Annotated in this window: 22 protein-coding genes, 1 pseudogene and 1 riboswitch (2 of these 24 only partly in view); of the genes and pseudogenes, 16 read left to right on the top strand and 7 right to left on the bottom strand. The window is 72.0% G+C overall.

Features of this window, described 5'->3' with window-relative positions; translation table 11 throughout:
- The 3 genes in view from DMP23_RS19845 to DMP23_RS19835 are tightly spaced (at most 30 nt apart) and all read right to left on the bottom strand, a layout consistent with a single transcriptional unit that may run on beyond the window.
- On the bottom strand, positions 1-894 hold the 5' portion of the coding sequence (locus DMP23_RS19845) for a bifunctional 2-methylcitrate synthase/citrate synthase (RefSeq protein ID WP_337822043.1). The gene continues 225 nt to the left of window position 1, outside the view; the window shows 894 of its 1,119 coding nt (coding positions 1-894); it begins with the start codon at positions 892-894; its stop codon lies beyond the left edge, outside the window.
- A 30-nt stretch (positions 895-924) separates the two neighbouring features.
- Positions 925-1,818: a methylisocitrate lyase gene (prpB, locus tag DMP23_RS19840; protein WP_337822042.1), complete on the bottom strand. Its 894-nt coding sequence runs from the start codon at positions 1,816-1,818 to the stop codon at positions 925-927.
- On the bottom strand, positions 1,818-3,299 hold the full coding sequence (locus DMP23_RS19835; RefSeq protein WP_337822041.1) for an MmgE/PrpD family protein: 1,482 nt from the start codon (positions 3,297-3,299) through the stop codon (positions 1,818-1,820). The genes prpB and DMP23_RS19835 overlap by 1 nt, the downstream gene beginning before the upstream one ends.
- Positions 3,300-3,430: 131 nt before the next feature.
- Here DMP23_RS19835 and DMP23_RS19830 point away from each other — a divergent pair, with 131 nt between their 5' ends.
- The 3 genes from DMP23_RS19830 (at position 3,431) to DMP23_RS19820 (ending at position 7,276) form a co-directional block, all read left to right on the top strand.
- Positions 3,431-4,831 carry a helix-turn-helix domain-containing protein gene (locus tag DMP23_RS19830; RefSeq protein ID WP_337822040.1) on the top strand — a complete coding sequence of 467 codons (1,401 nt, stop codon included), beginning with the start codon at positions 3,431-3,433 and terminating at the stop codon, positions 4,829-4,831.
- Between the two features lie 191 nt (positions 4,832-5,022).
- Positions 5,023-6,195 carry an integrase core domain-containing protein gene (locus tag DMP23_RS19825; protein WP_337822039.1) on the top strand — a complete coding sequence of 391 codons (1,173 nt, stop codon included), beginning with the start codon at positions 5,023-5,025 and terminating at the stop codon, positions 6,193-6,195.
- Positions 6,196-6,386: 191 nt separating this feature from the next.
- A riboswitch (cobalamin riboswitch) is annotated at positions 6,387-6,565 on the top strand.
- Positions 6,566-7,051: 486 nt separating this feature from the next.
- Positions 7,052-7,276, top strand: a complete 225-nt coding sequence (locus tag DMP23_RS19820; RefSeq protein WP_337822038.1) for a hypothetical protein — start codon at positions 7,052-7,054, stop codon at positions 7,274-7,276.
- Between the two features lie 253 nt (positions 7,277-7,529).
- Here the strand turns inward: DMP23_RS19820 and DMP23_RS19815 are convergent, their stop codons facing one another.
- Positions 7,530-7,934 carry a hypothetical protein gene (locus tag DMP23_RS19815; RefSeq protein ID WP_337822037.1) on the bottom strand — a complete coding sequence of 135 codons (405 nt, stop codon included), beginning with the start codon at positions 7,932-7,934 and terminating at the stop codon, positions 7,530-7,532.
- A 66-nt stretch (positions 7,935-8,000) separates the two neighbouring features.
- Positions 8,001-8,228 carry a hypothetical protein gene (locus tag DMP23_RS19810; protein WP_337822036.1) on the bottom strand — a complete coding sequence of 76 codons (228 nt, stop codon included), beginning with the start codon at positions 8,226-8,228 and terminating at the stop codon, positions 8,001-8,003.
- Between the two features lie 448 nt (positions 8,229-8,676).
- Here DMP23_RS19810 and DMP23_RS19805 point away from each other — a divergent pair.
- Positions 8,677-8,913 (top strand): annotated as a pseudogene (locus tag DMP23_RS19805) (ISL3 family transposase); the annotation flags it as partial.
- Between the two features lie 42 nt (positions 8,914-8,955).
- A complete protein-coding gene (locus tag DMP23_RS19795) occupies positions 8,956-9,432 on the top strand; it encodes a transposase (protein WP_443111350.1) in 477 nt (158 codons plus the stop codon).
- Positions 9,433-10,207: 775 nt separating this feature from the next.
- On the opposite strand, the gene DMP23_RS19790 is transcribed toward DMP23_RS19795, so the two are convergent.
- Both DMP23_RS19790 and DMP23_RS19785 read right to left on the bottom strand, forming a co-directional pair.
- Positions 10,208-10,927, bottom strand: coding sequence for a DJ-1/PfpI family protein (locus tag DMP23_RS19790; protein WP_337822034.1), 720 nt, complete (start codon positions 10,925-10,927; stop codon positions 10,208-10,210).
- Between the two features lie 137 nt (positions 10,928-11,064).
- A complete protein-coding gene (locus DMP23_RS19785; RefSeq protein ID WP_443111276.1) occupies positions 11,065-11,703 on the bottom strand; it encodes a transposase in 639 nt (212 codons plus the stop codon).
- A gap of 215 nt (positions 11,704-11,918) precedes the next feature.
- On the opposite strand from DMP23_RS19785, the gene DMP23_RS19780 reads away from it, so the two are divergent.
- The 11 genes from DMP23_RS19780 to DMP23_RS19730 all read left to right on the top strand — a co-directional run.
- Positions 11,919-13,004, top strand: coding sequence for an IS110 family transposase (locus tag DMP23_RS19780; protein ID WP_337822032.1), 1,086 nt, complete (start codon positions 11,919-11,921; stop codon positions 13,002-13,004).
- 512 nt (positions 13,005-13,516) lie between these two features.
- Positions 13,517-14,371: a siderophore-interacting protein gene (locus DMP23_RS19775; protein WP_337822031.1), complete on the top strand. Its 855-nt coding sequence runs from the start codon at positions 13,517-13,519 to the stop codon at positions 14,369-14,371.
- A gap of 23 nt (positions 14,372-14,394) precedes the next feature.
- Positions 14,395-16,074, top strand: coding sequence for an ABC transporter ATP-binding protein (locus DMP23_RS19770; protein WP_337822030.1), 1,680 nt, complete (start codon positions 14,395-14,397; stop codon positions 16,072-16,074).
- A 44-nt stretch (positions 16,075-16,118) separates the two neighbouring features.
- The gene (locus tag DMP23_RS19765; RefSeq protein ID WP_337822029.1) at positions 16,119-17,801 is read left to right on the top strand and encodes an ABC transporter ATP-binding protein; all 1,683 of its coding nucleotides are present in this window, start codon (positions 16,119-16,121) and stop codon (positions 17,799-17,801) included.
- Positions 17,798-18,838 (top strand): FecCD family ABC transporter permease, encoded by a 1,041-nt coding sequence (locus tag DMP23_RS19760; RefSeq protein WP_337822028.1) that lies wholly within the window; start codon positions 17,798-17,800, stop codon positions 18,836-18,838. Before DMP23_RS19765 ends, DMP23_RS19760 begins: the two co-directional genes overlap by 4 nt.
- Positions 18,835-19,884, top strand: a complete 1,050-nt coding sequence (locus DMP23_RS19755) for a FecCD family ABC transporter permease (RefSeq protein WP_337822027.1) — start codon at positions 18,835-18,837, stop codon at positions 19,882-19,884. The genes DMP23_RS19760 and DMP23_RS19755 overlap by 4 nt, the downstream gene beginning before the upstream one ends.
- A gap of 91 nt (positions 19,885-19,975) precedes the next feature.
- On the top strand, positions 19,976-20,203 hold the full coding sequence (locus DMP23_RS19750) for an MbtH family protein (RefSeq protein WP_337822026.1): 228 nt from the start codon (positions 19,976-19,978) through the stop codon (positions 20,201-20,203).
- Positions 20,200-22,203: a multicopper oxidase family protein gene (locus DMP23_RS19745; RefSeq protein WP_337822025.1), complete on the top strand. Its 2,004-nt coding sequence runs from the start codon at positions 20,200-20,202 to the stop codon at positions 22,201-22,203. Before DMP23_RS19750 ends, DMP23_RS19745 begins: the two co-directional genes overlap by 4 nt.
- Before the next feature lie 26 nt (positions 22,204-22,229).
- Complete coding sequence (locus DMP23_RS19740; protein ID WP_337822024.1) at positions 22,230-37,784, top strand: amino acid adenylation domain-containing protein; 15,555 nt, start codon at positions 22,230-22,232, stop codon at positions 37,782-37,784.
- Entirely contained in the window at positions 37,781-51,004 is a 13,224-nt protein-coding gene (locus DMP23_RS19735; RefSeq protein WP_337822023.1) for a non-ribosomal peptide synthetase, read from the top strand. Before DMP23_RS19740 ends, DMP23_RS19735 begins: the two co-directional genes overlap by 4 nt.
- Positions 51,001-57,671, top strand: partial view of an amino acid adenylation domain-containing protein gene (locus tag DMP23_RS19730; RefSeq protein WP_337822022.1) — the 5' portion only. 1,981 nt of this gene lie beyond the right edge of the window; only the first 6,671 of its 8,652 coding nucleotides appear in the window; its start codon is at positions 51,001-51,003; its stop codon lies beyond the right edge, outside the window. Before DMP23_RS19735 ends, DMP23_RS19730 begins: the two co-directional genes overlap by 4 nt.

Below are 57,671 nucleotides of genomic sequence, written 5' to 3'. Positions count from 1 at the left end.
CGCGAGAGATTCGTACCGGTCCAGCAGCCGGTGCCCGTCGCGGAGTTCGGCGACGACCTGCAGGGCCTGGCGCATTGTCGGGACGCGGGAGTCGCCCTTCTTGTAGACACGGTGCCCGAAGCCCATGATCTTGCGCTTTTCCGCCAGCGCCGTCTTGAGCCATTTCTCGGCGTTGTCCGCGGAGCCGATTTCCTCGAACGTCTCCATCACGGCTTCGTTGGCGCCGCCGTGCAGCGGTCCCTTGAGCGCGCCGATCGCCGCTGTCACCGCACTGTACAAATCGGACAGTGTCGACGTCACGACGCGCGAGGTGAAGGTGGACGCGTTGAAGCTGTGCTCGGCGTAGAGCACCAGAGACGTCTCGAACGCGCGGACGATCGCCGGTTCCGGCACCGAACCCAGCGCCAGGTAAAGGAAGTTCTCGGCGTAACCCAGATCGTCGCGCGGCTTGAGCGGGAGCAGGCCCCGGCGGCGGCGCTGGGTGAGCGCGACGACCGTCGGCAGCGCGGCGAACAGCCGGAGCGCCTTGGCCTGGTTGGCCGCGGGGCTGTTGTCGTCCTCGTCCGGGTCGTTCGCGCCGAGGATGCTCACCGCGGTGCGGAGCGTGTCCATCGGATGCGCGGACTCGGGCAGCGCGAGCAGGGTGAGGACGAGATCGTGCGACAGGGCGCGGTGGGCGCGTTCGGCCGCGTTCTGCTCGGCCAGCTGGTCCGGCGTCGGGAGTTCGCCGTGCCACAGCAGGTAAGCGACCTCCTCGAAGCTGCAGTGCGCGGCGAGGTCCTGGACCGGGTAACCACGGTAGGTCAGCGAGTTGGTGTCCGGGTTGACCATGGAGACCGCGGTGGTGTCGACGACGACTCCGGCGAGTCCTTTGCGGATAGCGGGTGCAGACATAGGTGTCCCCTTGAAGGAATGCGCGCCGGGTCAGACGCGGAAAGTGAAAACGTTCTCGTCAAACGCGTTGTATTCGGAATAGTCGAGCAGGTCGTAAAGGTCGCGGCGATGCTGCATCTGTTCGAGCAGCGACACTTGACTGCCCTCTTCGCTGATGGTGCGCAGGCCGGTTTCCGCGGCGTGCATGGCCAGCCGCAGCAGGGTCACCGGGTAGATGACCACGTTGACGCCCGCTGATTCGAGCGTTTTCGCGTCGAGGAGTTCGCTTTTCCCGAATTCGGTCATGTTCGCGAGAATCGGGATGTCGACCGCTTTCCGGAGCTTCTCGAAATCGGCGGCGTCGGCCATCGCCTCCGGGAACAGCAGGTCCGCGCCCGCGTCGGCGAATTCCTTCGCGCGGACGATCGCCTCGTCCATGCCGTGCACGGCCTTGGCGTCGGTGCGCGCGGCGATGACGAAGTTGGGATCGCGGCGCGCGTCGACCGCGGCTTTGATCCGCTTCACCGCGGTTTCGCGGTCCACGACGTCCTTGCCGTCGAGATGGCCGCACCGCTTCGGGTTCACCTGGTCCTCCAGGTGCATCCCGGCGACCCCGGCGTCCTCCAGCAGCTGGACGGTCCGCGCGGCGTTCATCGGCTCGCCGAACCCGGTGTCCGCGTCGACCAGCGTCGGCAGCGCGGTGACCCGCGAGATCTGCTGCGAGCGCCCGGCCACCTCGGTGACGGTGGTGAGCCCGATGTCCGGCAGGCCGAGATCGGCCGACAGCACCGCGCCGGAGATGTAGACGCCGTCGAAGCCACGGCGTTCGATCAGCTTCGCGCTGAGCGGGTTGAACGCGCCGGGCAGGCGCAGCAGCCGGCCGGAGTTGAGCGCCTCGCGGAATCCGGCCCGTTTCCCGGCGGCTGGGGGAGTGGCGTGGAGCATCAGAAAATCCCCTTCGTCCGCGGGCCCGCGTCGATCGCCGAGGGCAGAGCGAGTTCCCGGACCTCGTCGGCGTCCAGTTCGGACAGCCGGCTCACGGCGTCGAGGAACCGGTCCTGGTCCGCCGGTGCGATCACCCCCTCGGCGAGCGTGCGGAATTTCGCCACGTAGTGCTCGCGGGCGAACGGCCGGGCCCCGGCGGGATGGGCGTCGGCGACGGCGATCTCGTCGGTGATCGCGGTCCCGTCGGCCAGCGTGACCTCGACCCGGCCGCCGAACGCCGGCTCCGGCTCGTGGTAGCGCCGGGTCCACTCGGGATCTTCCACAGTGGACACCTTCTGCCACAGCTCCACAGTGTCCGGACGGGTCGCGCGTTCCCGGGCGTAGGAGGCTTCGTGGTGCCAGCTGCCGTCCTGCAGCGCGACCGCGAAGATGTACGGAATCGAGTGGTCGAGCGTTTCGCGGCTGGCATTCGGGTCGTACTTCTGCGGATCGTTCGCGCCGGAGCCGATCACGTAGTGCGTGTGGTGGCTCGTGTGGATCACGATCCGCTCCACCTTCCCCAGTTCGCCGAGCCGCGGCCCGAGCCTGCGGGCGAGGTCGATCAGCGCCTGGCTCTGGTACTCCGCCGAGTGCTCCTTGGGATAGGTGTCCAAAATGGACCGTTTGGCCTCGCCGGGCGCGGGCAGCGGCACGGTGTAGCGCGCTTCCGGGCCGCTGAGCAGCCACGCGAGGAAACCGTCCTCGCCCTCGTAGATCGGGCTCGGCGCGCCCTCGCCGCGCAGCGCCCGGTCGACCGCCTCGATCGCGGTCTTCCCGGCGAACGCGGGGGCGTACGCCTTCCAGGACGAGATCTCGCCCTTGCGGGACTGGCGGGTGGTCGTCGTGGTGTGCAGCGCCTGCCCGATCGCCTGGTACACGGTCTCGGTGTCCAGCCGCAGCAGCGCGCCGAGTCCGCCCGCGACCGACGGGCCGAGGTGCGCGATGTGGTCGATCTTGTGCTCGTGCAGGCAGATCCCGCGGACGAGGCTCACCTGCAGCTCGTACCCGGCGGCGATCCCGCGGACCAGATCGGCCCCGGTTCGGCCGGCGTGCTGCGCGACAGCGAGAATCGGCGGGATGTTGTCGCCCGGGTGCGAGTAGTCGGCGGCGAGGAAGGTGTCGTGGTAGTCCAGTTCGCGCACCGCGACGCCGTTGGCCCACGCGGCCCACTCCGGGGAGTACCGGCCGGAGACGCCGAACACGGCCGCGCCGGGGCTGGCCGGATGCGCGAGCGCCTGGTCGCGGGCGGCGGACACCGGCCGCCGGGACAGCGAGGCGGCGGCGACCGCGGCGTTGTCGATCACCCGGTTGACCACCATGTCGGCGACCTCGGGCAGCACCGGCACCGGATCGGTGGCGACGGACGCCAGCTTCCAGGCCAGCTGCTCCTCGCGCGGCAGCGGCTCGGCGGACCGGTAGGTGCGGACGGTGTGGTCGGTCATCGCGTTCCTTTGTGAATGTTGTGAGGCTTGACCGCCAGCGTCGCACTCGCCCGGGTGCGCGGCCAGTCCTGCGGCCGGTGAAGTGTTGTGAAGGTTTCCCTGGGAGTTGTCATAGTTGTTACAGTCAGCGTGTGGAGAAGATGTACGCCGGGGCGCGGCTGCGGCAGCTGCGCGAGGACCGGTCGCTGTCGCAATCGGACCTGGCGCGGCTGCTGGAGATCTCGCCCAGCTACGTGAACCAGCTGGAACACAACGGCCGTCCGCTGACCCTGCCGGTGTTGCTGAAGCTCACCGAGCACTTCGGCGTGGACGCCGAGTTCTTCGCGCCGCAGGACACCGCCCGCTTGGTCGCGGACGTGCGCGAGGTGTTCGCCGACGACACAGTGGACGGTGCGATCTCACCATCCGAAGTGGACGAACTGACCGCGAAACTGCCCAGTGTCGCCCACGCGATGGTCGCGCTGCACCGCCGTTACCGCGAAGCGGTCGAGAACATCGCCGCGCTCACCGCGGAGCAGGGGATGGACCAGACGTCGGTCCAGCAGCCGCACGAAAAGGTCCGTGACTGGTTCTACGCCCGTAACAACCACGTCGGCATACTGGACCAAGCTGCCGAAGGCCTCGCGACCGAGTTGCGACTTCATCCCGGTGAAGTGCGCGCGGGCCTGGTCACCGCTTTGAAGCAACGACACGGCGTGCGGGTGGCCACCGAACAGCTCGGCACTGGGCAGCACTTCTTCGACCGCCGACACAAGGTGCTGCAGCTGTCGCTGATGCTCCGGCCAGGACAGGTCGCGTTCCGGCTGGGATCCGAGCTGGCGATGCTGGAATCCGGTGCCGAGATCGACCGGCTCGCCGACAGCAGCGGATTCTCCGACGAGACCGCGCGACGGCTGCTGCGGATCGGCCTCGCCAACTACTACGCGGGCGCGCTGGTGCTCCCGTATCGGGCGTTTCTCGGCGCGGCGGAACGACTTCGCTACGACGTGACGTTGCTGTCCGGAGAGTTCGGCGTCGGCTTCGAGACCGTGTGCCATCGACTGTCCACTTTGCAGCGTCGCGGTGCGCGCGGGGTGCCGTTCTCGTTTGTCCGGGTCGATCGCGCGGGCAACGTGTCGAAACGCCAGTCGGCCACCGGATTCTACTTCTCCCGCGCGGGCGGCTCGTGTCCACTATGGATCGTTTACGAGGCGTTTTCCTCGCCGGGCCGCATTGTCACGCAGATCGCCGAACTGCCGGACGGCAAGAAGTACTTCTGGCTCGCCCGCACGGTCACGCGTGCCGCGGGCGGGCACGGCGAACCGGGCAAGACATTCGCGATCGGCCTCGGCTGCGAACTGCGGCACGCGAACCGGCTCGTGTACTCCGACGGGCTGGCGCTCGGCAAGGACGCGGCGGTGACCCCGATCGGCATGGGGTGCAAAGTGTGCGAACGCCCGGCGTGCCCGCAGCGCGCGTTCCCGGCGATCGGCCGTCCGCTGCGGGTGGCCGACCACTCAAGCAGCGTGCTGCCGTACCCGCCGCTGAGATGAGCGCGCGGGCAGCGGAAGGTCCGTGAGGGGAACCCTGAGGGAATCAGATTCCCTGTTGAGTCCCAGCTGATGTGACACAGTTTGTGTCTCTCGGCATGTGACGCACCCGGGTCGGGTGATATTCGGGGTCTGTCGCTTGATCAGCGTTGTGGTTGCCGGCCATGACGCGGTAACGGGCGAAGATGCTGCTGATGGACGCGACGTTGGTGGTTCAGGCGAAGCTGGGGAACGTGTCGGAGTGGTGCCGGGTCAACGGTGTCGACAGGCGCACGTTCTATCGGCACCGTGCCCGGATCCTTGACGAGGGGCAGTGGACCGAGCGGTCGCGGCGGCCGAAGACCTCTCCGCATGCGACGCCGGAGCCTGTGGCAGCCGAGATCGTGCGGCTGCGCACCGAACTGGTCCCGGACAACGGCGCCGACCCGATCCGGGACGCGCTGCAGGTGCTGGCCCTCGAACAAGGCTGGGACGCGCGGGGCTGGCGGGTGCCGGCGCGGGCCACGATCAACCGGATCCTGGCCCGCGCCGGTCTGCTGGAGGGCAACCCGCGCAAACGCCTGAAGGCCTCGCTGCGCCGGTTCGCCTACGCCCGCCCGCGCGACTGCTACCAGATCGACGCCACCGAGGTCGTCCTCGCCGACGGGACGAAAGCGGTGGTGTTCGACGTGCTCGACGACTGCACCCGGCTGCTGGTGGCCTGCCACGCCGCTCTGTCCGAGACCTCGGCTGCGGCTGTCGCCGCGGTCACCGCTGCCGCCGACGCCTACGGCGCACCGGGGATCGTGCTGTCCGACAACGGATCCGCGTTCACCTCCCGGCACCGCGCCAACACCAAACCCTCGGCGTTCACCAGCACCGTCACCGGCTGGGGCACCCGCCTGATCCACTCCAGCCCGTATCACCCGCAGACCTGCGGCAAAGTCGAACGCCACCACCAGACCCTCAAACGCTGGCTCGCCTGCCAGCCCGCCCAGCCCGCCACCCTGGCCGAGCTGCAGACCCTGCTCGACGCCTACCGCGAGTACTACAACACCCGCCGCCGGCACAGCGCCCTGGGCCGCCGCACCCCGCACGACACCTGGACCAGCGCCGACCACCTCGGCGGTCCCCAGCACCTGCCCGTCCAGGCCGACGCCACCGTCCACCACCTCACCGTCAACGCCCGAGGACTCGTCCAGCTCGGCCGAACCGCACGCATCCGCGTCGGCACGGCCCACGCCGGACACAACATCACCGTCATCCGCGACCACGACCGCGCAACCGCCTACACCAGCAACGGCCACCCGATCGGCCACATCCACCTCGACCACATCCACCTCGACCACGCCAAGCGCTACCAAGGCACCCTCACCCCAGCCGCCTAACATGAGACACAACAACCGAGACAACCCTGCGACAGATCAACCGAGACAAAACAGGGAATCAGATTCCCTCAGGGTGCCCCTCACGGACCGCTGGCCCTGCGGCCCAGTGCTGGTCCGGCTGGGCGGGGAAGTTTAGCGCCGGGTCCGTCGCCTGGATGAGGGGCGCGCCACTCTCGACATACTCGGACTTCCTACTTTATGGTGTCCACAGGTCCACGGTGCAGGGAAGCCGGTGCGAATCCGGCGCGGTCCCGCCACTGTGACCGGGGAGTGCCGTCCCACGCGGGAAGCAGGCCACTGGCGAGAGCCGGGAAGGCCGGGACGGGGCAGATCCGGGAGCCAGGATACCGGCCGTGGACGTCCGTGTTCGTCCACGAGGATGGAGCAGAACCGGGGTTGAGTACCAGCGGTACAGCGGTTGCCGCTAAGCCGTAATCCGCAGGTCAGCAGCAGAAGACGTTGCCGAAGGTGCCTGTGTTGACTGTGATCGCGAGCGGGCGCGGCTCGAACGCGCCCCAGGCCGGGGTGGCGTCGGTGCGGCGGGCGGGTACTCGGTCGAGGGGCTGCTGCGCGACGTCAACGGCGATCCGGTCGAGCTGCCCGAGGTGTCGCCGGTCGGGTGCCGGTGACGCACGCCGATCTTGACCAGCGCGGCTGGTAGGCGGGATCGTGCTACGGCTGACCGTGGCCTGGTTTTTCGTCCCAATAGGCCCGGGACTAAGGGACGATGAGGGGCTGAACGTGCGGGTCAGGTCCGCGCCGTGGCGAGGGTGTGGGCGGGGGTGTCTCGGCGATTGCTGCTGGTTTTGTGCACGGGTGAACTGACGCGGTGGAACATCGGCGATCCACTGGGCTGATGGAGATCGGTTCGAGGGTGCACGGCGTCGCCACTCATCGAGGCCCGTGGATCGTGGGGCCGGTCGTGATCGTCGGCGAGGACGGTCGCGGCGGTGTTGACCTGGTCCGGCAGCCGGCCAGGACGGTCCGCTCGCCCGAGTGGGACGTGATGGACCTGACGGATCTGGCAGCGCGGCAGCTGTGGTCGGTGCCGTACACGGCGGGGCAGGTCACCGAGAAGTGAAAACGCGCAGTGCCCGCCGCCCCTGAACGGCGGGCACTGCGCGTGGAACGTGCTGGTCAGCGGACGTCGGTCCAGCCGGCGTCGTTGTCCGGCGCGCAGCTCGTCGGTGATCGTCGTCCGCGTACGCGCAAGGACGGGCGTGGCATGCCGGCTCGCGGGGGCCGGCCTGATCGACGTGGCGCTGGAGGAGCTGGTGCGGGCCTGGAACGCGTCGGTGATTGCGCTCCCGGGGTTGCTCGGGCTCTGGGCGGGTTCACGTGTTTTCTGTCTTCGGGCGAGTCCTGCCCAGTCGGAGGTAGTGCCGGTGCATGCCCTCCCGGGACATCCCGCGCGCGCGGGCGAGCGTCGCGAACGACTCGCCCCGGTCGAGGCCCGCGTCGATCAGTCGCCGCTCGGCGGCGTCGAGGTCTGCGCGCACCTCCGGGACGAGCATCAGCGCGGCAGCGACGTCGGCGGCGGTGACCTCGCTCGCGGTGGGGAGCCCTGCTGCGCGGTGGGCCTCGTCGAACCCGGGCTCGCTGGAGGCGACCGCGCCGACGATCTCCACCACGCTGCCGAGGTGAGGCTGGGCGTCGTCCTCGGCCGGCGGCAGGTAGCGGCCGAGCCGGTCCAGGATCTCGCGGAGACGCTCCAGGCTGAGCCTGTTCTCAACGGGCATGGACCGGCACCGTATCCTGCGATCCGGCGGGCTGCGACGGCGAGGACGCCGGGCGGGGCTCTCCGGTCAGTCGGTGATCCCGTCGTCGACGTACAGGATCCACGAGTTCGACGGGCCGTCGGCGATGCAGGAGAAACCGGACGACCCGGGGTGCGCGTTCACGTAGCCCTGCCCGTAGGCGACGCACTCGTCCACGGTGGAATACCGGCCGTACTCGAAATACGACAGGACTCTCGCCGGACCGGCCTCCGCCTGCCGACCGAGACTCTCCGCGCCGGCCGTCCCGCCCGACACCGCCACTGCCGACGCGACGATTCCCGCTACCGCGCATGCTCGCGCGAACTTAGCGCCGCCGCGGCTGCCTTCGCCGCCACCATTCTGGAAATCATGATTACGCCCCGCTTCCCTCCGGCGCCTTTATCTGCACGACCTTTATCTGCATCCTGAGAATCTCGCGGAAATTACCGCGCATCCGAGGTTCCAGCCCGTCGGGCCGACACCTTCCGCACAAGATCCCCGTCCTCGATCCGGCGACCGCGCCCTCCTCGAGACCTCCGCGAATTCCCCCGCCGCATCAGGTGTATCGTCGCGCCGAGCCGGGAATGTCGACAAGGCTCTATTTGGGCGATATAGGATTTTGCGGTGCGGGCGGGCATGCCGCGCTAGCCGGCGTCGGCGGATGACCTACCGCACCGCCGAACGAGCGGGGCCAGGAACGACCGGCAAAGGCGGCTGGGATTTGGACCGACTCGCCGCCCTGTTCTCCGACGACGCGCACGTGCAGATCGAAGCAACCTGGGGCATCTACCAACGAATGATCGCTGCCTACCGCGAAGAGCACCGACCTCGCGGTCGTGACCTAATGGCCAACCTCATCGACTCGATCAGGCACGGCGTTCCCAAGGCCCTCATCGAGGTCATCGCGTTCGGGCGGACGCTGAACAAGCGCGCCGCCGGCGTTGCTGGTGGTACCGATCGCGAACCCGACGGCCAGATCGGCGTAGGTCTCGCCTTTGCGCAGGTGCGCGAGGATCAGGCGGCCCGCTCGCCCACGCTAAGGCACCGCCATCTGGTCCCGACCTGCTGGTTGAGTCGGCCTGGGGTGCGGTGCCGGGATTGCTCCCGGTCTGTTTCCCCCGGCCGCTCGCCGAACCCGCCGTGCCGATCTCTCGGTAGCGGGCTCTCCATCGACATCGACGGTCCGGTCTACCTGGTCGTCGACGGTCACCCCACCCGCCGTGCCAAGGTGGTGAAGCAGTTCGTCGCCGACACCGACGGTGCCTTGCGGCTGTTCGTGCTGCCCGCCTACTCCCCGCAACTAAACCTCGACGAGGGGGTCTGGAAGAACGTCAAACACGACCGGGTCGGGCGCACCGCCGCCATCGACGCCGACGAGTTCAAGTCCAAGATCCTCGGCGCGCTACGCCGCCTACAGAAGATGCCCCAGACCGTGCGCGCATTCTTCGCCGGTCCCGACCTGCGCTACATCATCGCATGATCAAGTCCATTAACCAACGATCGCCTTAGTATGTCCTGTGCCCCTACGCGACAGGTGAAGTCACGGGACCATGGGCGGCCACTGGCGGCGGTGGCAGGAATTTCCTGGATGACATCCCAATGTTCGACGATCTTTCCTCCCCCGGCACGGAAGATGTCGACAACCGCCGCCGCGGGACCCGACCCGCAACCGACTCCGCGTGAACGACAATCAGGTCGCCACCATCAACGATCTGCCCCGCGCGGGAACGGGCACCCGTCCACGCTTGTAGCCCACTGATCGCCTCCACAAATGCCATCTTACCATCAGCTACACGGGGAGCGTGCTGCCGGTGCGGATCCCCAACGTACCTCGCCGACGCCCCCGCAACGTCACTGTCAACAAATGCCTGCCGGTAGAAGTCGCTCACAATCCGCGCATTTGAACTCAAAGCGGCCGGAACGGCCGAGCTTGCAGGAGCCGTCGGCATCGCCGATGGTAGAGCGCATGCGGACGTCACAGCCAGGGCCGCGACGATCGCCGGCAACAAGAACGGTCCACGTTTCACGTGTTCCCTCACTCGAAGATAGGAATGGAACGATGCTGCGGCAATGTGCGCCGGAGATACTAGCCGGCCTCCTCGCTGCCGAATCGTTTCCGAGTTCGCCAGAATAGGGAGATTGCAATTCTTCGCATTGGATCACTAGCGGCGGCGAAAGTGCGTCACTATTACCTTGCGTCGCGGCCGCGGTGCGCACCACTTCGATAGGTCGGGGACGACTCGCCGGTTACGCGGCTACCCACGCCAGACCGTTCCACGCCGTTCGTATTCGAGCGCGGATTCCGCCTCCGCCGCAAGCCGTGTACCGAACTCACGTTCAATGAGCCACAGCCCGAGGTCGAGCCCCGAGGTGATGCCACCCGCGGTCACCAGATCACCGTCGTCGACCACCCTGGCATCAACGACACTACCGCCTTGCGCAGCCAGGTCCTCCTTCGCGCCATGGTGAGTAGTGCAAGGCCTCCCTCGCGTCAACCCCGCACCGGAGAGAACCATGACCCCCGTGCACACGCCTGCCATCACCACCCCCTGATCGTGCACATCCCGCAGGTTCCGCATGACCGCCGGGTCCCCGATCAGCTGATGCACGCCGGGCTGCTTCGGATCCGCGTACCGACTCCCCGGAACCACCAGAAGATCCACCTGCGCCGGTGACCACCCCAAATCCACGTCCAACTGCGCACCATAAGCACTGGCGACCCTCCCCGGCCGCCCGGCCGTGATCAGCCGACACTCCAGCGGAGCGCCCAGCGAAGCAGCCAGTCCCAAAACCTCGAACGGCCCCGCCCAGTCCTGCTCCTCGACACCATCGAACATCAGAACCTGAACACGAAGAGGACGGCCCTCGCCCCACGGACGACCAGGCAGCACCGCGTGCACCCAAGACTGCGACGACACTGCACCACCCGCCACCCCGGCAGCAGCCAACGAACCCAAGAACCTACGCCTGTTCATAAGCTGAGAGTCGACCACCGGGTGAGCCCAGTTCCCCACATTGATCTACATCACTTGCCTGCTCTCGATCTGCACAGGGGGCTGTCTCCCGATCGGTGGGCCCCGCACGCAATATGCTTAGAGCGTGTTTGAGAAGATCATCTTGAGGGTGTGAACACGCGCTTTTGAGGGCGGGTTGCCGGTGCGCGGCGGGCGATCCGTCGGGTGATGGTGTTGATCGCTGCCCAGCGGATCATGGCCTCCGGGGTGGCGGGGTGGCGTTCGTAGTTGCGGGCGAGACGGCGGTGCGCGGTGATCCAGGCGAAGCTGCGTTCCACGGCCCAGCGGCGCGGAATGATCGCGAAGCCGCGCTGGTCGGCGGGCTTGCGCACGATGTGCAGCGTGGTGGCGAGGATCGTCTGCGCCCACTCGAGCAGGCGCCCGGCGAAGGTGCCGTCGGCGAAGACGAACCGGACCCGGGTGCGGAGGTAGGTGTCGAGCAGGACCGGTTTGGCACCGTCGCGGTCCTGCAGCCCGGCCGAGCAGACGACCACGCACAGCAGCAGCTCGAGGGTGTCGGTGACGATGAACCGCTTCCGCCCGTTGATCTTCTTCCCTGCGTCGTAGCCGCGCGAGGTCTGGCCGACGGTGTCCGCCCCCGTTACCGTCTTCGTGGTCCTCGAAGCGGCGACCACGAACTCCTTGATCAGGAGCTGCGAAGAAGGTAACTGTGATTCTGGGCTGGCAGCCCGGCCTGGTCTGGTTGCTGTCAGGCTCGGCGTCGACTGCTCCGGCATGACTCGAAACGGTAACTGGCGATCAGAGGATCTGCCGTGCCCCCGAGATGTCTGCTGGAGCGTCGGCGTCGGCCTGGCCCACCTGATTGGCTTGATAGCAGCTCGTCCGCCGCTCGCGGCGTGACTCGTCACAGTTCTGCCACCCGGGTGACCTCTGCCCAGGCCGACGCCGCGCACACGGCTTGTCCCGCTTGGAGAAGAGGAACCACGACCGCATGACCATGCTCGCAGAACAGGTCGACGGCGTCATCGGGGTGGACACCCACCGCGACACCCTGGCCGCGGCCGTCGTCACCCCGGTCGGCGCCGTGCTCGCCCACGCCGACGTCACCGCCGATGCTCGCGGCTACCGGGAACTGCTCCGGTTCGCCCGCCGGCATGTTCCGGGCGCCCGGTGCTGGGCGTTGGAGGGCGCCGGCAGCTACGGTGCCGGCCTGGCGGCGTTCCTCGACGCCGAAGGCGAACGCGTTGTCGAGGTCTGCAGGCCGAAACGCCCGGCCCAGCGCGGCGGTCGCAAGACCGATCGCATCGACGCTGTCCGCGCGGCACGCGAAGCACTGGCCAGCGAACAGCTGATCCATCCTCGCCGCCGAGGAGAACGCGAAGCCTTGCGCGTGCTGCTGACCACCCGTCACAGCGCGGTGCTGGCGGCCACGGCCGCGATCAACCACCTCAAGGCGCTGATCGTCTCCGCTCCCGAGGATCTGAGGTCGGGGTTGCGGGGCAAGTCCAGTTCGGCCCAGATCGCCTGCTGCGCCGAACTAAACGACTCGCCAGACGGTTCGCTGGAGCTTCGCATGACGATCCGGGCGCTGCGTTCAGCCGCCCGGCGAGTCCTGACCCTGCGCGCCGAGGCGAAGGACTTGGAGACCGAACTCGCGATTCTGGTCGAGCGGATCGCTCCCGAGTTGCTCAACCTGGCCGGCGTCGGCTCGATCAGCGCTGCCCAGATCCTCATCAGCTGGTCTCACTCGGGCCGGTTCCGCTCTGAAGCCGCGTTCGCCGCCTTCGCGGGCGCCGCACCAATCCCGGCCTCATCCGGGATGACCCACCGGCACCGCCTCAACCGCGGTGGAGACCGGCAGCTCAACCGGGCGCTGCACACGATCACGATGATCCGCATGCGCGTCGACCCCGCAACCAAGGCCTACATCGCCAAACGCGCCGCCGAGGGCAAGACGTCACGCGACGCGCAACGATGCATCAAACGCGCCCTCGCCCGCACGATCTTCAAACTTCTCGAACGGACCACACCCGAATACCCCGTCCGCGAATCGCAGACCCGCACCATCGCGGCTTGACACGACATAGCAGCCTCGGGGGCTCCGCGCCGGATCGCCTCGTCCGAGCAGGGCGCGCTCGTAGCCCGGCTCGGACGCGTCCAGTGCATTCGCGACGAGCGCGAGGTTGCGGAATTTGTGTGGCGTTCTGGAGCTGCACGCGTATTTCGCCGAACTGGGCAAGGGTTTGCTTCTGAGAATGTTGCCCTTGAGAGTCATGGGCCTCGGTGCCGGCTTGCGCCTAGACCCGCTCGCCGGGTCGATGGAAGAGCCGGCGAAGTGGCCCGACGCGACGCCTGGCCGCAGTCGCCGCGTCGCTCCGCGCCGTCCGGACGGTGGTTCTACCCTGCCCTGCCCGGCACAAGCAGTAGTCTCCGGCGCGGAGCCTTCTCCGGCGGTCGCGGGTTCCGTGCGGGTTCCGGAAAACCCGGCTCCCTGGGCGAGGATCGGGGCCGCGGAGATGTCTTTCCCTCGGAATATGGTTAGGCTAACCTTTGTGTTGCTGTCCGTTTCGTAGCGAAAGCTGGTTCCGCATGACCGTCGATCTCCTCGGCGCCGAGCCGACCGTGCACTTCGAGGCCGAGGTGCTCGCCGTGGCTCCGCTCGGCGAGAGCCTGGTCCGGGTGACGTTCGGCGGTCCGGGGATGCGGGACGTGACGACGTGCGGACCGGGCCAGCGGGTCAAGATCTTCCTGTCCCGGGAGCCGGGTGCGGACCCGCGGGTGCCGACCGGCGAGGACTGGTATCGACGCTACCGCGAGATTCCCGAGTCGGATCGCCCGTACATGCGCACCTACACGATCCGTGCCGCGCGGCCGGGCGAGATCGACGTCGACTTCGTGCGGCACGGCGACAGCGGTCCGGCGACGCGCTGGGCCGCCGCGGTGAAGCCGGGCGACCGAGTCGTCGTCTACGGCCCGAACGCGAGGTTCGAGGACGACGGCGACCCTGCCCGGCGGGGCGCGGATTACGGTGCTCCGGCCGACGCGAGCTGGCAGCTGATCGCCGGCGACGAGACCGCGCTGCCCGCGATCGGCGGCATCGTGGAGAGCCTGGCCCCGGGGCAGCGGGCTTACGTCTTCGCCGAGGTGCCGGTCGCGGCCGACCGGCAGGAGTGGCAGACCGACGGCGACGTCACCGTGACCTGGTTGCCGCGCGACGGCGCTCCGGCCGGGACGAGCGCGGCATTGCTCGCCGCGGTGCGCGAAGCGGAGCTGCCCGCCGAGCCCGGTTACGCGTGGCTGGCGGGGGAAGCGCGGCAGGTGCGGGATCTGCGCCGGCACTTGGTCGGCGAACGCGGGATGGACCGCAAGCGCATCGATTTCTGCGGGTACTGGCGCTACGGGAAGTCCGAGGACGCCCCGTTCGAGCCGGAACCGCGGGACTGAGGCCCGCTGACGTGAGGAATGCGGTGGAAACGACGACGCCGCGCGCCGCCGTCCGGCTGCTGGGGCACTGCCTGCGCACCCAGTGGAAACACGTGCTGCCCGCGATCGCCGGGGGCGCGGTCTTCCAGCTTTCCTCGGTGATTTTCCCGCTCTGCGTGGAAAAAGCCATCGACCAGGGCATCAACGCCGGGGACCAGGCGGCGACGCTGCGGTGGGCGCTGGCCATCGTCGGGGCGGCGGCGCTGCTGGTGGCCGGGCTCGCGCTGATGCAGTGGCAGATCACCGTCGCGGCGGTCTCCGCGTCGAACGGGCTGCGGGCCGCGCTGCTGGACCACGGGCTGCGGATGGACCGCCGCGGCCTGGCCCGGTTCGGCCGCGGCGATCTCGCCACCCGCGGCACCCGCGATGTCGATTTCGTGCACCACTGGCTGGCCGGATTCGCCTCGATGGTCACCGGGCTGGGCGGATTCGCGGTCATCCTGGTGCTGATCGGACGGCTGGACGGCCTGCTCGCGCTGGTCGGCCTGGCGACCGTGCCCGCGCTGGTCGCGCTGAACATCGTGCTGCCCCGGCGGTTCTCGGCGGCCAACAACCGGCTTTCGGCCGCGCACGGGGCGCGCGCCGACTCGGTCGAGGAACTGCTTTCCGCGAGTGTGGCGGTGCGCGGGATCGGCGGCTTCGGGCCGCTGCTGGACCGGCACGCCGAGCACAGCCGGACGGTCGCCGAGGAGACGGTCGCGACCGCGAAGGCGGCGGCGAACTGGGCCGCCACCGGGCCGTTCGTCCCGGGTCTCGCCACCGCGGCCGGGCTGCTGGCCGGCGGCTGGGCGGCGATCGACGGGGCGTTGACGGTCGGCGGGCTGGTCGCGTTCACGACGTGGATGGCGATGCTGGGCATGTGGGTCGGGGTGCTCACCGACCGGTTCACCCAGCTCGGCGAGGCGCTGACGGCGGGACGGCGGATCGCCGAGGTCCTGGCCGCGCCGGCGGCCGCGGACGCGGGGCAGCCGCTGCCGGGACCGGCGGCTCTGGTCGCGTCGGGAGCGGTGGCCCGCCCGGGGCCGGACCGGACGATCGGGCCGTTCGACCTCACGGTCGCTCCGGGGGAGTTCGTCGCGGTGTCCGGCGCGATGGGCTCGGGCAAATCGACGTTGCTGCGGATGCTGGCGGGCTGGACCGACCCGGACGCGGGTGCCGTCCGCTACGGCGGGGTCGACCTGCGCACGGCCGCGCGCGGAGAGATCCGGCGGCGGCTGGTTTTCGTGCCGCAGCGTCCCGCCCTGCTTTCCGGGACGATCCGCGAAAACCTGATGCTGGGGCGACCGAAGCTGACCGGGCAAGAGCTTCGTTCGGCTTGCGCGGCGGCGGCGATTCACGATCATCTCGAGAGCCTGCCGAAGGGCTACGACACGGAAACCGGCGAAGGCGGAGCCACGTTGTCGGGCGGCCAGTTGCAGCGGCTGGCGCTGGCGCAGGCGTTCCTGCACGGCGCCGACGTGCTGTTGCTGGACGACGTGACCTCGGCGGTGGACGCGACGACCGAACAGCGGATTCTCGCCGGGCTGCGCGAATGGCTGGACGCCGGCGAGGGCCGGGCCGTGGTGTTCGCCGGGCACCGGAGCGCGGTCGCCGAAGCGGCCGACCGCGTGGTGGCGCTGCCCGCCGGGGCGGTTCCGGACGCGGTGGGAGCTTGCCGTGCCTGACTTGACGCACAACGCGGGCCGCGGTTCCCGCAGGGGAGCGCCCGATGTCTGAAGCGCCGCTGCTGAGCGAAAAACCGCGTCTGCGCGGGGTGCTGCGCCGGACCGTTCCGTTCCTCCGGCCGCACCGCGGCGTCCTGGCCGCGGCGATCGGCCTCGGGACCGCCGCGACGCTGGCGCTGACGCTGGTCCCGTCGGTCGTCGGGTGGGCGGTCGACCGGGTCGCCGGCCGCGACGTCGAAGGGCTCGGGTTCGCCGCCGCGGCGTTCGTCGGGCTCGTGCTCGCCCGGCTGATCCTCTTGCGCAGCGGGGAGATCTGGCTCGCCAAAGCGGGCGAACGGGTGGTCAAGAGCCTGCGCGACCTCGTCGTGTCGCGGCTGGCCACCGCGCCGTTGCGGTTCTTGGAAGCGCAGCGTTCCGGCGACCTGCTCCGCCGCAGCACCACCGAGATCGCCGACCTCGCCTCGTTCGTGCGCGGAGACCTCCCGGACCTGCTTTCGGTGACCGGCTATCTCCTGTTCACCACGATCCTGCTGCTCGTGTACTCGTGGCAGCTCACGCTCGTGGTCGTGCTGGTCTTCCTGCCGCTGTCGGTGCTGGTCATGCGGTGGTTCCAGCGCGGAGCCGGTCCCGCCTTCGCCGCCGAGGCCGCTGCGCAGGCGGCGGTCGCCGCCACCTACCGGGAAGGCTTGCAGGCCCGGGAGGCGATCGTCTCGCGCGGGGCGGAGGACCAGTGGCGCGAACGCTTCGACCGAGACGCGGCCGAGGTGCGCAAGACCGCGCTGCGCACGGAGTTCGTCGTTCTCCGCACCGGCGGGGTCACCCTGGCCCAGAGCGTCGCCGACGCGACGGTCCTCGTCTTCGGCGGCGGGCTCGTGCTCGCCTGGGGCCTGCCGCTGAGCACCGTCGCGGTGTTCGTCGTCGCCATGCGGCAGCTGTTCGACTCCACCAACCAGCTGACGACCCTGATCGGGCAGCTGCAGACTTCGCGCACCGGCCTCGCCCGGCTGCTCGACCTGCTCGACCTCGCCGAGCGGCCCGCGGGCTCCTGGCGCGTAGCCGACGTGCCCGAACGCGGCGTGCTCGAAGCGTCCGCAGTGGCCTTCCAGTACACCGCGGGCGTTCCCGTGCTCACCGGGGTGTCGTGCACGTTCCCGGCGGGCTCGCGCACCGGGCTCGTCGGGCCGACCGGGTCGGGCAAGACCACGCTCGCGAAGATCCTCACCGGGCTGTACCCGGTCGACGGCGGCTGCGTGCGCTACGCGGGCGTACCGCTGGACGAGATCGAGCCGGACCTGCTGCGCCGCCGGATCATGCTGGTGCCGCAACGGGTGCACCTCGTCGCGGGCACCCTGCGGGACAACATCCGGCTCGTTCCCGATCCGCCGCCGGACGAGCGCATCGCGCGGGCGCTCGAAGAGCTGGGCCTGCGCGAATGGGCGGCGAATCTGCCCGCCGGGCTCGACACCCCGGCCGGCGACGCCCTTTCCGCGGGCGAACGGCAGCTGGTCGGGCTGATCCGGGCCGCGCTGGTGGATCCGGCGGTGCTCGTGCTCGACGAGGCCACCGCGGACGTCGATCCGGCGACCGGGGACCGGATCGAGCGGGCGCTGGACCGGTTGCACGCCGGCCGTTCCCTGATCGTCGTCGCGCACCGGCAGTCGACCATCGACCGGCTGCCCGCGGCGGTGCGCCTGGAATCCGGCCGGGTGCTGGCGGGTGAACGATGACCGCGGTGTCGCCGGCCCCGCCGGGCAATGCCCGGCGGCGGCTCACCACGCTCCGGATCGCCGGGCTGGTCGTCATCCTGGCCCTGGTGCTCGCGGCGATGCTCGTCAGCGTCGCCGTCGGGGCCAAGCACCTGCTGATCGGCGTGGTGTGGGACGCCCTCTTCCATTTTGACGGCTCGTACGACGCGAACCTGGTCTGGGACCAGCGGATCCCGCGCACGCTGCTGGGCGCGCTGGTCGGGGCCGCGCTCGGCGGGGCCGGGGCGCTCATGCAGGCGGTGACGCGCAATCCGCTGGCCGATCCCGTGCTGTTCGGCGTCGAGGCGGGCGCGTCGGTGGCCGTCGTGACCGCGATTTCCTTCCTCGGGGTCGCCAGCCTTTCCGGCTACGTCTGGTTCGCCCTCGCCGGCGCGGCGGCGACCAGCGTGCTCGTCTACGTCCTCGGCGCCAGCAGCCGCGGCGGGGCGACCCCGGTGCGGCTCGCGCTGGCGGGCACGGTGGTGACGGCCGTGCTGACCGGCGTGATCACCGCGTTCACCACGATGCACGCGAAAACGTGGCAGGTCATGCGGTTCTGGACGATCGGCTCGCTGGTCAACCGCGGCTACGACGTGCTGTGGGAGGTGCTGCCCTTCATCGCCGCCGGCGCCGTGCTCGGGCTCGCGGTCACCGGAGCGCTCAACGCGCTGGCGCTCGGCGACGACGCGGGCCGGGCGCTGGGCGCGCACGCCGGGCGGACCCGGATCCTCAGCATGCTCGCCATCGTCCTGCTGTGCGGCGGAGCGACCGCCGCCGCGGGACCGATCGGGTTCGTCGGCCTCGCCGTGCCGCACGCGGTGCGCGCGATCGTCGGCCCGGACAACCGGTGGGTGGTGCCGTATTCGATGGTTGTCGCCCCGCTGCTGGTGGTGGGCGCCGACGTGGTCGGCCGGGTGGTCCTGCCGACCGGGGAACTGGAGGCGGGTGTGGTGACTGCGGTGATCGGCGCTCCGGTGTTCATCCACCTGGTCCGCCGGAAACGGCCGGCGAAACTGTGACCGCGACCGCGAATCGCCAGTGGACGGTCCGCTCCGGACGGGTTTCCCTGCGGGTGCACCGGCGGACCGCCGTCGTGGCGGCCGCGCTTGCCGTGCTGTGCCTCGGGGCGGTGCTGGCCAGCCTGCTGTCCGGGCAGTACGAGATCAGTGTGTCCGGCGTTTTCCGCGCGCTGGGCGGGCACGGAACGCTGCAGCAGCGGTACTTCGTCAACGACGTCCGGCTGCCGCGGGTGCTGGTCGCGCTCCTCGTCGGCGCGGCGCTGGCGGCGAGCGGGGCGATTTTCCAGAGCCTGTCGGCGAATCCGCTGGGCAGCCCGGACATCGTCGGGTTCAACAGCGGCGCGACCGCCGGGGCGCTGATCTGCCTGGTGCTGCTGCACGATTCGGGGCTGCTCGCCACCGGGATCGGCGCGGTCGGCGGGGGCGGGGCCGTCGCCGTGCTGGTCTACCTGCTGGCGTATCGGGGCGGGGTGGGCGGGTACCGGCTGATCCTCGTCGGCGTCGGGATCAACGCGCTGCTCGGCGCGGGCATCGCCTATCTGCTGAGCCGGGCGGAGCTGAACGATTCGCTCAACGCGCAGATCTGGCTGGTCGGGAGCCTCAACGGCCGCGGGTGGGACCAGGTGCGGATCCTGCTGGTCGTGCTGGCCGTGGTGCTGCCCGTCGCGTTCTCGCTGAGCCGGGCGCTGCTGACGCTGGAGATCGGCGAGGAGCCGGCGACGTCGCTCGGCTTGTCCGTGGGTTCGGTGCGGCGCTGGGCGGTCGTGGTGTCGGTGGTGCTCAGCGCGGCGGCGATCGTCTGCGCCGGGCCGATTTCGTTCGTGGCGCTGGCCGCGCCGCAGGCGGCGAAACGGCTGGCCCGCTCCGCCGGGCCTTCGCTGGTGGTCTCGGCGCTGACCGGCGCGTGCCTGCTGGCGCTGGCCGATTTGCTCGCGCAGCGGCTCATCGCGGGCGCCCAGCTGCCGGTGGGCGTGACCACGCTCGTGCTCGGCGGGCTGTACCTCGGCTGGCTGCTCGTCGGCGAAGTCCGCAAGGGTCGTGCCTGAACGGAAAATGCCGCCGTCGTCACTTTTCTGGCCTATGGCTGGATGCGTCCAATTAGGCTAGCCTTCCCTAAGTTCAACTGAGGGAGCTGTGATGACCAATCCGTTCGACGACGAGAACGGCCGATTCCTGGTGCTGGCCAACGACGAGGACCAGCATTCGCTGTGGCCGTCCTTCGCCGAGGTGCCTTCCGGCTGGAGAATCGTGAAAACCGAGGCGAGCCGCCAGGAATGCCTCGACTACGTCGAGCGGAACTGGACCGACATCCGGCCGAAGAGCCTCGTCGAGCGCATGGCGGCGGAAGCGGCCGAACGGCCGTGAACGACCGGGAAGGCACCGACCGGCGCGGATTCCTGATCAAAGCCGGCGCCGCGGGCGCGCTCGCGCTGGGAATCGGTTCCGTGGTCGGCGAGGCGATGCCGGCCGGACGCGGCGAGCCCGTCGCGATCGACCCGAAGGCGCTCGTCCGGCCGCGGGCGCAGGGCGACCGGACCGCTGTGGTGCGCCCGGCGGCGAACCGCGCGCCCTCCGGCGCGCCGTTCCGCGGCACAGTCACCGAGCTGACCCCGTTCCTCGACCCGCTTCCCCGGCTGACGCCGGCGTACGGGAACGGTGCGGGCGAGCTGACCATCCGGATGCGCGCGGCGACCGTTCGGCTGCATTCGCAGCTGCCGCCGACGAAGATCTGGGGATTCGACGGCCTGTTCCCCGGCCCGGTGATCGAAGCCCGCCGCGGCCGCCCGCTGCGCGTCACGTGGCGCAACGAGATCGCCGGCACCATGCCGGTGCCCGTCGTCGAGATCCCCTTCGACGAGAACGCCGATCCCTACCAGTGGGACGTTCCCGGCCGCGAAGGCGTCGCGCCGCGCGCGGACGTGGCGGCGCTGCCCGGCTGGACGTCGACCCACCTGCACGGGCACTTCAGCGACGGCAGCAGCGACGGCTGGGCCGAGGACGCCGTGCTGACCGGCCACAGCCAGCTGGTCGAGTACCGCAACGACCAGCCCGCCACGACGCTCTGGTACCACGACCACGCCATGCACATCACCCGCTGGAACGTGATGGCCGGCCTGCTCGGCATGTACATCCTGCGCGACGACGAGGAGCAGTCCCTCCGGCTGCCCTCGGGCGACCGGGAAATCCCGCTGGTGATCTGCGACCGGAACCTCGACACCGACGCGCGGAACCGGCTCACCGGCACGATGCTGCACAAGACCACGATCATGAGCACCGACCCGCTGAAGCAGGTGCGGTCCTTCGCCGGGCCGTACACGCTCGTCAACGGGGTGATCTGGCCGCGTCTGGACGTCGAGCCGGACTGGTACCGCTTCCGGATGGCCAACGCGTCCAACACCCGGCCCTACAACGTGCAGCTGGTCACCGACGACGGCAAGCCGGCGCCGCCCGGCACGGTCTTCGTGATCGGCACCGACGCCGGACTGCTCGGCGCCCCGGTCGACGTCCGGGACGGGTTCAGTCTCGCCGCTTCCGAACGCGCCGACGTGCTGATCGACTTCCGCGCGCTGGGCGGGCAGAATCTCAAGCTGCGCAACGTCAACTACGACCCGGGGCCGTGGCCGGACTTCCTGCAGTTCCGGGTGGGCCGGTTCGGCCGTCCGCCGGCGTTCCGGCTGCCGAAGACGCTGGCGAGGTCGTTCCGGCGGGTCACCGGAAAGCAGCCGGTGCAGGCCGAGCGGATGGTGATGCTGACCCCGGTCGGCGTTTCGCACGCCCGCCTGTGGGAGATGCGGCGGATCGACGGCCCGCCCGAGGGCAAGCTGCCGATCGACGGCATCGTGCAGGTCAAGGAGCAGGACGGCACGGTGGTCACCTGGCAGCGGATGGCCTACCGGTGGACCGATCCGCTGCAGTACACGGTGGCGACCGGCGCGTGGGAGCGCTGGCGGTTCTTCAACCTCGACTGGTCCGGCTGGCCGCATCCGATGCACGTGCACGTCTGCGCCTTCCAGCCGGTGCAGCGCGGGTTCTACGACATCGACGGCTTCAAGTTCATCGACCTGCCCGGCGGCGGGATCGGCGGCGGCACCGCCACGCCGGTGTTCTGGAAGGAGTCGCCGCCGGTCGAGGCGGCGCAGGCCGGCTGGAAGGACGTGGTGAACGCGGACGCGGGGGAGGCGGTCGACGTGATCGCCAGATTCGCGGACGTCACCGGCAAATTCGTCTACCACTGCCACATGCTCGAGCACGAGGACATGAGCATGATGCGCCCGTTCCTCGTGCAGCCGAAGGAAGTCATCGCCATCGCCGAGTCGATGGAGCACGAACTGCCGCCCGCGCCCGGCGGCGGGCACGCTCACTGAGTTCCGGCACCACGAGAGGATCACCTGTGTCGTCGGGGTACGAGGACGCCCGCAACCCGCTCACCGCCGCGCAAGAAGGGATCTGGTTCGGCTCGCGGCTCGATCCGCCGAGCCCGGCCTACCAGACCGGCGAGTACGTGGAACTGCACGGCGAGCTGGACGTCGAGGCGTTCCGCGCGGCGGTGCGCACGGCGATGTCCGAGGCGGACGGCCTGACTGTCCTTTTCGGACACGACCGGTCCGGCCCCCGGGCCCGCCCCGGCGCGGCCGCCCGGCCGGAACTGGCGGTCGTGGACGTGGACGGGGACCCGGAACCGCTGATGCGGGCCGAGCTGGCGAAGCCGCGCGACCTGGAATCCGGGCCGCTGGCGACCCAGATCCTCTACCGGGGGAAGGGAAACCGGCACGCCTGGTTCTTCGGCTGCCACCACATCCTGCTCGACGGGTACGGGTTCGGCCTGATCCAGCGACGCGTGGCCGAGGTCTACACCGCGCTGGCCGGCGGGGCGCCGGCCGGCGACAGCCCGTTCCGGCCGATGGCCGCGCTGCTGGAGCAGGACGCCGCTTACCGCGCGTCGGATCGCTTCGAGGACGACCGCCGGTTCTGGACGGAGCATCTGGCGGGACTGCCAGAGCTGCCCGCGGCGGTCCCGGCGTCGCACAGCTTCCTCCGGGAACACACCGCGGTCCCGGACTTCGCCGCGCTTTCCGCGCTGGCGAAGGAGATCGGCACCGGCTGGACCGAAGTAGTCATCGCCGCGACGGCGCTGTACCTGCACCGGATCTCCGGCGCCGCGGAGATCGTCCTCGGCCTGCCGGTGATGGGCAGGCTCGGCGCGGCTGCCCGGGTTCCGGCGACGACGGTCAACGTGGTGCCCCTGCGCGTCCCGGTCCGCCCCTCGGACCCGGTCGCCGAACTCGTCGCGACCGTGGCGGCCGAGCTGAAAACGACCCGGCCGCACCACCGTTACCGCGGCGAGGACATCCGCCGCGACCTCGGGCTGCTGGGGTCCCGGCGGCTCGTCGGGCCGTGGATCAACATCAAGCCGTTCCCCACCGAGCTGTCCTTCGGCGGACTGCGCGCGAAGACGCACTACCTGGCGGCGGGGCCGGTCGACGACCTGTCCTTCACCGTGCAGGGCCTGCCGGGCGACGGCGGGCTCGTCCTGGACGTCGACGCCAATCCCGCGGTGCACGACGCCGAGGGAGTGCGCCGGCACGCGAACGGGTTCGCCGCCGTGCTGTCCGCCTTGGGCCAGGCGACGCCGGGAACGCCGGTCGGCCGCTTCGACGTGACCGCCGACGTGCCCGGTGCGCTGGCCGCCGGTCGCAGCGAGCCGAGTCCGCACGACAGTTTCGACTTGCTGCGCGAGATTCCGCGCGGTGCGGGCATCGCCGTGGAGGACGCGGCTTCCCGGCTCGCCTTCGCCGAGTTGCACGACCGCGCCGATCGCCTCGCCGCCCGGCTGATCTCCGACGGAGTGCGTCCGGGCGATCTCGTCGCCGTCCGGCTGCCCCGCGGCGCCGGCTTGGTCGTGGCATTGCTGGCGGTGCTCAAAAGCGGTGCCGCGTACCTGCCGGTCGACCCCGGATTCCCGGCCGAGCGCGTGGAGTTCATGCTCGCCGACGCGGGTCCGGTGCTGGTCGTCGACCCGGACTGGCTGAGCGCGGCAGCACCGGCCGAACCGGTCGTGCTGCCGGACGTCCCGGCCGACGCGCCCGCTTACGTCCTCTACACCTCAGGCTCGACCGGCCGTCCCAAGGGCGTGGTCGTCACCCGGCGCAACCTCGGCAACCTTCTGGCCTCGTTGCGCGACCGGTTCTCTTTCGGGGCATCGGACCGGTTCCTGGCCGTCACGACGGTCAGCTTCGACATCGCCGCCCTGGAACTGTTCCTGCCGTTGCTGGACGGCGCGACCGTCGTGCTGGCGGATGCCGCCGACGTGCGGGATCCGGCCCGGCTGGGCCCGTTGCTGGAGCGGGTCACGGCGATGCAGGCCACGCCGTCGCTGTGGCAGGCTCTCGCCGAGACAGTTCCCGAGGCGCTGCACGGCATCCGCGCGCTGGTGGGCGGCGAGGCGCTGCCTCCGGCGCTGGCGAAGCTGCTCAGCCGGACCACTGCCGGGGTCACCAACCTTTACGGCCCGACGGAAACGACGATCTGGTCGACCGCACACGAGATCGGCCCGGCGGACGCGCAGCGGCCGCTGATCGGGCGGCCGCTGCACAACACCCACGCCTACGTCCTCGACGCCGCCCTGCGGCCGGTGCCGCCCGGCGCGACCGGCGAGCTGTACCTGGCCGGTTCTGGTGTCGCGCTCGGCTACCTCGGCCGGGCGGGGCTGACCGCGTCGCGGTTCGTGGCGAATCCCTTCGAGCGCGGCCGGATGTACCGCACCGGGGACCTCGCGCGCTGGACCGATGACGGTGCCCTCGACTGCCTCGGCCGCACCGACCATCAGGTCAAGGTCCGCGGTTTCCGCGTGGAACTGGGCGAGATCGAAGCCGTGCTCGGCCGGGTGCCGGGCGTCGGCCACTGCGCGGTCGTCGCCGCGGGTGCCGGGCTGGCCGGATACTACGTGCCGACCGGCGAAACCGGTGAGCTGCGCGCCGAACTGTCCCGGCGCTTGCCGGACTACATGGTGCCCGGCCTGCTCGCGCCGGTCGCCGAATTGCCGTTGACCCCCAACGGAAAGGTCGACCGTCTCGCGCTGGCCGCCCGCACGCACACCGGCTCCGGTTCCGCCTCGGCCGACCCGCGCGCGGCCCGGCTGAGCGAACTGTTCGCCGACGTCCTCGGCGTGGCGGGGTTCGGGCCCGGCGACGACTTCTTCCGGTTCGGCGGGCACTCCCTGCTCGCGCTGCGCCTGAGCACGCGCCTCGGCGCGGAATTCGGGGTGGACGTCCCGATCGCCGCGATCTTCGACGCCCCGACCCCCGCCGAGCTGGCGGACCGGCTGCCCGGCCTCGCCCCGGCACGGCCCGAGGTGCCGGTCGCGCCGCGCCCGGACCGCCTGCCGCTGTCGGCCGGGCAACGGCGGCTGTGGCTGCTGCAATCCCTGTCCGGTCCGGACAGCGCGGCCTACAACCTCCCGCTGAGCTTGCGCCTCCGCGGCGATCTCGACCGCGCCGCGCTGCGGGCCGCGCTCGACGACGTTGTCGCCCGGCACGAGGCGCTGCGCACCGTCTACCGCGAGACCGACGGCGAACCGTGGCAGGAAATTCTTCCGCCGCAACAGGTTCCGTTCGAAGTGCTGCCCGCGGACGCTGCCGCGCGGCTTCTCGAACTCAGCCGCCGCCCGTTTTCGCTCGCGGACGAACTGCCGATCCGCGCGTCCCTGATCGAGCTCGGCGAGGCCGACCGTCTCCTGCTGCTCACCGTGCATCACATCGCCACGGACGAATGGTCGCTGCGGCCGCTGCTGGCCGACCTCGAAACCGCCTATGCCGCGCGCGTCGCCGGTAACACTCCACAGTGGACTCCGCTGGCCGTGCAGTACGCGGATTACGCGCTGTGGCAACGCTCCCTGCCGGTCGACCTCGATTTCTGGGCGGCCGAACTCGACGGCCTGCCCGACGAGATCGCCGTCCCGGCCGGCCGGACCCGCCCGCCCCGCCCGTCCGGCGAAGGCATCGTCCTCGATCTCGACCTGGCCGCCGCGGTGCCGCCGCGGATCCGGGAGCTGGCCGCGGAAACCGGCACCAGCGTGTTCATGGTGCTGCACGCCGCCTTCGCCGCCGTGCTCGCGCGGTGCGGAGCCGGGGAGGACGTGCCGATCGGCGTTCCGGTGGCCGGCCGCGCCGCCGAAAGCCTCGATCCGCTGATCGGCTTCTTCGTCAACACCGTCGTCCTGCGCACCGACCTGTCCGGCCGCCCGACGTTCCGGGAACTGCTGGCCCGCGTCCGCCGCACCGGCCTCGCCGCGCTGGCGCACGACGACGTTCCGTTCGACGAGGTCGTCGACCGCCTCGCGCCGCCGCGTTCGACGTCCCGGCACCCGCTGTTCCAGGTGCTGTTCGCCTACCGCAACACCCCGGAGGGGACCGGCCGGTTCGCCGGGCTGGCCGCGGAGACCGAACTGGTGCCCACCGCGACGGCGAAGTTCGACCTGACCCTCAACGTCACCGAGACCGGCGGCGGGCTGAGCGGATTCCTCGAGTTCGCCCGCGACCTGTTCGAGCCGGACGAGGCCGCGCTGTTCGCCGGCCGGTTCGCCCAGGTGCTCGGCGACCTGCTCGCCGCGCCCGACGAACCGGTGGCCGCGCTCGACGTCCGGCTGCCCGGGGAGCGGCTCGCCCCGGACACCCGCCACGCGGTGCCGGACACGACCCTGACCGCGTTGCTGGAACGGGCGTTCGCCGAACACGCCGGCCGCGAAGCGCTGGTGTTCCGCGGTTCGCGGCTCACCTACCGCGACCTCGACCGCCGCACCGCGCGGCTGGCGGCGGCTTTGCAAGACCGCGGCGTCGGCCCGGAGTCGGTGGTCGCCGTCGTGCTGCCGCGTTCGCTGGAATTGGCTGTCGCGCTGGTCGCCGTGCTGCGCGCCGGTGCCGCGTATCTGCCCGTCGACCCGGAACAACCGGCCGAGCGGATCCGCGAACTGCTCGCCGACGCGGCCCCGGCCGCCGTCCTGACCGCCGGCGACCTCCCGGAGGCCGACGGGTTCGCCGCCGCCGCGGTCGCGCCCGGCAACGCGGCCTACCTGATCTACACCTCGGGTTCGACCGGCCGTCCCAAGGGCGTCCTGGTCGAGCATCGCGCGATCGCGAACCGGTTGCGGTGGATGCGCGAGCGCTACGGCTTCGACGCGGGCGACCGGGTGCTGCAGAAGACCCCGGCGACCTTCGACGTTTCGGTGTGGGAGTTCTTCCTCCCGCTGATCAGCGGGGCGGCGCTGGTCGTCGCCGAGCCCGGCGCGCACCGCGACCCGGACCGCCTCGCCGCGCTGATCGAGGCCGAGCGGGTCACGACCGTCCACTTCGTCCCGTCGATGCTGGCCGCGTTCGTCGCTGCCGGGGTGCGCCACGACCTCGGTCCGGTGCGCCGCGTGTTCTGCAGCGGCGAGGCGCTGCCCGCCGACCTGGTGCCGCGGGCGCGGAAGGTCTTCGCCGCGCCGCTGCACAACCTCTACGGCCCGACGGAGGCCGCCGTGGACGTCACCGAGTGGGACACCGCGGCCGAGGACGGCGTCCGGCCGGTCCCGATCGGCGTGCCGGTCTGGAACACCGGGACGCACGTGCTCGACCCCGGGCTGGCGCCGGTGCCGGACGGCGTCGCGGGGGAGCTGTACTTGTCGGGGGTGCAGCTCGCCCGCGGCTACCGCGGCCGTCCGGCGCTCACCGCCGAACGGTTCGTCGCGGCGCCGGACGGCGGACGGCTCTACCGCACCGGCGACCTGGTGCGCCGCCGTCGCGACGGGGCGCTCGACTACCTCGGGCGCACCGACCACCAGGTCAAGATCCGCGGCCAGCGCATCGAACCGGGCGAGATCGAAGCCCGGCTCGCCGCCCGGCCGGACGTCGAAGCCGCCGTGGTCGTGGCGCGGGCGGGGCGGCTGATCGGCTACTGCGTGCCCGAGACCGCGGACGTCTCCGCCGCGCTGAGCGAACTGGCGGCGGTGCTGCCCGCCGCGATGGTGCCCTCGGCGCTCGTTCCGCTGCCGGAGTTCCCGTTGAGCCGCAACGGAAAGCTCGACCGGTCCGCGCTGCCCGAGCCGCCGGAGGAGCGCGCGGCCGTCGTCGCGCCGCGAGACGCGCGGGAGGCCGTGGTCGCCGCCGCGTTCGCCGAGGTGCTGGGACTCGCCGAGGCCGGGGCCGACACTGGGTTCTTCACCGCGGGCGGCGACAGCATCCTGGCCATCCACCTGGTCGCCGCGCTGCGCCGGGCCGGGCTGACTGTCTCGCCGCGCGACGTCGTGGAGGCCGCGACGGTGGCCGACCTGGCCGCCCGGGCGATCGCCGGTTCCGCCGCTCCGGTGGCAGCCGTCGACCGGACCGGTCCGGTCGCCCCGACGCCGATGGTGCGCTGGCTCCTCGGCCGCGGCGGTCCGATCGACCGTTACAGCCAAGCGGCGCTGGTGCCGGTGCCGCCCACCGCCGACGTCGGCGCACTGCTGACCCGGCTGGTCGCCCGGCACGACTTCCTCCGCGCCCGGCTGACCGGCGACACGCTCGAAATCGGCGAACCGCGTGAGGTTCCGCTGCGCTCGGCGCCCGCCGACGCCGACCCGAACGCCGAGCTGGCCCGGGAAGCCGCCGCGCTCGACCCGCGCGGCGGGATCATGCTGCGAGCGGTCCGCCTTGGCGCCGACCGGCTGCTGCTGGTCGCACATCACCTCGTCGTCGACGCGGTGTCGTGGCCGGTGATCGCCGCCGACCTGGAAAGCGGGGTCCCGGACCGGCCCGCGGAATTCGCCGCCCGGCCGTGGGCCGCCGCGCTGGCCGCCGACGAGACTGAACTGCCGTTCTGGACCGGGATGGCCGGGGGAACCAGCGTCGAGCTGCGCACCGGCACGGTCGGCGAGCTGCGGCACACGGTCACCGAGCTGCCCGCCTCGATGGTCTCCGGTATCGCGAGCGCCTTCCACACCGGCGTCCGCGAAGTCGTGCTGGCCGCACTCGGCCTCGCCGCGCGCGAGGTCTGGGGCGAAGCCGCGCTGCGAGCCGATCTGGAAGGCCACGGCCGCGACGGCGTGCCGGGCGCGGACACCGCTGTCGGCTGGTTCACCAGCCTGTACCCGGTGTGCGTCGGACTGGACGGCACTCCGGAACAGATCCTCAAGCGGGTCAAGGAAACCCTGGCCGCGGTCCCGGGCGACGGCACCGGCTACGGCCTGCTCCGCGACCGTGTTCCCGGGGCGCCGCGCCCGTTCCTCGTGAACCATCTCGGCAACGCCCGTCCCGGCCAGCTGTCCGGGTTGGACTTCCTGGCCGGCGGCGTCGAGCCGGAACTCGGCGCGAGCCACGCGATCGAGGTGTCCACCTTGATCGAGAACGGCGTGCTGAAGGCCCGCTGGTCGTCCGCGCCGGACGTCGACCTCGACGCGCTGCTGGCGGCGTGGCGCCGCGGGATCACCGCACTGACCGAAGGCGGCGGGCACACCCCGTCGGACTTCCCGCTCGTCCGGCTGACTCAGTCCGAAGTGGACGAACTCGGCCTCGTCGAGGACGTTTTGCCGGTCACCCCGCTGCAGGCCGGGCTGCTCGCGCAGGACGACGAAACCGATGTCTACACCGTGCTGTTGTCCTTCGAGCTCAGCGGCGACCTCGACCCGGCACGGCTGCGCGCGTCCGCTGAGGATCTGGTCCGCCGTCATCCCGCACTGCGCGCGGAATTCCGCCTCCGCTCCGGCGGCGACCCGATCCAGATCGTCCGCCCCGAGCCGGAACTGGACTGGCGCGAGGGCGAAATCGCCGTCGAGGAGTTCCGGCGGGCGCGGTTCGACCTGAGCCGCGCGCCCTTGATCCGGTTCGCGCTGGCCGGCGGTCACCGGCTCCTGGTGTGCCACCATCACATCCTCTTGGACGGCTGGTCGTCGCTGGCTCTCGCGCGAGAGCTGTTCGCGACCTACGCCGGCGCCGAAACCCCGGTCCGGCGGCCGCACCGCGACCAGCTGCAGCGGCTGTCCACAGTGGACCACGACGCCGACCGGGCGGCCTGGACCGCGGCGCTGGCCGGGCTGGACGAACCCACGCTGCTCGCGCCCGGCTCCGGCGCTCCACAGTGGCCGGAGCACCTCGACCGCACCCTCGGCGGGGACGCGACCGCGCGGGTGGCGGCCCGCGCCCGCGAGCTTGGCTGCACGGTGAACACCCTGGTCCAGGCTGCCTGGGCGATCCTGCTGGGCAGGCTCACCGGCCGCGCCGACGTCGTGTTCGGCACCACGGTGTCCGGCCGCCCCGCCGCTCTGCCCGGCGGCACCGAGATGGCCGGGCTGTTCGTCAACACGCTCCCGGTGCGCGTCGCCCTCCGCTCCGGCGAACCGGTCTCCGCCCTGCTGGCCCGGGTGCTGCGCGAACAGGCCGGGCTGCTGGAGCACCATCAGATCGGCCTCGGCGAGCTTCAGCGGATCGCCGGAATCGGCACCCTGTTCGACACGCTCGTGGTGGTCGAGAACTATCCGGCGGCCGCGGACTGGGACGCCGGTCCCGGATTGCGCGTCGTGGGCGGCCCGCCGGTCGACGCCACGCACTACCCGGTCACGCTCGTCGTCGCACCCGGGGAACAGCTCTACGTCGGGATCAAGTACCAGCCCGATTTCGGCGCGCGGCGCGCGGCGGATGTCCTCGATCGGTTCGTCCGCGTCCTGTTGGATCTCGTCGCCGACCCCGGGCGTCCGGCTGGCACGCTCGGCATCGCCGACCCGGCTGAGCACGCGCTGGTCGTCACGAAGTTCAACGACACCGGGGAAATCGAAACGCACGGGACTCTCGCCGACGCGTTCCGCGCCCAGGCCCGCCGGACCCCCGGCGCACTCGCCGTCACCGACGAGCACACCCGGCTGACCTACGCCGAGCTGGACGCGGCGGCCCGCGGCCTGGCCGGAGCGCTCGCCGCTCGCGGGGTCGGCCCGGAATCCGTGGTCGCGCTGGCGCTGCCGCGGTCGGCGCAGCTGATCGTCGCGATGCTCGCCGTGCACAAGGCCGGCGGCGCTTACCTGCCGATCGACCTCGCCCACCCGGCCGACCGGGTGGCGGGCGTGCTCGTCGAGGCCCAGCCGACGCTGATCCTCACCGCCGGCGCGCACTACGACGGGTTCGAGCAGCTGTCCCTGATCGGATTCGAGCCGTCCGGCGACGCCGAGGTCGAAGTGCGTCCGGGCAACGCGGCCTACGTCATCTACACCTCGGGTTCGACCGGCCGTCCGAAGGGCGTGGTCGTCGCGCACGAGAGTGTCCTGCGGCTGGCCGAGTGGGGTCGCCGGACCTTTGGCGCCGAAGGGCTTTCCCGCGTGCTCGCGGCGACTCCGGTCACCTTCGACGTCTCGGTGTTCGAGATCTTCGCGCCGCTGCTGTCCGGCGGCCGGATCGACGTCGTCCCCGACATTCTCGCGCTGGCCGACGCGCCCGCGGGCGAACGGCTCAGCCTGGTCTGCGCGGTGCCGTCGGCGGTCGCCGGTGTCTTCGCGCAGAACCTGTCCGGCCTCGAAGCCGGCACTTTCGCTCTCGCTGGCGAGGCCCTGTCCGAGGATCTGGTGCGGTCCATCCGGACTGCCGTGCCCGAGGCGAAGCTGGTCAACATCTACGGCCCCACCGAAGCCACGGTCTACGCGACCAGCTGGCCGGTCGTCGACGGTGAGCGGGTGCTGATCGGCGCGCCGCTGGACGGCTGCCGCTGTTACGTGCTCGACTGTGACCTCAACCCGGTGCCGCCCGGCGTCGCGGGGGAGCTGTACCTGGCGGGCGGCCTGGCCCGCGGCTACCTCGGCCGCCCTGCGCTGACCGCGGAACGGTTCGTCGCGGATCTCTTCGGCGGGCCGGGCGGCCGGATGTACCGCACCGGCGACCTCGCCCGCTGGACCGAGGACGGCCGGATCGACTACCTCGGCCGCGCCGACCACCAGGTCAAGGTGCGCGGTTTCCGGATCGAACTGGGCGAGATCGAGCACGTCCTCGCCGCCGCCCCCGGCATCACCGCAGCCGCGGCCGTGGCGCGCGGGAACACGCTCACCGGCTACGTCACCGGTACGTCCACTGTGGACCTGAGGGCCCGCTGCGCGGACCGGCTGCCGTCGTACATGGTGCCGAACGCGATCGTCGCTCTCGACCGTTTCCCGTTGACTCCCAGCGGAAAGCTCGATCGGTCTGCGCTGCCCGAGCCCGCCGCTCAGCTCACCGGATCCGGGGAAAGCAATCCCGCGGCGGCGGTCTTCGCGGGCATCTTCGCCGAAGTGCTGGACTTGCCGTCAGTGGGGGAGCGGGACGACTTCTTCCGCCTCGGCGGCGACAGCATCCTGTCGCTGCGCGTGGTCGGCCGCGCCCGGGCAGCCGGGCTGGCGGTCCGCGCCCGCGACGTCGTGGAACTCGGCACGCCGCTGGCGCTGGCCGAGCGGACCGGTGCGATCGAGGCGGAACTGCCCGGCGAAGAGCCCGCCGAAATCGCGCGCACCCCGATCATGGCGTGGGCGGCCGAACGCGGCGGCGACCTTGACCGGTTCGCCCAGTGGCTCGTCGTCACGACCCCGGCGGGGCTGGACGACCTCCAAGAACGCCTCGACACCCTCTTCGCCCGGCACCCGGAACTCGGCGCCCGCGGCCTGGTGCCCGGCCGCACCGCCGCGCCGAAGGTCCGCGTGGTCGAGGAGCTGACCGGAGAACGCGAACGCGCATTGTCCGAATTGGACATCGAGGCCGGTGTCCTGCTCCGCGCGGTCTGGTGCCCGTCGGAGCGGAAGCTGCTGCTGGTGGCCAACCACCTCGTGGTCGACGGCGTTTCCTGGCGGATCGTCCTGGACGAGCTCGCCGGGGCTCCGGCGGGGCAGAGCGCCAGTTTCGCCCGCTGGGCAAGGGAAGCCGTCGGAGTCGAAGCCGACCCGGAAGCTTGGCGGGCGGCGCTGGACCGGTCGTTCCCGCGGCTCGGGCGCCGTCCGGTCGATCCGGCGGCGGACCTGGTCGGCACGGCCGCGAAGTTCGAGGTCGAGCTGCCGTGGGCCGGGCTGTCCGAGGTCGCGGTGCGCGCGCACGGCACCGTGCAGGACGTCCTGCTCGCCGCGCTGGTGACCGCGGCCGGGCAGCCGCTGCTGGTCGCCGTCGAAGGGCACGGCCGCGCCGACCTGGGGCTTGATCTTTCCCGCACGGTCGGCTGGTTCACCTCGCGCTGCCCCGTTCCGCTCGACCCGGCGGCGGATCCGGTCGCGACGCTCAAGGGCGTCAAGACCGCGGTGCGCGGCCTGCCGGGCGGCGAACTGGCCGGTCTGCAGTACGGCAAGCTGCGCTATCTCGACCGCGTGCCGGGCCTGCCCGAGCCCGAGGTCGGCTTCAACTACCTCGGCCGGTTCACCGGCGGAGACGGCGACTGGACCGTTGCCGAACCGATGGGCGGGCACGCCGATCCGTCGACGGCGGTCGCGGCGGCCTTGGAGATCAACGCCTCGGTCGACGGCGAGACCGTCCGCGCGTCCTGGGCGTATGTGCCCGGCATCCTCCCGGAACCCGAGGTGCGGGCGCTGGCCGAACGATGGCAGCACGCCGTCGCCGAACTCGTGGAAGCCGTGCGTGAGCCGTTCCACACCCCGTCGGACTTCCCGCTCGCGGAGCTGAGCCAGTCCGATGTGGACGAACTCGGCGCGGTCGAGGACGTCCTGCCGCTGACGTCGTTGCAGACCGGGTTGCTGTTCCTCAGCGACTGCGAGGCCACCGGGCCCGACCCGTACCTGATGCAACTGCGGCTCGAATTCGGCGGCCCGGTCGACGGCGAACGGATGCGCCGTGCCGCGGCGGCGCTGCTGGACCGGCACGCCGCACTGCGCGCGGGCTTCCGCCACACCGAGTCCGGCGTGCCAGTCCAGTTCGTCCCGGCCGCGCTCGAACCCCGCTGGGCCGAGCACCCCGGCGGCGACGTCGAAGCTGTGGCGACGGCCGAGCTGGCGGACCGGTTCGATCCGGCGGACCCGCCGCTGCTGCGGCTCGCCCTGGTCGGCCGCACGCTGCTGCTCACCGCGCACCACCTGCTCTACGACGGCTGGTCCGGGCCGCTGCTCGTCGGCGACCTCCTGGAGGCCTACCGCCGGGACGGAGCGCCGACGCGGGTGTCCCGGCCGTTCCGCGACCACCTCGCCTGGCTGGCCACCAGGGACAGCGCGGCCACCGAAAAGGCCTGGCGCGCCGCGCTGGCGGGCTTCGACGAGCCGGCGCTGCTGGCTCCGGCGGCCGCCGGCGAGCGGATCGGCCGCCAGTTCGAGACCGCGCTGCCGGACCTGACCCCGCTGCTGCGGGACGCGGGACTGACCCTGACGAGCGTCGTGCAGGCGGTCTGGGGGCTGCTGCTCGGCAGGCTCACCGACGCCGAAGACGTCGTGTTCGGCACGGTCGTCTCGGGCCGTCCGGCCGAAGTGGACGGCGCCGACGCCACGATCGGCTTGTTCGCCAACACCATCCCGGTTCGCGTCCGGGCGGACCGCGGCGAATCGCTGCGCGAGCTGGCCGCCCGGATCCAGGCGGAGCAGGCCGCCCTGCTCGGCCATCAGCACGCCGGTCTCGGCGACATCCAGCGCTTCACCGGAACCGGCGAGCTGTTCGACACCCTGCTCGTCGTCCAGAACTACCCGCTGGACAACGTCGCTTCCGGCGAGCTGGACCTGCGGTCGGTGCGTGCTTCGGACGACACGCACTACCCGCTGGCGCTGGTCGTCGAACCGGGCGGGCGGGTCACGTGGAAGTACGCGGAGAACGCGTTCGGCCCGGGAGAGGCCGAGCGGATCGCCGAGCGCTTCACCCGGCTGTGCCGCACCCTGCTCGCCGACCCCGAGCAGCCCGCGGGCGAGATCGACGTGCTGTCCGCGGCCGAGCACGAGGAACTGGCGGCGGCGAACGACACGGCTTGCGCTGTCCCGGATCTGACGATCGCGCAGCTGTTCGCGCGAGTGGCCGGGACCGAACACCCCGCGGTGATCGACGGCGGCACCACGCTCACTTACGCCGAGCTGGACCGCCGCTCGACCGAGCTGGCGCACGCGCTCGCCGCGCGCGGCGTCGGGCCCGAAGCCGTCGTGGGGGTCGAACTGCCGCGGTCGGCCGACCTGATCGTCGCGCTGCTCGCCGTCCAGAAGGCAGGCGGGGTCTACCTGCCGCTCGACCCGAACTATCCAGCGGAACGCCGGGCCGCGATGATCGCCGACGCGGACCCGGTGCTGATCCTGCGCGACCTCGACCTGCCGCCGGACCGCCGCCCGCTCACGCCGGCGCCGTCCACCGCTGCGGGCGCGTACATCATCTACACCTCCGGCTCGACCGGGCGTCCCAAGGGCACGCTGGTGAGCCACGCCGGGGTCGCCAGCCTGGTGCACACGATGACCGAGGCGTTCGGCGCCGGCCCGGGCAGCCGGGTCCTGCAGTTCGCGTCGGTCAGCTTCGACACTTCGGTGTGGGAGCTGGCGATGGGCGTGCTGACCGGCGCGGCGCTGGTGATCATTCCCGACGACGAGCGCGCGGGCGAACCCCTGGCGGCGTTCCTGCGCGAGCACCGCGTCACGCACGCGACTCTCCCGCCCGCCGCGCTGGCGTCGATCCGGCCCGAGCAGGCGCCGGAAGACCTCGTCGTGATCGCCGCCGGGGAAGCCTGCCCGCCCGCGCTCGCCGCGGAATGGTCGGCGCGGCGCCGGATGTTCAACTCCTACGGCCCCACCGAGACCACAGTGGACATCACGCTGTGGACGTGCGGGCCGGACGACGGACCGGGACCGGTGCCGATCGGCGGCCCGGTGCACAACACCGCCGTGCACCTGCTCGACCGGCGGCTGCGGCCGGTTCCGCCCGGCGCGGTCGGCGAGATCTACGCGGCGGGCACCGGACTGGCGCGCGGCTACCTCCGCGCGTCCGGCCTGACCGCGGCCCGGTTCGTCGCCGGGCCGGACGGCGCCCGGCTGTACCGCACCGGCGACCTCGCCCGCCGTCGCGGCGACGGCGCGCTGGTGTACGTCGGCCGCGCCGACCACCAGGTCAAGGTGCGCGGGTTCCGGATCGAACTGGGCGAGGTCGAAGCCGTGCTGTCCGCCTGCCCGGGCGTGCGCCGGGTCGCCGTGCTCGCGGTCCCGGACGCCCGCGGCGCGAACCGCCTGGTCGCCTACGTGGCAGGCGAAGCCGATTTCGCCGAGGTGCGCGCGGCCGCGTCGACGAAGCTCCCGGACCACATGGTCCCGGCGGTGTTCGTCGCGGTGCCCGATCTGCCGCTGACCTCTCAGGGCAAGCTCGACCGGCGCGCGCTGCCCGCCCCGCCGGAACCCGCGGCGACCGGCGACCTGACCGGCGCGACCGAAGCCGAACGCGTGCTCGCCGGCATCGTCGCGGACGTCCTGGGACTGCCCGCGATCGGCCTCGACGACGACTACTTCGCGCTCGGCGGCGACAGCATCCTGTCGATCCAGGTGTCCGGCCGGGCCCGCGCGGCCGGACTGGACATCCGGCCGCGGGACATCTTCGACCGCAAGACGGTGGCGAACCTCGCCGCACTGGCGGGCGCCCGGACCCCGGCCGAAGCCGCGGGCCCGGAGATCGCCGCCACCGGCGCGGTCCCGCTCACCCCGGTGATGCACTGGCTGCGCGAACTCGACGGCCCGATCGCCCGGTTCAGCCAGGCGCAGCTGCTGGCCACCCCGCCGGGCCTGACCGAGGCCGAGCTGACCGAGCGCGTCCAGCACGTCCTGGACCGGCACGACATCCTGCGCTCCCGGCTGACCGGCTCGGCCCTCGAAGTGCCGCCGCCCGGCGCCGTCCGCGCCGAGGACGTGCTGTCCCTCGGCGAACCGGACGTCGAGGCGGCCGCCGCGACCCTGGACCCGGAGCGCTACGGCCAAGCCCGGTTCGTCTGGCAGCCGGACCGGCGCCGGTTGCTGGTGCTCGTCCACCACCTCGCGGTGGACGGCGTCAGCTGGCGTGTCCTGCCCGCCGCGCTGGCCGGCGAGCAGCCCGGGGCCGGGACGTCGTTCCGGGCGTGGGCGCACCGGCTCGCCGAAGCGGGGGAGAACGGCGAGTTCTCGGCGGAACTGCCCTACTGGCGGGCGGCTCTCGCCGACGCCCCGGTCCAGCCGGGTCTCGGCGAACCCGATCCGGAGCTGGACCGCGTCGGCACGGCGAAACGGATCCGCCGGGTCCTTCCGCCGGGGCAGACCGAACCGCTGCTGACCACCGTCCCCGCGGCCTATCGCGCGGGCGTCCAGGACGTCCTGCTCACCGCGCTCGCCCTGGCCGCGGCGAAGCGCGGACCGCGGGAACTGCTGCTGCAGCTGGAAGGCCACGGCCGCACCGAGCTGCTCGACGGCGCGGATCTGTCGGCCACCGTCGGCTGGTTCACCACCGCCTATCCGGTCCGGTTGCGGCTGACCGGTATCGACGTCGCCGACGCGCTGCGCGGTGGCGACGCGGCCGGGCGCGCGTTGAAGGCGGTCAAGGAACAGCTGCACGAGGTGCCGGGGGAGCAGGGGCTCGGGTACGGGGTGCTGCGCTATCTCGACCCTGCCGCCGGCGCCGAACTCGCCGCCTTCGACGCTCCGCGGATCGGCTTCAACTACCTCGGCCGGTTCGCCGTCCCGGAGTCCGAGCAACCGTGGGCCCCGGCGCCGGGCAGCACCGGCGTCGACGGCTCGACCGAACCGGAGCTGCCGATGGCGCACGCCCTGGAAATCACCGCTGTGGTCACCGAGCACGACGGACAGCCCGAGCTGACCGTCGACTGGACCTACGCCCCGGGCGCGGTCGCCGAGACCGATGTCCTGGCGCTCGCCGACGCGTGGGCCGACGCGCTCGCCGCACTCACCGACCACACCGCGGGACCGGGCACGGGCGGGCACACCTCGTCCGACTTCGGCCTGGTTTCGCTGAGCCAGCAGCAGATCGACCTGCTCGAAGCGAAATGGGGGAAGGCATGACGCACGGGGGACTCGAGGACGTTCTCCCGCTCACACCGCTGCAGGAAGGCCTGTTCTTCCTGTCTTCCCTGGACCGGGAGGAGCCCGACGTCTACACCGTCCAGCTGCGTTTCGAGCTGGGCGGAGCGGTGGACGCGGACCGGCTGCGGGCGGCCGCGCAAGCCTTGCTGGACCGGCACGCGAACCTGCGCGTGGCGGTCACCGCGACCGGCGTCGAGCGCCCCGTGCAACTGGTCCTGCGCCGGGTCGAGGTGCCCTTCGCCGAGGTTGTCGCGGCTGACCGGGCCGAGGCCGGCCGGATCGCCGAGACCGACCGGGCGAGGCGCTTCGACCCGGAACAGCCGCCGCTGATCCGGTTCACCCTGGTGCGCGTCGGCGACGACGAGCACCACCTCCTGCTGACCCACCACCACCTGCTGATGGACGGCTGGTCGGGTCCGCTGCTGGGCCGGGACCTGTTCGCCCTCTACGCGTCCGCGGGCGACGCGTCGGCGCTGCCGCGCGTGCGTCCGTACCGCGACTACCTCGGCTGGCTCACCGCCCAGGACCGGTCCGCCGCCCGCGCCACGTGGCGCACCGCTTTGTCCGATGTGGACGGTCCGACATTGCTGGCGCCGGAAGGAAGCCGTTCCGGCGTCGCGATTCCGGACCGGATCGGCCACCGGCTGTCCGCCGAGGACACCGGAAAGCTCACCGCGTTCGCCCGGCGGCGCGGCATCACTCTCAACACCTTGATGCAGGCCGCCTGGGGCTTGGTGCTGGGCCGGGCCACCGGCCGCGGCGACGTCGTCTTCGGCGTCACCGTGCACGGCAGGCCCGCCGATCTGCCCGGCGCGCACGAGATGGTCGGCCTGTTCGTCAACACCGTGCCCGCGCGGATCACCGCGCGCCCGGCCGAGACCACGGCCGCGTTCCTGAGCCGGGTCCAGTCGGAGCAGGCGAACCTGCTGGAGCACCAGCACCTCGGCCTCACCGAGATCCAGCAGCTCGCCGGCGGCCGCGACCTGTTCGACAGCCTCCTGGTGTTCGAGAGCTACCCCGTCGACCAGGACGAATTGGCCCGCACCCAGCGCGAGGCCGGGCTCGACGTCCGCTCCGTGACGACCGCCGACGCGGCCCATTACCCGGTCGGCCTCACGGTGATTCCCGGTCCCCGCCTCGAAATCGGCCTGTCCCATCGCGCCGATCTGGTTTCGGCGGAGCGTGCGGATCACCTGCTGCGCAGCGTCGTCACCGCCTTGCTGGCCTTCGCCGACGACCCCGCGCGGCCGGTCGGGCAACTGCCGCTGCTGCCCGAAGACGTCGCCCGCACGGTAATCCGCGACTGGAACGACACGGCCCGCCCCGGGCCGGTCACGACGCTCCCGGAACAGTTCGCGGACCGCGTGCGGCAGTCTCCGGACGCGCTCGCGGTGCTCGCGGAGGACACCCGGTGGACGTTCGCCGAGCTGGACCGCCAGGTCGCCCGGCACGCCGGAATACTGGCTGCTCGCGGGGTCCGCCCGGGCGACCGGGTCGCGGTCGCGGTTCCCCGGTCGCCGGAGCTGGTCGCGGCCCTGTTCGCGGTGCACCGGCTCGGCGCGGTGTTCCTCGCCGTCGATCCGGGGCTGCCCGAACAGCGGATCCGTCATCTCGTCGAGGATTCCGGGGCCGCGCTGGTCGTGACCCCCGAGCTGCTGGCGGAATCCGCGGAACCGGTCGCCGGGACCGCCGCGGTCCCCGGCTCGCACCCGGCGTACGTGCTGTACACGTCCGGATCGACCGGCCGTCCCAAGGGCGTAGTCGTTTCGCACGAGGCGATCGCGGCCAAGACGGCGTGGTTCGCCGCGGCCGTGCGGCCGGGCGAGGCGGACCGGATGCTGTTCAAAGCCCCGGTCTCGTTCGACGTCTTCCTCACCGAAATGTTCTGGCCGGTGTACTCGGGCCGGCCCGTCGTGCTCGCCCGGCCCGGCGGCCACGGCGACCCGGCTTATCTGGCCGGGCTCATCGCCCGCGAGGCCGTCACCGTCGTCAACTTCGTGCCGTCGATGCTCGGCGCGTTCCTCGCCGAACCGGCCGCGGCCGCGGCGACGTCGCTGCGGCTGGTTTCGGCCGGCGGCGAAGCGTTGCAGCTCGGCCACGTGCTGCGCACTCGCGAAATCCTGCCCGCCGCGACGCTGCTCAACCTCTACGGCCCGACCGAGACGGCCGTCGACCTCGTCGCGTGGGACACCTCCGCCGAGGACGGCAGCCGTCCGGTCCCGATCGGGCGGCCGGCCCGGAACACCCGCGCCTACGTCCTCGACGCCGCCCTGCGCCCGGTCGCGCCCGGCGAACCCGGCGAGCTGTACCTCGCCGGCCCGCAGCTGGCCATCGGCTACCTCGGCGCGCCCGGGCTGACCGCGAGCCGGTTCGTCGCGAACCCCTTCGGCCCCGGCCGCCTGTACCGCACCGGCGACCTGGCCCGCTGGAACCCCGACGGCACCCTCGGCTATCTCGGCCGCACCGACCAGCAGGTGAAAATCCGCGGCGTGCGGGTGGAACCCGGCGAAATCGAGCACGCGCTGACCGCGCTGCCCGACGTCCGCGACGCGGCGGTGGTGGTCCGGTCCGGCGAACTGGCCGCGTACCTCACCCCGGGAACGGCCGACCCCGCGTCCGTGCGCGCGGAGCTGGCCCGGGCCTTGCCGTCCTCTCTCGTGCCCGCGACGATCGTCGCGCTGGACGCCTTGCCGGCGACCGCGAACGGCAAGCTCGACATCGCCGCGCTGCCCGAGCCCGGGCGGGGGCCGGGAGGGGTGCGCCGGGAACCGCGGACCGCGGCCGAACAGCTGATCACCGAGCGGTTCGCCGCCGTGCTGGGCCGTCCGCGCGTGTTCGCCGACGAGGATTTCTTCGCTCTCGGCGGCCATTCCCTGCTCGCCGTCAAGCTCGTCGCCGGGCTCAAATCCGCGCTGCGAGTCGAATTGTCGCCGCGCACGGTGTTCGAGCACCCGACCCCGGCGGCGCTCGCCGCCGCACTGGCCGACGCCGGCACCGCCCGGCCCCCGCTGCTCCCGGGGCCGCGGCCGGAATTCCTGCCGCTGTCAGCGTCGCAGCGGCAACTGTGGTTCCTCCATCGCGTCGACGGCCCCAACGCCACGTACAACCTGCCGCTGGTCTGGCGGATCCGCGGCCCCCTCGACGCCGACGCGCTGCGAGCCGCGTTCGCCGATCTCACCGCACGCCACGAAATCCTGCGGACGGTCTACCCGGATCGCGGCGGCGTTCCCTGCCAACGGATTCTCGACCCGGGCCCGGTTCCGTGCCCGGTCGCCGACGTCGCCGAAGCCGACCTCGCCGAGCGGGTCGCCGAGCTGATCGCGCACCCGTTCGACCTGACCGCCGAGGCGCCGATCCGCCCCGCGCTGCTGCGCACCGGGGACGAGGACCACGTGCTGGTCCTGCTGCTGCACCACATCGCGGGCGACGAATGGTCGTCGCACCCGCTGCGCCGCGACCTGTTCGCCGCTTACCGGGCCCGGCTCGCCGGGAGCGCTCCGCAGTGGCTGCCGCTGCCGGTGCAGTACGCCGACTTCGCGTTGTGGCAGCAGGAAAACGAGCCTTCGGCCGAGTTCTGGCTCAAAGAGCTGGCCGGGCTGCCGGAGCTGCTGGACCTGCCCGCCGACCTCCCGCGCCCCGCGGTGGCCGGGCAGCACGGCGGCGCGGCCGAGTTCGAGCTGCCCGCCGAGGTGACCGCCCGCCTGCGGGAGCTGGCCGCCCAGACCGGCACCACCCAGTTCATGGTGGCGCAGGCCGCCGTCGCCGCGCTGCTGCACCTCAGCGGCGCGGGCGACGACATCCCGCTCGGCACCCAGGTCGCCGGGCGTTCCGACAGCGCGCTGGACGAGCTGGTCGGGTTCTTCACCAACACGATCGTGCTGCGCACCCGCGTCGACGGCAGCCCGGCGTTCCGCACGCTGCTGGACCGCGTCCGCGAGACGGACCTGGCCGCCTTCGAACACCAGGATCTGCCCTTCGACCGGCTTGTCGAGCAGCTGCGCCCGCAACGCTCCGCCGCGCACCATCCGCTGTTCCAGGCCGGCGTCGCCTATCAGCACGTGGACGCCGAGGCCGAAGAGCACGGCGAGCTGACCCTGACGCCGTACCGGTTCCCGTTCCCGGTGGCGAAATTCGACCTCGAGTTCGAGTTCGCCGACCTCGGCGACCGGGTGGCGGGCGCGGTCCTGCACCGCACCGACCTGTTCACCCCGGCCGCCGCGCGCCGCCTCGCCGACGGTCTCGTCCGGCTGCTCGGCGAAGCCGCGGCCGACCCGGACCGCCCGATCACGTCCGTCGACCTGCTGGCCCCGGCCGACCGCGACCGCCTCCTCGGCTTCGGGCGCGGCGCGGCGGCTCCCGGGCACCGGTCGATCGCCGAGCTGTTCGCCTCCGCCGTGGCTCGTTTCCCGGACACGGAAGCGGTTTCCGGCCTGGCCTATCGCGAACTGGACGCGCGCAGTTCCGCGCTGGCGACGCGGCTCGATGCGCACGGCGCGCGTTCCGGCGAACGTGTGCTCGTGCAGCTGCCTCGCGGCGTAGACGCCGTCACGGCGTTCCTGGCGGTGGCCAAAACCGGGGCCACTTACCTGCCGCTGGCCTCCGATGCCCCGGCCGCGCGCCGGGACGAGATCGTCTCCGACGCGCGCCCGGTCGCCGAGATCACCGCCGACGGCGTGCGGACGCTGGGCGAGTCCTGTCCCGCCGCGCCCGCCGCGTACCTGATCTACACCTCCGGTTCGACCGGCCGCCCCAAGGGCGTGCTGGTTTCCGAAGCCGGGATCGAGAGCCTGGTCCACACCGCCGTGCACACCTACGGCGCCGGGCCGGGCGCGCGGGTCCTGCAGTTCACCTCGCCCGCGTTCGACGTCTATCTCGAAGAACTGGCGATGTCCGTGCTTTCCGGCGGCACGTTGTGCGTTCCGGAGGAGGACGAACGGCTCGGCGCGGCGCTGGGCGAGTTCGCCCGGCGCCACGACCTCACGCACGCCGACCTCCCGCCCGCCGCGCTCGAAGCCCTCCCGGCCGGTTCGCTGCCCGCGACCACGACGATCGTGGTCGGCTCGGACGAGGTCCCCGCTGACCTGGTGGCCCGCTGGGCGCCCGGGCGGAAGCTGTTCAATGCCTACGGCCCCACCGAAACCACCGTCAACGCCACGATCTGGGTCTGTCCGGAGCCCTTCGCCGGACGCGTCCGGATCGGGCGCGCCGACACCGCGCGCACGTTGTACGTGCTCGACGACTGGCTGCGGCCCGCGCACCAAGGCGAGCTGTACGTGGGCGGCGACGCGCTCGCGCTCGGCTATTGGAACGCACCGGAAGCGACGGCCGAACGGTTCGTGGCCGATCCGTTCGGCAGCGGGCGGATGTACCGCACCGGCGACCGCGTCCGCTGGACCGGGGACGGCGACCTCGAATTCCTGGGCCGAGCCGACACCCAGCTCAAGATCCGCGGCTTCCGCATCGAACCGGCCGAGGTCGAGGCCGCCTTGACCGCCCTGCCGGAGGTCTCCATGGCCGCCGCCGTCGCCCGTGCCGACGGCGGGCCGCAGCGGCTGGTCGGGTACGTCGCCCCGGCCGGTCTGGACGGCGTCGAGCTGCGCCGCAAGCTCGGCGCGACGCTGCCGGACTACCTGGTGCCGTCCGCGATCGTCGGGCTGAGCAGCCTTCCGCTGAACGCCAGCGGGAAAATCGACCGGCGCGCACTGTCCACAGCGGACTGGGCGGCCCCGCCGCAAACCGCGGGCCGCGCCGCGGAGACCGAAGCCGAGCGGGCCGTCGCGACCGCGTTCGGCGACGTGCTCGGCCTGCGCGAGGTCGACGTCGACACCGGCTTCTTCGCACTCGGCGGCGACAGCATCTCGTCGATCCAGGTCGTCTCGCGGCTGCGTTCGGCGGGCTGGCGGATCACCGCGCGCCAGGTGTTCGAGCACCAGACGATCGCCGGACTCGCCGCCGCGGCCACGCCGCTCGCCGACGAGACTCCGGCCGTCGCCAGCGGACCGACGCGCGCGCTGGCCCCGTTGCAGGAGGGCCTGCTCTACCTCGACCAGATCGAGCCCGGCGGCTACCTGGTGCAGCAGGTCTTCACCCTCTCCGGCGACCTCGACGCGGGACTGCTGCGCCGGTGCCTGCACGCGATGCTGGAGCGCTACCCGAACCTGCGGGCCGGATTCGCGTTCAGCGAGACCTCGCGGCCGGTCCAGTTCCTCCCCGCGCACTCCGGGCTGCCGTGGCGCGAGCTGGCGCTGACCGGCACGGAGTTCGCGAAGCTGCTCGAAGACGACCGGGCCGCCGGCTTCGATCTCGCGAAACCGCCGCTGATGCGCGCGGCCTGCGTACGGTTCGCCGACGGCACCCACCGGCTCGTGCTCACGCACCACCACATCTTGATGGACGGCTGGTCCGGTCCGCTGTTCGGACGCGAGCTGTTCCTGCTCTACGCGGCGGACGGCGACCCGGCGGCACTGCCCCCGGCGGCGGACTACGCCGCCTACCTCGACTGGCTCGCCCGCCAGGACCAGCAAGCCACCGAGGAAGCCTGGCGGGCCGCGCTGTCCGATGTGGACGGACCGACCCTGGTCGGCACGGCCGAAGGACCCGCCCGGGACCTCGCCGTCGACCTCCCGCCGGAGCTGTCCGCGCTGGCCCGGAAACACGGCACCACGCTCAACACCGTCGTCCAGGTCCTGTGGGCGCTCACCCTCTCCGCCGAGACCGGCCGCGACGACGTCGTGTTCGGCACCACCGTGCACGGCAGGCCCGCCGACCTCGACGGCGCCGAACGCATGGTCGGGCTGTTCATCAACACGGTCCCGGTCCGCGTCCGGCTGCGGGCCGGGGAGCCCGTCGCCGCGTTGCTGGCGCGGGTGCAGGCAGAACAGGCTCGGCTGCTGGACCACCAGCACGCCGGACTGGCCGACATCCAGCGCGCCGCGGGCACCGGCGAACTGTTCGACACCCTCCTGGTCTTCGAGAGCTACCCGGTCGACGACGCCGCGCTCGCCGACGCTGAACGCCGCTCCGGCCTCACCGTCGCCGGGCTCGCCGAACGGGACGACACGCATTACCCGCTCACACTGCTCGTCGCGCCGGGCGAAACCCCGGTGCTGACGCTGCGGCACCGCCGGGACGTGACCCGTCTTGCCGCGCGGCTGCGTGCGGTGGCCGAGTGGTTCGTCCGCGGCGGCGACGTCCCCACCGGCTTCCTCAGCGAAGACGAGCACCAGACCGTCGTGCACACCTGGAACGACACCGCGCACGACGTCCCGCGCACGACGCTGCCCGCCCTGTTCGCAGCGCAGGCCGAGCGCACTCCGGACGCCATCGCCGTGGTCGACGGCGCTCGCGAGTGGACGTACGGGGAGTTCGCCGCCCGGGTCCGTGAACTGGCCGGCGCCCTGCGAGCCGGTCCTGGCGACGTGGTCGCGGTTTCGCTGCCGAGGTCGGCCGATCTGGTGGCGGTCCTGCACGCGGTGCAGGCGTGCGGCGCGGCCTATCTGCCGATCGACCCGGACCTGCCCGCCGAACGCGTCGATTTCCTGCTGGAGGACGCCAAACCCGCGCTGGTCGTCACTCCGGAATGGCTGTCCGAGGCGGACTCGGCGCCGTTCTCCCCGGTGCTGGTCCGGCCGGAGGACACCGCGTACCTGCTGTACACCTCCGGCTCGACCGGACGGCCGAAGGGGGTCGCGGTCGCGCACTCGGCGATCGTCAACCGTCTCTTGTGGATGGCCGAAGAGTACGGATTCGGTTCCAGCACACGCACTCTGCAGAAGACCCCGGCGTCGTTCGACGTCTCGGTGTGGGAGCTGTTCCTTCCGCTGCTCACCGGCGGCACGCTGGTCGTCGCCGCGCCGGACGCGCACCGCGATCCGGCGCAGCTGGCCGCGATCATCCGGGAACAGCGCATCGACACTGTCCACTTCGTCCCGTCGATGCTGGCGGCTTTCCTTCCCGAAGCGGCCGGGCTCGGGCTCCGCACGGTCATCTGCAGCGGGGAGGCCCTGCCCGCCGATCTGGCGCTGCGGGCCCGGGAAGTGCTCGGCGTCTCCGTGCGGAACCTCTACGGCCCGACCGAAGCCGCGGTCGACGTGACCGCTTGGGACACCGCCGCCGAAGACGGCGCCCGGCCGGTCCCGATCGGCCGTCCGGTGTGGAACACGCAGACCTACGTGCTCGACACGGCGCTGCGGCCGGTCGCCCCCGGCGTGCCAGGGGAGCTGTACCTCGCCGGCGCGCAGCTCGGCGAGGGTTACCGGGGCCGTCCCGGGCTCACCGCGACGCGTTTCGTCGCCAATCCCTTCGGCGCCGGGCGCTTGTACCGCACCGGCGACCTCGCCCGCTGGAACCCGGACGGCACGCTCGCCTACCTGGGCCGCACCGACGACCAGGTCAAGCTGCGCGGCCAGCGGATCGAACCCGGCGAGATCGAGCACGCGCTCCGCGACCTCGACGGTGTGGAATCCGCCGCTGTCGCGGTGCACGACCCGGTGCTCACCGGATACGTCACCGGCACTGTCGACGGCGAAGAACTCCGCGCCCGGCTGGCCGAGTGGCTGCCGTCGGCGCTGGTGCCCACCGTGGTGCTGGTGCTCGACGCGTTGCCGCTGACGCCCAGCGGAAAACTGGACCGCAAGGCGCTTCCGGCCCCTGATCTGTCCACTCAGGACAGTGGTGACCTTCCGGCGAGCCCGGTCGAGGCCGCCATCGCGACAGAGTTCGCCGCTGTGCTGGGCCTCGGCAGCGTGGGCGCGTCCGCGGACTTCTTCCGCCTCGGCGGCGACAGCATTTCGTCGCTGCAGCTCATCGCGCGCTTGCGCCGCGCGGGTTACCGGCTCAGCCCCCGCGAGATCTTCGAGCACCGCACCCCGGCGGCGTTGGCCGCGTTCGCCCGCCGCGACAGCGAAGCGGTCAAGACCGGCACTCGCACCGGAATCGCCCCGCTGCTGCCAGTCATGGCGTCCCTGCGCGACCTCGGCGGCGACACCCGCCGGTTCAGCCAGTCCATGCTGCTGACCACTCCGCCGGACCTCACCGAGGCTCAGCTCGCCGGGAAACTGGACGCGATCCTGGCCGCGCACGACGCCCTGCGCGCCCGGCTCGAGCCCGGCTGGGTCTACCGGATCCGGCCCGAGGGAAGCGTCACCGCGGCCGACGTCCTGCGGCGGGGCTCCGGCACCGTCCGCGAAGAGTTCGAGACCGCGCTCAGCGAGCTGGATCCCGAGGCCGGGGTCATGCTGCGCGCGGTGTGGTTCGATCGCGGCCTGCTGCTGCTCGTCGCGCACCACCTCGTCGTCGACGGCGTCTCCTGGCGCATCCTGATGGACGACTTCGCCGAGGCCCGGATCGCGCCCGAGGAAACGTCGTTCCACGACTGGGCGCACGCGGTCGGCGAACGCGAATGGGCAGCCGACTGGACCGAAGTCCTCGCCGGGAACGGTTCGCTGGGCACGGAAATCCCGGGCGTGCACGCCCGGGAAACGGTCGAGGAACACGCCGTCGAGATCCCGGCCGACCTGACCGAAAAGCTCCTGACCAGCGTCCCCGCCGCCGCGCACGCGGGCGTCCAGGACGTCCTGCTCACCGGGCTGGCGCTCGCGGTGTCCCGCTGGCGGGCGGCACGCGGCCTGCCGGACGACGGCGGCCTGGTCCTCGACCTCGAAGGCCACGGCCGCGACGAGCACCTGGTGCCCGGGACCGACCTGTCGCGCACCGTCGGCTGGTTCACCACGGTCTACCCGGCCCGGATCGGCGGGGCCGGCGGCGATGCCGTCGCCTGGCTGAAAACCGTCAAGGAACAGCTGCGCGCCCTGCCCGAACCGCTCACCTTCCGCGGCCCGGCCGAAGGCCGCACAGTGCTGTTCAACTACCTCGGCCGCCTCGACGGCCCGGGCGCGACCGGATACTGGCGTCCGGCGCCGGAATCGGCGCAGCTGGACAGCAGCGCGGACCAGGCCACCCCGGTCAGCCACCCGCTGGAGATCAACGCCGTCGCGGTGCGCCACGACGACGGCCCGCGGCTGCACTGCGACCTCGCCTACGTCCGCGACGTGTTCGCCGCCGAGGACATCCGCGAACTCGGCGACCTCTGGCGCGCGGCGCTGGCCGAACTCGCCGAGGCGGCCGGTGAACCGTTCCGCACGCCGTCGGACTTCCCGCTGGTCTCGCTCGCACAGTCCGATGTGGACGAACTGGCCGCCGCGGCGGACATCCTGCCGCTCTCGCCGCTGCAGGAAGGGATCGCGTTCCAGGCTTCGTTCGACCGCGAGGACGTTTACTCGGTCTGCCATTCCTTCGAGCTGACCGGGCCGTTGGACGCCGAGCGGATGCGCGCGGCCGGGCAGGCGCTGCTCGACCGGCACGCCAATCTCCGCGCCGCGTTCCGGCAGCTGCGCTCGGGCGCCACCGTCCAGGTGGTCCCGGCGCACGCGGAGCTGCCGTGGGAACTCGTCGAGGACGAGACGGAGTTCGCCACCCGGCGCTTCGACCTGGCTGAGGCCCCGGCGGTCCGCCTCGGCCTGCGGCGGCTCGGCGAAGACCGGCACCGGCTGCTGCTGGCGCATCACCACGTGCTGGCCGACGGCTGGTCCGGCCCGCTGCTCGCCGAGGAGCTGTTCACGCTCTACGCGGCCCGTGAGCTGCCTCCGGTCCGGCCGTACGCCGAGTACCTGAAATGGCTGGCAGCACGGGATGAAGCCGCCGCTGAGCAGGCGTGGCGCACCGCGCTGGCCGACCTGGACGGCCCGACGCTCCTGCGGCCCGGAGCCGACGCGCGCGAGACTGTCCGGCCCGACCGGGCTAGCACTGCTCTCGGCGCCGAACTGTCGGCGAAGGTGACCGCGGTCGCCCGCGATCTCGGCGTCACGGTCAGCACCTTGCTCAACACCGCCTGGGCGCTGGTCCTCGGCCAGCTCACCGGGCGCACGGACGTCGTCTTCGGCGTCACCGTGCACGGCCGCCCCGCCGACCTGCCGGGCGCGGAGCGGATGATCGGCCTGTTCGTCAACACGGTCCCGATGCGGGTCCGGACGCTCGCCGCGGAGCCGTTCGCCGCGCTGGTGCGGCGGGTGGACGAGGAACAGATCCGGCTGCTGGACCACCAGCACGCCGGCCTCGCGGCTGTCCAGCGCTGGGCCGGCACCGGCGAACTGTTCGATACCCTGGTCGTGTTCGAGAGCTACCCGGTGGACGACGAGCGGCTCGCCGGAGCCGAGAAATCGGCCGGGCTGAGCGTCGAGGCCGTCGCGGGAACGGACGCCACCCACTACCCGCTGGCCCTGGTCGTCGAACCGGGGGAGGCGCTCGTTCTCGGCCTGGACCACCGGCCCGGCGCGGTCGACGCCGACGCCGTCCTGGCGCGGCTCACCGGCGTCCTCGACGCGATCACGGCCGATCCGGCGGTGCTCGTCGGCCGGATTCCCCTTGCCGCCGAAGCGGAACCGCGAGGCGCGGAGGTCGCCCTGGAACCGGCGACCCTGCCGGAGCTGTTCGCCGCGCGGGCCGCCGCCGCCCCGGACGCGGTGGCCGTCGCCGCGGCCGGGCGGTCGCTGACCTACGCGGAGTTCGACGAGCTGGTCGCCCGGATCGCGGCGAGCCTCGACGCCGGTCCCGGCGACCTCGTCGGGGTGAGCCTGCCCCGGTCGATCGAGCTGGTCGCGGTGCTGCACGCGGTCCACCGGTGCGGTGCCGCGTACGTGCCGATCGACCCCGGCTACCCGCCCGCGCGCCGCGAGTTCCTCGCTGCGGACTCGGTCCCGGCGTCGCTGATCACGGCTCTGCCCGAACTGGGCGCCGAGCGGCGGCCGCTGGTGAAGGTCCCCGATACCGCGCCCGCGTACGTGATCTACACGTCCGGTTCTACCGGCCGCCCCAAGGGCGTGGTGGTGGACCACCGAGCCGTCGTCAACCGGCTGCGGTGGATGGCCGACGAGTACGGCTTCGGCGCGGAGACCCGGACCCTGCAGAAGACGCCGATCTCCTTCGACGTCTCGGTGTGGGAACTGTTCCTGCCGCTGCTCACCGGGGGCACGCTGGTCATCGCGCCGCCGGACGCGCATCAGGACCCGGCGCGGCTGGCCGCGGTGATCCGGGAGGAACGCGTCGACACCGTCCACTTCGTCCCGTCGATGCTGCGGCCGTTCCTGGCCGAACCGTCGGCGGCGGACCTGCCGCTGCGCCGGATCTTCTGTTCCGGCGAAGCGCTGCCGGGCGACCTGGTGCTCGCCGCCCGGGAAGTGCTGCCCGAGGCGAGGGTGCACAACCTGTACGGGCCGACCGAGGCCGCGGTGGACGTCACCGCCTGGGACACGGCGGGGGAGGACGGCAGCGGGCCGGTCCCGCTCGGGCATCCGGTGTGGAACACCGGCACCCACGTTCTCGACGCGGCGCTGCGGCCGGTGCCGCGCGGCTGCGCCGGCGAGCTGTACCTCTCCGGCGTCCAGTTGGCTCACGGTTACCTGCGGCGGCCCGGCCTCACCGCGACCCGGTTCGTCGCCGGGCCGGACGGCACCCGGCTCTACCGCACCGGAGATCTCGCCCGGCGCCGCGCCGACGGCGTTCTCGAATACCTCGGCCGCGGCGACGACCAGGTGAAGATCCGCGGCGTGCGGATCGAACCCAGCGAGGTGGCGGCGGCGCTCTCGGCACTGCCCGGGATCACCGGGGCCGAGGTCGCGGTGCGAGACACCGGGCTGGTCGGCTACCTCACCGGTGCACCGCGCCCCGGAGCCGAGCTTCGCGCCGAATCGCGCGAGAGCCTGCCGGAACAGCTGGTGCCCTCGGCGTTCGTGTGGCTTGACGCGTTCCCGTTGACCCCCAACGGGAAACTGGACCGTGCCGCGCTGCCGGAACCCGACCGTCAGGCCGAAACCGGTTCCGCCGGACCGCGGACCGAGACCGAGCGCGTGCTCGCCGCGGCCGTGGCGGAAGTACTGGGGCTGGACCGGGTAGGGGTGTTCGACGATTTCTTCGCGCTCGGCGGGGACAGCATCCGCTCGCTGCACCTGGTCGGCCGGGTGCGGCCGGACGGGTTGAAGATCAACCCGCGGCAGGTGTTCGAGCTGCGCACCGCGGCCGCGCTGGCGGAGGCCGCCGAATCCGTCGACCTCGCGGCGGAGTCGCTGCCGTCCGAGGCGGAACCGTTGATCGAACTGGACGAGGACGAGTTCGCCGAGTTCTCGGGTGATTGGAGCGTTTCGTGAGTGCCGCCCGCGGTGTCCAGGACGTGCTGCCGCTGTCCCCGTTGCAGGAGGGCTTGCTCTTCCTGTCCACTTGGGACAGCGCGGCCACCGACGTCTACACCATCCAGCAGGTGTTCGACCTGCGCGGGGCGCTCGACCTCGAACGGATGCGCGCGGCGGCGGCCGTGGTGCTGGAACGGCATCCGAACCTGCGCGCGGCCTTCCGGGCCCGCAAGAGCGGCGAGACCGTTCAGCTCATCCCCGAAGCTGTGCCGGTGCCGTGGCAGGCAGACGACGTCGCCGAGGCCGGCGTGCCCGCGCTGCTGGACGCCGACCGGGCGAGCCGGTTCGACCTCGCGAAGCCGCCGCTGATCCGGTTCCGGCTGCTGCGGCTGGCTCCCGAGCACCACAAGCTCGTGATCACCGCGCACCACCTGCTGCTCGACGGCTGGTCCGGTCCGCTGCTGGGGGAGGAACTGTTCACCGCCTACGGCCGCGAAGACCTGCCGCCCGCGCCGAAATACCGGGACTATCTGGCCTGGCTCGGCAGGCAAGACCGCGAGGCGGCCCGCACGGCTTGGCGCGAATCGCTGGCCGGGCTCGCCGATCCGACGCTGCTCGCCCCCGGAGCCACTCCCGCCGCGGAGTTCCCGCGCGAGCACGAAGTCCGGCTGTCCTCAACGGACACTGAACGGCTCGCGGCGTGGGCCCGCGAACAGCGCGTCACGCTCAACACCGTCCTGCAAGCGGCGTGGGCGGTCGTGCTCGGCAAGGTCACCGGCCGCCGGGACGTCGTGTTCGGCGCCACCGTGTCCGGCAGGCCCGCCGAACTGCCCGGCGTCGACCGGATGATCGGCCTGTTCATCAACACGCTCCCGGTCCGGGTCCGGCTCGACCCGGCGGAGACGCTCGCCGGTCTCGTCGCCCGGGTGCAAGCGGAGCAGGCCGCGCTGCTGGACCACCAGTACCTCGGGCTCGCCGAAATCCAGCGCGAAGCCGGGCACAGCGAACTGTTCGACACGCTCACCGTGTTCCAGAGCGCTCCTGCGGACGCCGAGGCGCTCCGCGCTGCCGACGAAGCTTCCGGGCTCGCGGTGCGAGCCGAGGAAACCCGAAGCGTCACGCACTATCCCTTGACCGCGGTCGCGCTGCCTGGCGACGAATTCGCCGTCGCGCTGGTGTACCGGGAAGATCTCGTCGACGCGACACTGGTCCGGCGAGCGGCCGCTCTGCTGCGGGAGCTGCTCACGGCGCCGCCCGAGCGGCGGATCGGATCGGTCGAGCTGACCACCGCCGACGAGCGGGAACTGGTGCTGCGCAAGTTCAACTCCGCGACGTTGCCGCGGGCGGGCGAGTCGCTGGTGGACCTGTTCGTCCAGCAGGCGCAAGCGAGACCGGAGGCGATCGCCGTCGAGGACGGCGGGGTCGCGGTCAGCTACGGCGAACTGCACGAGCGGGCCGCCCGGCTCGCCGGGGTCCTGATCGAACGCGGCGCCGGGCCGGAGCAGGTCGTCGGCGTGGCGATCAACCGCGGGCTCGGGTTCCTGACCGCGATGCTGGGCGTCCAGCTGGCCCGGGCGGCGTACCTGCCGCTGGACCCGGAGTATCCGGCCGACCGGATCGCGTACATGCTCTCCGACGCGCACCCGGCGCTGCTCGTCGCCGATCCGTCCACAGCGGACAAGATGGCGGAGCACGGCGTCCCGCTCGTCGTGCTGGACGGCGCCTTGCCCGAACCGCCCGCGCAGCTTCCGCTGCCGCATCCGGACAGCGCGGCGTACCTGATCTACACCTCGGGATCGACCGGGCGACCCAAGGGAGTGCTGGTGCCGCACCGCGGGGTGCCGGACCTGGTGGCGATGTTCGCCGATTCGGTCCGGAGCGGCCCCGGGAGCCGCGTGCTGCTGTTCGCCTCGCCCAGCTTCGACGTCTCGCTCGCCGAGCTGTCCACGCAACTGCTCGCCGGCGCGACCGCCGTGGTCGTCCCGGAGGAAAGCCGCCTGGGCGAACCTCTCGCGGAGTTCGTTGCCGCACAAGGGCTGACCCACATGTTCGTGCCGCCCTCGGCACTGGCCACCCTCGCCGGGTCCGACCTGCCCGAAGGCGTCACGCTGATCGCGGGCACCGACGCGCTCACCCCGGAACTGGTCGCCCGCTGGAGCCGCGGCCGCCGGATGTTCAACGCCTACGGCCCCACCGAATGCACGGTCAACTCCACGCTCTGGCGGTGCGAGGCCGGACAGCGCGTGGTGATCGGCCCGCCCGACCCGAACAAACAGGCTTACGTCCTCGACGCCGATCTGCGGCCGGTGCCGCCGGGCACGGCCGGCGAACTGTACGTCGCCGGAGGGCTGGCGCGCGGCTACTTCGGCCTGCCCGGCCTGACCTCCACGCGGTTCGTGGCCTGCCCGTTCGGCGCTCCCGGCGAACGGATGTACCGCACCGGCGACCTCGTCCGCTGGACCGCCGACGGCGCTCTCGACTTCCTCGGCCGAGTCGACCACCAGGTGAAGATCCGGGGTTTCCGCGTCGAACTCGGCGAAGTCGAGACGGCGCTGTGCGACCGGCCCGGAGTCGCCGAGGCGGTCGCCGTCGTCCGGGAGGACCAGCCCGGCGTCCGCCGCATGATCGCCTACGTGACGGCTGAGCCCGGAGCCGAGCCGGTGCCCGGGGACCTGCGTGCCGCGCTGGCGGCCCGGATGCCGGACTACTCGGTGCCGTCCGCGATCGTAGTGCTCGACCGGCTGCCGCTGACGGTGAACGCGAAGGTGGACCGCGGCGCACTGGCCTCCGCCGGCGGGTTCGCGCCGGACCTGAGCGGGCTGACCGGCGATGCCGCCCCGAGCACGCCCGGGGAAAAGGCGCTGGCCGACGCGTTCGCCGCGGTGCTGGGCCTGCCGTCGATTTCCGTGACGGACGACTTCTTCGGCTTCGGCGGCGACAGCATCCTGTCGCTGCAGGTGGTGAGCCGGGCGCGGCAGGCCGGGCTGCGGATCACCCCGCGGCAGGTGTTCGAGGCGAGGACGGTGGCGGCGCTCGCCGAACTGGCCGAGCCGGTGACCGCCGCCGGTCCGGCTGAAGTGCCCGCCGTCGGCGTCGTCGCGCAGATCCCGATGATCGCCGCCCTGCTCGAACGCGGCGGCGTGCCCCGGCGGTTCAGCCAGTCCGCCGTCGTGCGGACCCCGCGCGGGCTGACCGAGCCGGAGCTGAACCGCGTGCTGCGAACGGTGCTGGACCGGCACGGCGCGCTGCGGGCCACCCTCGGCGCCACGCTGCGCATCCCGCCGCCAGGCGCGGCGATCACCGTACGGCGCGTGCCAGGCGTGCCGGACCAGGAACTGCTGCACCGCGAAGCAACGGCTGCCGAAGCCGCTTTGGATCCCGCCGCCGGGGTCATGGTCCGGGCAGTGTGGTTCGGCCCCGAAGGCGCGCCGGGCCGGTTGCTGCTGGTGATCCACCACGCGGTGATCGACGGCGTGTCCTGGCGGATCCTGTTCGACGACCTCGCCGCCGCCGCGGCCGGTCGCGAACTGCCCGCGGTGCCCGTTTCGTTGCGTGCTTGGGCGGCGAGTCTGGCCCCGCGCATCGAAAAGCTGCGGGCGGATCTGCCGTACTGGCGCGAAGTGCTGGGAAGCACCACTCCGGTGACCGGAACCGTCGGCGACGTCCGCGAGGTCCGTGTGACGCTTCCGCGCGACATCACCGACACGCTTCTTTCCGGCGTCCCGAAGTCGTTCCGGGCCGGGATCCAAGACGCCTTGCTCAGCACCCTCGCCACTGCCGTGACGCGCGTGCGGGGCACCGATTCGGTGCTGATCGAAACCGAAGGGCACGGCCGCGACGAAGACCTCGACCTGTCGCGCACGGTCGGCTGGCTCACCTCGTCGGCGCCGCTGCGGATAACCGCCGACCCCGATCCCGTGCGCCAGCTCAAGCAGGCCAAGGACGCCCGGCTGCGGGTTCCCGCCGGGTACGCGTTGCTGCGGTACCTCACCGGAGACATGAAAGGGCATCCCGAGGTGCTGTTCAACTACCTCGGCCGCTTCGACGTCGAGGCGCCCGGTGAGGAAGCCGACTGGCGCCCGGAAGGCGGACTGGGCGGCGACCTCGATCCCGGAACCCCGGCGTCGCACGCCCTGGAAGTGAACTGCTCGGTGACGTCCGCCGGGCTGGAGGCGAGTTTGGCCGTCCTGCCCGGCACAGTGGACGCCGAGGCCGTCGGCGCCGAGTGGATGGCCGCCGCCGCGGAACTGGCCCAGCGGCTGACCCCGGACGGCATCGGCGGAGTCTCCGCAGCGGATTTCCCGTTGCTGGACTTGACTCTCGACGAAGTCGACGAGATCGGCGACGCGGCCGACGTCTGGCCGCTCTCGCCGCTGCAGGAAGGAATGCTCTTCCTCGCGTCGTTCGACGAGGACAGCCTCGACGTCTACGTCACCCAGCAGATGCTGGACCTGCGCGACGCGGATCCGGGGAGGCTGCGCACCGCCGCCGCGCGCCTGCTGGAACGGCATCCGAACCTCGGCGCGGGCTTCCGCTACCTCGCCTCCGGCCGGGCCGTGCAGGTCGTTCCGCGCTCGGCCGGCCTCGACTGGCGGGAACTCGCCGGGGCCGACGCGGAGGCCGTCGCCGCAGAGGAACGGTTGCGGCCCTTCGCCTTGGCCGAGCCGCCGCTCATCCGGTTCACGCTCTTCGACACCGGCGACGGAGGCCACCGGCTCCTGATCACCAGCCACCACATCGTCCTCGACGGCTGGTCCGCGCCGCTGCTCGGCCAGGAACTGCTGGAGCTGTACCGCACCGGCGAGCCGCCGAAAGCCCGGCCGTACCGCGACTACCTGGACTGGCTCGGCCGCCAGGACCGCGAAACCGCCCGCGCGGCGTGGCGGAACGCGCTGTCCGGACTCGACGGAACGAGCCTGCTCGCCCCGCCCGGCGGTGAGCTTGTCGGCCGCGGCCAGAGCCTGCCCGACAAACTCTCGGTCGGCCTGACCGAGGACCACACGACCCGGCTCGCCGCGTGGGCGCGGAAGAACGGCGTCACGCTCAACACTGTCGTGCAGGCGGTGTGGTCGCTGCTGCTGGGCGGGCTGACCGGCCGCCGGGACGTCGTGTTCGGCGCGACCGTCTCCGGCCGTCCCGCCGACCTGCCCGGCGCCGACCGGATGATCGGGCTGTTCATCAACACCCTGCCGGTCCGCGTCCGCACCGCGGCGGCCGAAACGCTCGGCGCGCTGCTCGCGCGCGTGCAGGGGGAGCAGGCCGCGCTGCTGGACCACCAGTACCTCAGCCTCGCCGAAATCCAGCGCCAAGCCGGGTCCGGCGAACTGTTCGACACGCTGCTGGTCTTCCAGAGCTACCCGGTGGACGCCGAAGCGCTCGCCGAGAGCGAGCGGCAGGCAGGCGTCCAGGTCACCGGCGTCCAAGGCGAGGACGCCACGCACTATCCGCTCACGATCGTCGCCGCGCCCGGCCCGCGGCTCGAACTGATCCTCGAATACCGCACCGACGTTTTCACCGCCGAACGGATCGCCGAACTGGGACAGTCCCTTGCGGACTTGCTGGCCGGAGTACCCGAACAGCAGGACACCCCGGTCGGCCGGCTCGAAGTGCTTTCGCGGCGGCAGCGGGACCTGGTGCTGCGCCAGCGGAACGAGACCGCTCTCCCGGTACCGGAGTCCACTGTGGTCGATCTGTTCGACGACCAGGTCCGCCGCGGCCCGGACGCGGTCGCGCTCGCCTGCGAAGACCGGACGCTGACCTACCGTGAGCTGGACGCGCGAGCCAACCGCCTCGCCCGTGCGCTCATCGCCCGGGGAGCCGGGCCGGAGGAAATCGTCGCGATCCGCCTGCGCCGGACGGAACGGTTCTTCGTCGCGCTGCTGGCGGTCCTCAAGTCCGGGGCCGCGTACCTGCCGATCGACCCCGCCCAGCCGGAAGACCGGACGGCGGACCTCCTCGCCGACGCGAAACCGCTGCTCGTGCTCGCCGACGACTGGCCCGACGACACGGCTTTCGCCGCGGACCCGGTCACCGACGCCGACCGTCGCGTGCCGCTGCGGCCGCAGCACCCCGTCCACCTGATCTACACCTCCGGGTCGACCGGGAAGCCGAAGGGGGTGCTCGTCCCGCACCGCGGCATCGTCAACCTGGCGCACAGCCACGACCGCGACGTTTTCGGGCCCGCCCGGGAACGAACCGGGCGGGAGCGGCTGCGGATCGGGCACAACTGGTCGTTCTCCTTCGACGCCTCCTGGCAGCCCTCGCTCGGCCTGCTGCGCGGCCACGAACTGCACGTCGTCACCGAGGACGTCCGGGTCGACGCCGAGGCGCTGGCCCGGTTCCTGATCGAGCGGCGGATCGATTTCGTCGAGGTCACCCCGTCGCATTTCGTCCAGCTGGCGGCAGCGGGGCTCGTGCGCGACGGACAGTGCCCGCTTGCTGTGGTCGGGGTCGGCGGGGAAGCGGTGCCGCCGGGACTGTGGAACGAACTGCGCAGTCTGCCGGGAACCGAGGCGTACAACTTCTACGGTCCCACTGAGTGCACAGTGGACACTGTCATCGCGCGGTTGCGGGACACCGAAGGCCCGGTGATCGGCCGCGCGGTCGCCAACACCCGACTTCGCGTGCTGGACGACGCGCTTCGTCCGGTCGCGCCCGGCGTTGTCGGCGAGCTCTACCTCAGCGG

It is taken from the genome of Amycolatopsis sp. A1MSW2902 (genome assembly GCF_017312175.1).
Taxonomy (GTDB): Bacteria; Actinomycetota; Actinomycetes; order Mycobacteriales; family Pseudonocardiaceae; genus Amycolatopsis; species Amycolatopsis nivea.
This window is presented reverse-complemented; position numbering and strand designations above follow the sequence as displayed.

Coding starts and splice junctions, on each gene's coding strand:
- DMP23_RS19815 (WP_337822037.1), bottom strand. CDS start 7,934: ATGCCCGTTGAGAACAGGCTCAGCCTGGAGCGTCTCCGCGAGATCCTG.
- DMP23_RS19735 (WP_337822023.1), top strand. CDS start 37,781: ATGACGCACGGGGGACTCGAGGACGTTCTCCCGCTCACACCGCTGCAG.
- DMP23_RS19765 (WP_337822029.1), top strand. CDS start 16,119: ATGTCTGAAGCGCCGCTGCTGAGCGAAAAACCGCGTCTGCGCGGGGTG.
- DMP23_RS19820 (WP_337822038.1), top strand. CDS start 7,052: ATGGAGATCGGTTCGAGGGTGCACGGCGTCGCCACTCATCGAGGCCCG.
- DMP23_RS19780 (WP_337822032.1), top strand. CDS start 11,919: ATGACCATGCTCGCAGAACAGGTCGACGGCGTCATCGGGGTGGACACC.
- DMP23_RS19825 (WP_337822039.1), top strand. CDS start 5,023: ATGGACGCGACGTTGGTGGTTCAGGCGAAGCTGGGGAACGTGTCGGAG.
- DMP23_RS19760 (WP_337822028.1), top strand. CDS start 17,798: ATGACCGCGGTGTCGCCGGCCCCGCCGGGCAATGCCCGGCGGCGGCTC.
- DMP23_RS19785 (WP_443111276.1), bottom strand. CDS start 11,703: ATGCCGGAGCAGTCGACGCCGAGCCTGACAGCAACCAGACCAGGCCGG.
- DMP23_RS19750 (WP_337822026.1), top strand. CDS start 19,976: ATGACCAATCCGTTCGACGACGAGAACGGCCGATTCCTGGTGCTGGCC.
- DMP23_RS19790 (WP_337822034.1), bottom strand. CDS start 10,927: ATGAACAGGCGTAGGTTCTTGGGTTCGTTGGCTGCTGCCGGGGTGGCG.
- DMP23_RS19835 (WP_337822041.1), bottom strand. CDS start 3,299: ATGACCGACCACACCGTCCGCACCTACCGGTCCGCCGAGCCGCTGCCG.
- prpB (WP_337822042.1), bottom strand. CDS start 1,818: ATGCTCCACGCCACTCCCCCAGCCGCCGGGAAACGGGCCGGATTCCGC.
- DMP23_RS19775 (WP_337822031.1), top strand. CDS start 13,517: ATGACCGTCGATCTCCTCGGCGCCGAGCCGACCGTGCACTTCGAGGCC.